The sequence below is a fragment of the Mesorhizobium kowhaii genome, from assembly GCF_042431665.1.
In the GTDB taxonomy this organism is placed as follows: domain Bacteria; phylum Pseudomonadota; class Alphaproteobacteria; order Rhizobiales; family Rhizobiaceae; genus Mesorhizobium; species Mesorhizobium kowhaii.
The window spans coordinates 1-57671 of record NZ_JBHLYT010000042.1; the positions used below are offsets into that span (position 1 = coordinate 1).

Consider the following 57671-nt stretch of genomic DNA (forward strand, 5'->3'; position numbering starts at 1 on the left):
GGAGAAAGCCAGAACCTTGACCCTCAACCCCGAACCGAAACATACATGAAAGGCGGGTCAAATCTCGGTGGAAATGCCGGGTCAGTTCTCAGTGAAAATCAACACAGCGATGGCCGAATGGCGCGAAGGCTGATACTGGCAAAGCGATATTCATTGACGGGCTGTCGTTGACGTATCTGATGACCGTCGACCTCCTGGCGCCATTCCTTGATGCGTTCAACCAAGCCTACATCGATGTTGCCACTGAACAGCAAGCCAAGTCACTTATCGATGCCGAAGAAGGCATCCAGCGGATAGTCGAATTCATTAATCTGATCCGGCACGCTATTCGCGGGGCTTATTTGCAAGGGAAAATTGTGTTCGGCGCGAGAAATCCGGGCCGACACGAACAAGACGACGACATGCCGTCGTCCACCTTCCACCTGCTGCATGATCTGCGCGACGTAGATGCGGTCGTAATCGACGATCGGGCAATAAACAAAGAGGGATTCGCGGCCGACAGGCAGGGAAACAGGAGTCCTGTCGCGACGACGCTCGATATTCTAGCGGATTTGGAACGGCGGGGCGCGATCAGCGATCGGGAGCGCCGCCTGTGCCGACACAGACTTCGCCAGGCAGGAGTCGGTCTCGTGCCGGTCGATACCGAGGAGCTGGTGATTGCGGTCCAGCACGGCAGGCCCGGTCACGGCGCGGAGTTCAGAGCGATCCGGGAAAGCCTTGACCTTGCCATTCTGCGCGAGTTGCCGCAGTTCCCTGCCGAGATCCGTTGGCTCGCAAGCTGCTGGTCAGCAATCAAGCACGCGATCATCCAGGTATGGGAAGTGGAGCCAGATCCAACTCGCGCTTCATCGTACGCGGACGCTCTGCTGGCGACCTTGCCGGTTCCGGATGATTGGATCGGCAGGTGGAAAGATCCCCCGCCGGGGTGGAGCACGGCTGTCGAGACGGCCATGATGAGCGGGCTCCTGATTCCCGTCGAGTTGTCGGACACGGCACTCAACAATTATCTCAACTGGGTTGACAAGAAAGTTGTTGGCGGCCTGCACGAAAGGTCACCGCGCACTTATAACGCCATCGTCGAGCACGTTAAGACATTCGTGATGGCCATTTCGGAGGAGAGTAATGATATCGATCTCTCCGAGTAAACTCCGGCGCATGAAGGCGATGTACGCCCTTCAAAAGCTTCCAACCTCAATTCGCTCTGCCGTCCTGGCCGATGGCGAACTCGCCCGCGTCTTCGGTATTTCCCTTGAGCGGCCTGTTCATCTCGGCGACGTGGAAGTTGTAAGCTTCGAACAGCTTGTTGGCGCGTTTCGAAAGATCGTGGACGGGAAGAAGGGCGTGAAGCTGACAAACCAGTCGGGAACGGAGGTCGACGCGAAACTCAACCTTGCGAGTGACGGCGCGATGATCGTTGAGTTGCCGCAGCATCGCTTCCGTTTCAATTTCGCCAGTCTTCTTGCGACAAAAAAGGTACGGCGCCTGGCCGCCTTCGACGAATTTGCGTCGAGATTCTCACTCCCCGCCGGTGGGCAAGCCCAGGCTCGAGCTCGATTATCCCGCTCGAAGCTTGATGAGAAAGCTTTTGTCGAAACGGTCGATCTGTTCTCGGCAAGCCCGGAGCTTTTTGCGGAAGAACTGCGGGTGAAGGCTGAAGCGAGAGAAGATATTACCCGAGAAGATTTTTTTCCTGAGCATTGCGGCTATTGGGATGCTCTGATCCCAGCGCCTCGGGAAGCGGGCAATTTGAGTGAATACGTTGCAGCGGAACTGACAGACGAGTGGCGGCGTCGTCTTGGCGTTAGTCCTGGTCGGGCCATTCAGTCGTTGATCGGAACGTGCGCATCTGTGCGACTGACGCCGGTGGGGTTACTTAGTCTCGCCGACCCGGATGACGTTGCCGTCGCCATAACGGACAACATCCCTGGGTCGAGTCCGTACGCGTTGGTCGGGATGTTTGAGGTCTGCGCTTCACTGTCAGCTTCGCAAGGCCGGTTTGCCGATCTTGGTGAAAGGCTTCTCGTCGAGCTGGTTGGCGATATGAACCGGTTGGAGAATTCGTGTCGGGTCTATGCGGCTGCGTTCGTCGTCACCACTGCCTACCTGGCGCAGCATGAGATACTCAGAGAACGGCCTGCCTATTGGCGTAAGATCGCCGCCGCAGCACATGCGAGCGCGATCTTTATGGCCTTCGCCAAAATGGAGTTGCGTTACGATCAAATTGTGCCTTGGGCTATGAGGCTGTCCGGAAATGAGTTTGTCGTCTCAGTATTCTTGGGCTTTTTTGAGCAGCCTTTGTGGCGGCCAGAGTGGATCAATCCACGCTACCTCGTGGCCGACATAGTCGGTCGAACTCTCAATGCTGTTCACACTGTGCGTGACCATGTGGCCACAGAATGGAAGCCGCATACAGAGAAGGCCCGCGCGGCGATTTCGGAGCGCGGGATGGAATTTGCCATGTTTTTTCCTTCACTGCTGGAGGGAGAGCGGAAGGCAGCCTACATGGACATGCCCGCGGAAAGTGGCATCGGGGAGAAGTTCCATCAGTTTTGCGAGGAGCCGAGCATGGAAAGGTTCCACCCGCTGACGGATGTGCTTATGCACTTTAACATTCCCCGTCGGGGGCATGAGGCGATCAAATCGTTGCTAGAGGGGTTGCAAGGCGGGAGCCTAACGTCGGACAAACGTCCCGTGATCAACGGCTTGTCGACGCTTTCTCAAATCGCCGCTCGCGACCATGACACGAGCCTTGCCGAATCTATAGCCAATGCGGTGATTGAACTCTCTGCCGATGAGGCCAATAGCAGCCACCCCAGCGAGGCCGCGTGGCGGATCATTGAGTGCGCAGGTGCGCAGCCAACGAAGCAGGCGCTCCGTGCTTGGCTTGCGGAGAAGCTGGAACGACTAGCCTTCGCTATTCCGGCTCCCCCGTCCATCAGTGAATTGCCTGAGCTGATATTGATGATGCGAGCCTTTGATCCGGCACTCGGGATTTTATTAGCGCGAGCCGGAGCAGCAGCCCGGTTGGCTCGGTCCTAAATTTCGCGACGGATGGAGCCTAAAATTCGCCTTGGACCGACCCATATTGCCAAGCGTACTATGACATCCAGCCGAAGTTGTCACTGTGCCACCGCCATGCTCGCGGCCCGACGAGGTCCGGGTACGAATGCGGCCATCAGTTTCAAACTGACTCACTGCCACCGCCATCGCTGAACCCATGCCACGATTCAGGTTCGTTGTGGGACCAAGCTGTTGCCGCCGGCGAAAAAGCTTCCGGGACCATAGAAATCACAAGTTAAGGTGTGAGCGGCCGGTAATTGTCTGCCGACGCGCCATCTCGTCAGCCGTCTTAGAGCGACATGGTGTAATTGCTTCCCCTTCCCTGTACTTTATTGTCATTTTCCAGTTGTGAGACGACAAACTCCGGCCTACAGCTGATTCTGGCAATGGCAAGGGGGAGTCAGGGGTGCCAATAGTCTTTGTTCATGGCGTCAACAACCGCAAAGAGGACGCCGGCTTTCTAGACGATCAAGCGCGCAAACAAGAATATTTGAAGACGCTGCTTGCTGGGCCGCTCGGCCTCGATGTCGAAAAAACTGCGATCAGTTTTCCCTATTGGGGAGGCGACGGGGTGAAGTTCTTATGGAACCAGGCCTCCCTTCCTGGTGGTGGTGGTGTGGAGGCCCTTGCCGTCGGACAAGCGAATGCCGAAATAGACTTGCGACTTCAGGAGGCCCGCGAACAGGCCGGAACTGACATGGTCAATCTCGGCGATCTCAGTCGCGCCAAAGGATTCGCGGAGGCAGTCGACTTGGTGTGGGACACTGCTTCTGCCACATCAAACTCCTCGCAAAATGTCGAAAGGATCGCCGCTGCATATGAAGCCTCGCAGCGCTATCTGCAATCGAACCCCGCGCCTGCATGGGCGATGAAAACCCCGCCCCTATCGAACGCCGAGTTTGTTGACGAACTCATGAAGGGGATAAAAGCACATCCAGACGGCGATCCAAAACTCGAAACGCTCAGCTTGAGTGTCTGGCTTCAGTCGACTCGGGAAGCTTTGGCACGTCTGGGCTCGGCTCCCGGCGACGCGATCACGGCTGCCACCCTCTCGCTCGCAAGGAAGTCACTGCACACAAAGGCTTCTCGGTTCTTGGGGGATGTGTTCGTCTACCTCAGAAACCGCGGCACGGCTGCTGTGCCCGGACCGATCGTCAATGAGGTCCTTGGGGCGCTGCGAACAGCCGAAGCAGCAAAGAAGTCTGGCGATGACAAGCTGATAATTATAGGTCATAGCCTCGGGGGTGTCATCGTCTACGACATCCTGACTTATTTTGCGCCAGACCTTAAGGTCGACTACCTCGTAACGGTCGGCTCGCAAGTCGGCCTTTTCGAAGAAATGTCACTCTTCGGCAGGGTGCTTCCGGCGGGAATGCCCACAGAACCGAAGAAAGATCGGATTTCGCCCAACCCGAATGTCGCGGTGTGGCTGAACGTCTTCGATACAAACGACGTATTTTCATTCTGTGCCGAAGGCATCTATCAGGGTGTGCAAGATTTTCAGTACGACACCGGCTATGGGATGCTCGAGGCACATGGCGGGTACTTTGCCCGGCCGAGCTTCTACAAACGCTTGCGGATGCGTCTCGCGCAGTAGAGAAACCTAGATGAGCCTGGTTTTTGAATCGCAAGCTATCAAAGGTGACCCTACTGCCGCCGCAACGCATGTACTGTTGATTGGCTGTGGAGAGTACCCAAGCATCGCCAAGGCCGGATACGGAAGCCTCAAGCCGCTGTCGTCGCCGAGGCTCTCGGTGGACGCCATCGCGAATTGGTTTTTAACCGGCGTTGATGCCTTGCCCGCAGGTCAAGCCAAAGATTCGAGCGAGGCATTCTTCAATAGCGAGGCGCCCCTTGGATCCCTGGCGATGCTTACATCACCAAACAATGCGTTTGCGACGCCGTTTGGCAGCTCCATCACGCCCACCAGACCGACAATCGCCAATATCAGAGCAGCGTACCTAGCCTGGCTAGAACGGGTCGCGCTCAATCCAGGCAGCCGCGGCGTATTTTATTATTGCGGTCACGGCGTCAGCGACGGATTGACACAATATCTCGTGGCAGACGATCTCGGCGAAGATCTTAACAATACCTGGGATGCCGTATTCCACTTGACGAATACGCTCCAAGCCTCCATTCGAAAGGCTAGGGCGAGTCTTTTCTATTTCATCGACGCTTGCATGGAACTCAGCGAAGAGATGATCAACCAGATCGACTCACCACGAGCTCTTTTAGGTGGGAAAAGGACCGGTACCCCCACGACGAATGAATGGGCGATCCTCCGCGCCACCACTGCCAACCGCGTAGCCTACGCACCCGAAGGCGGTGTCGCCAAGTTTACGGCAGCTCTTCTTGCGGCACTTAAAGGGCATTGTGGCCTTCAACATCCAAGTGGCAACGGCTATGGTGTCGGGATTGCAAGTCTGCGAGAAGCTATCTCAGCATTCTTGGAGTTTGAGCAGCCGGACGCCGGCGACGATCGTCAAAAGGTTGGAGCCACCGAGGGTGACGGCACTTGGACTGTCCCAATGCACATCCAAGCCAAGCGTCCTTCCATTTTGCTGGAATTGGACGTCGTGCCGCTAGGTTTTCGGCCCGTGGCGCAGGCCTTCATGGAAGATACCGCGCAAGCTCGCGATATTAAGCCACTTGCAGTCGGTCCCGCCCAATTTGTTCGGGAGCAAGGAGAGTGGACTTATGGCGCGAACTCAACTGATTCCACTTCGTTTCCAGAGCAGGTCCTGAGTAAGCAATTTCTGACGCAGGCCGCATTCCGGCGCCGCTTTACGGTCTCGTCCTGAGAGGATCACGTGACAGATCTGACAGTTTACATCACCGCCTATAGCCAGGACGATCGGTTTCTAACTTTCCCGGTCGACGTTTATTCTCCCGTCGGTGACCTTGTCGCTTCGGGAATTGCCTCGCCAAACCGGCCTGGCAGTTTGACATTCGCAGACGGCAAACGCGGCCCGCTAGACAGAGTGCACGTCTTTATAACGCCGCCTAGCGGGGAAACCGCCCAGCAGATTGTGGAGCTAAAGAGCGGCAAAGGCGAAGCCCATTTCGACATTAGGGGCACAGTGCCTACGAAATGGCTTGAATGGGTCACGCCATTTCATCCGTTGGATCACCTGGTCAGCAACACGCAGGCTGTTATTGCGAGACGCCGCCCGATCGGCAAGGTTTGGATGACCTTATGGTCGTTGTTGGATGGACGATGGCAGAGCAGGTCACTTCATGCCGAAAATCGCCTGAGTGATCGCAGCGGCGTTCAGCAGATCACTGTTGCCGTACCTGACAACCCACATTTGCTTCAAATCGGCGGAGACGAGTTCGGCTGGCGGTTGGTGACCCTACCGCCAGCCCAGCGGGTGCGCGTTGCGTTGACACGAAGCGCACGCGAGAAAGGTGACACGATTGATGTCACGGTATCCCGTGAACAGCCGGACAATGAGATTCTTCTGGCGTACCTTTCGGGGGGCGCGGTCACTGAGGCGAACCGGCTTGCTGACATACCGGAGATGGCGGACCGCCTCTTGGAAGAGAAAATCAATGATCCCATCTCGGCGGTTGCAGCGGGATATTTCCTTCTGCGAATCAACAAACTGGCCCAACGCACAGACTGGGTCAGGAACCTGATGAACTGGTTTCCTGCAATTGCCGACGGCGCAATCCTTTCAGCGACGCTGGCGGCACAGACAACAGGTGCAAAGGACACCGAAATTCGTAAAAGCATAGGTGTTGCTCTCGACCGTGGCCTGCCGATCTTCGCGATCGGCGCAGCACTTCTTCACCGCACAATGTCTGCGGTTCACCGCGGGCGCCATGAGACGAAGACGTTTCACCAATCTTACTTGGCCCTGCAAGCTTATGTCAGAGCCGCATCCCCTTTGGGCCCGTATTTTGCTTTTCGGGGGTTGAGTCCCGCGGAGCCGACATGGGTCTCAATTTTTGGCCAAGAAGACAATCCTGGCTTCGGTCTGAGCAGCGATGGCACACCGCTTCAGCGCCTCGTCTATGCGCGACCTGCCACGGTTCGCGGGCGTTACGGTCGAACCGCTGTCCAGCTGCCCCTAGCCCCCGTGAGCGCCAGTGCAGAAACCGAAGTCCAGACGCAGGCGGTGTTGGGGCCTCTACCGTCTTCAGGAACCCCCGGCGTGCAGATACGTCCTCTGGGTCGACAACGGAACGGCCGTGGGCTTCCATTTCGCGAGACCACCTTTCTGTCTCACCTCTCTTTGCCGACTGAGCGTTCAGTCACACCGGACCGCCCATCGTCTGGTTCAAGGAAATTCGCAGCGCCGATTGGTTTGAGGGACGAGGCTATCCCTGACGGGATTGGCCCTCCTCCGCCACCAAGGCAATCGGAGCGTTATTGGAGGGAACAGCGCGAAGCGAACGCCGTCACTGTCTTTGAGGACTAGAGGGGCTAGCAGGCACCGCGCTTTGCACCGACACGTTGCGAGATTAGCGGATGCGAATGCGTCTGCAGGTCTAAACAATTGTCGCCCGCCGAGATAGGCCCATGTCATCCGCAAACCTGACCGCCATTATCGATCTGTGTGATGAAATAGCTAAGGATGACCGGTGACAAAACCTGGCTTCCGCGGCGCCCATCTGCGATGGCCCTTCGACCGGGATAGGCGGCCGTTCAGCGTACGTCTGGTCGAACCAACGGCCTACCACCCCAGTTCACATGCCGCAATTTTCAATGCTGCATTGACTGCAATGCTAGAGCCAGTTCGTCGACCGCTTGACACCTATGACGCGGGAGCTCCGACCTTCAATAGCCGTCACTTTGACCTTATCATGATAAAATTGGTTGCGGGGACTGGATTTAAGCCTGCTTGCATCGTCTCCGACATGCCTGGAGTAGGAGGAAATGCCCGGGATAATTCCCCAGCCGGGAACGTCGCGGAGGTTGCAGCCAAGTGCAAGGGCTACGGCTGCCATTGATGGTATGGCTATTGAAACGGCACATCCCGATGCTGCTGCTGACGTGTCAGAACGCCGGTAATCTAACTGCGGCCTGCTTGAGTGCTCGGCGTGCTGGTGAAGATCGTCGTAGGAAATTTGCTGAAGAGCGCTGGTTCACCGTACTCGCCGCTAGCCAACCTCACATTGCTTTCAATCAAGTCAGGCTTCCCGACTCCAAGGGCACGGGGGTAAAGGCGCACGAGAACCGATATCGGTACCCGGATGGATGCCGCGTGTTCCCATGCTTTCAGTCTGTCCATCAAATTCCGGCTTCGCCTGTCCGCGATTTCCTCGCGCGCACCCTCGTGGTAGGCGAGGTAGACAATGCCGAACTCGCCCGGTGGAATTTGGCCCATCGCGCCGCCAAAAAGATCAACAGGACTCCATGCACGTTTGACAATGGCTTTCGGGGCATCGTTTCTCCAGACCAGAGCCAGCGGTGACCGCCACGCGTCAATCAATTCGCCGTTCATTTCGACGGTCCGGACGATCAGGCCATCCCACTCGGGCAGGTCAGGATTCCAACCAAAGGCTGTTTCAAGTAGGTCGGGGCTACGTGCCCTCATTTGGTTTCCAAAAAATATCGTCTGCGGCATCGGATGATAGGCAACCGATCCCCAAGGATATGCCAAGGCGCGCTCCGGATTGGGCGCCAAGCGCTGGCTGACCAGCCGGGCTACCACCTCGTCTTTCGGGCATGCCTTCGCTTCCACAGTCAGAGTCAGATCAAAGCGGCCTCTAAGTCCCTTCTTTCTGGCTTCCGTTTCTAAACGGCCGAAAATGTCTTTCATGTCCGCCTCTTCGTTCAGCTCATAGTCCGAAAGCGACCTCTTTCGCTTGCATTCGATAACCATGGGATAGGGATCGTGACACCGGATGTCGGGGCTGGCTTCCGATGTCTCGGGCAAGAACTCGACCCTCCTGCCCATTTCCGCGCATCGCGCGGCGACCAGCAGCTCAAATGCGGTCGAGTCTACTTGGTCGCTCGGTCCTGTCCAAAGGCGCGGCAGTCTCGTCGCGTGCCCGCCTACTTCCCCAAGCCAGCCGAGATATCTGCCAAGTTGCACCGCTTGCGGCACCAGGGTAGCCCCAGCAAAATGATCGAAGCTCGGGCGTTCGAGTAGGAAATCATTGGCCGTGGTGATCATCTGAGCCAGACGGTGCTGGTCCGGAAACTCGCTCTCCCGGCGAAGGCCTTTTGTGATCGACAGAAGGTCAGATTGGCTCGCGCGTGTTCGCGGGTGCGCTGCCAACCAGTGTAGGGGAAGAAGGCCTTGGAGACTCTCGAGTGACCGCGCCAAGTCATTTTCGATCCAGTCGGTGACGCGGGTTTCTTCAGCCCGGAGACGGTTGCGCCGAAGGTCTTCGATGTCACCGATAGGATACTCTTCATCCTCGGTGATCGCCTCCAGAACCTCATCCGGCAGCCCACTTGCTTCCCGCAACGCGGGTCCGAGCGAAGAGAATTGCCGGTGCAAGTCCTGGGCTACCCCCTCGACCCGCTCCATTTCCACCCGGTCAGCGTCACTGCGGCTTTTCATATATGCACGCCGCGCTTTGACGACTAAAGGCATTACTGCCTCGAGCTGGCTGTTGATCTCGTCAGCTTGCGCGAGAATTTCGCGGAATCGGGGATTGAGTTCATCGGACATGGCCGACGATATCACGCGGCGAAGACCTTGCTTAAGCTATATGGACTGGCCCTTTCGAGTCTGAGTGCCAAACCAGTTCGAAAGCGGCTAGATTTATTGCACCGGATTGTGAATGCTCCACCGCCTAAAAGGCGGTGGCTTCCCTCAATGACCCACATTAGGCGATAAGCGGGCGTACAAAACGTGGTGCGCTTATAAGTTCGTGCTGACGCGCTATCTGGCGCAGAGGCCCAGAAGTCGGTGTCTTCGAAGCAATAAAAGAACCGACTCTAGTATCCCGCTTTGTCCATAAGCACCCGCAATTCGGGCTGAGGCGCGACCCAGAAAGTTCGAAAAGCTTCCAAGAACCCCAGTCGATGGCCAATTGTAGAACCGTCTGTCGACGGCTTGGGGCCGTTTATGGACGGCTCTCCGTTGGCAAGGGGTTCGTTGAGCACTGCCGTTGCTGGTTGGTGCGGCCATGTATCCGACCTGTAGGTGCGGCCTTTCATGTGCCGCTGGCCATAATGCCATTCGCGCGGCCCTGGTCCCGATCGGTGCCGCGGTTTGGATTACCCCTCCCCCGCGCCCAAGGCTGGGACAGCGGAAAGCCTGCTATCCTTCTATTGTTATATCGTAGGCTCGTCCAAATGGTGGACCGTTGTCACACTCAATCTGCAGGCCTCCAATGGTTCGGCGGGCGATACCATTTTCCATGGTCTTGTCCTCGCGCAAACAGGCCTTTGCTTCGGACAGTATTGCATCGGCTTTAAGGCCACTGAGAGAGGCCACGATTTTCGAGATGACGCTAAAGTAGGAATACGTGGGCGGGCGGATCGGCTCTGGTGTAGAACGATATGCCCCCAACCTTTCCGCTCCCTAGCGTGGCAGAGCTCCTGCCGTCTGCGCAAAATAGGTCAATCTCTGACGCGTCGGGGTGGACAACGGAGACTATCCCGACGGCCGAGATTGGCCCAGTAGTTGCACCCACCTGCCAGACGGCATTGGCAGCCACGTCCTCGCAGGTCGCTGGTACTGTTTGCTTGCCAGCCGTAGGAAGCACGTTTGGATTTAGAGTATCGGCAGCGCTGGACGCTGTCAGCCTTTTGCCAATGAAGTTCGTTGCTGCGAATGACAAGGGCGCGGCCAAGCCGACTAACAGAACGACAGCAACTGTTTTGGGACGCACCCTCAAGCCCATCACTCTTTTCCACTTTAATTTAGCGGCAATGAATGTAGCACCTCAGCTACAAGCCCACCAGCGTGCGTCGCGGCGGCACGGTGTTCCTACAACGTGTGAGGGCCGTGCGTGTCCTGACGCCTCGCTGCGGCCTGCAGGCAGCGTTTCTGAACCCGCTCGCGGAATAGGTCGAGCTCGCGCTGCTTCTCGTCTTCTCGGGCGAGCCTGTAGACCTCTGGAAGCGGTTGCCAGTCGGCCGGCGCGGAAACCCCAGTGCCAGATGCCGACGACTTCCGAGCCGTCAAACCAAGTCGAAACGTTGAGCTTGGCAAAATGCAGCACGCGGGCCGCCCACCGAACTTTTTCGATGTCGTGATCGCCGGGGCTCCTTCACCTACGGGGTCCAGCCCTTGCCAGGCCTCTTAGTCAACTCGCTGTCGCGCACGCCGCGCCTCGTCGTTGGGAACGTCGCGGGTATTGCATAAGTCTCGGCTTATACGCAAGCTGCGCTGACCGACCACTCGCTCGGGATGAATAACCCTGTATATCTCTTGAGGCTGTCGATCCTATACATTTCGGATCAACGTCCACCGAAATTTACCAGAACAACCGTCATCACTTGCAGAAATATTCACTTTAGGGGATGCTGATTTAAAGCCTTGGGAGGGCTGGGGGATGAACAGAAAAATGATGATGGCACTCGTTGCCATTGCGCCGCTGTGCGGCTGCCAAACAAGCAATCAAGCCGACTACATGCAAATTGGGTACGGGCCGAGTTTCGACGTCGCCCATGCTCAGTGCGAAATGCAAAAGGGATCGGCAGACCAAGGTTATCTTGCCATCGGGTCGCCAGCCTTTGTTGCGGGAGCCGGAATCGGCAATGCCCTGGGCAACTTGGCTGCAGAAGATCAGTACATGAAGAATTGCCTTATCATAAGCGGTTGGAAGCGCTCGCCGCACGGACAGGGCGCTGCGGCTACAGCAGCCGTAGCTGCCGGAGCGCAGCCGACACCCTATGGGGTCCAGCGCGCACCTGGCAGCTGGATCAATACGGCGCTGCTGGACTGGTCGGACGCGAACAACAAGTGTGTCACCGGCGACAAAGCGGCGTGTGGAACTCGAGCAAAACTTGGTGCCCGACTAAGAGCCGCTGGCGTCAATCCGGCGCCCGTATGACAATTGAAGGCAGTCTCCAGTGCGCCTGGTTCGCTTAGGTCCATTTACGATAACCCTTTGCCTGCTCGCCGGCCAGGCGCTTGCGGGTCGGGCATACGACCTCGTGGCCCGCCTGCCAGAGGCTGATCGGCTTAGCGCCCTCCAATCCATCATCGTGAACGCTGACGCCTGCACGGACGCCAGTAGGATGATCTACATGGGGGATTCAACGGAGTCTGAGGCCGGCTACTGGACAATACGCTGCGCCGAGGGCGACTACATGCTTGAAATCATGAATGCAGGGGATATGCAAACGAGGGTTCTCAAGTGCTCGTTGGCGGAGGCTCTAGGCCTTCGTTGCTGGCAGCCATTCTAGTGAAAAAACTTTTTGGGGATGGTCGTGGACAAATACCGATACGACAATCGCTCTGATCACTGGCGAAAGCGAACGGGTGCCAAGCATAGTCGTGCGCGCCGATGGGCAAGCGTGCCGCTACGTCTGATCTTGGTGACTGCGGTTGCGGTTGGCGCTCTGGCCGCGCAGACCGCCATCCAGCACAGCGAAAGTTTGCCAGAGATCAATGCATCAAACTTGTTCGGCTCGAAGCCGGCGCCGATCGCCGGTGTTGCGTCTGTGATCGACGGCGACACGATCGAGATTCACGGGCAGCGCATCCGCTTAAATGGCATAGACGCTCCCGAGAGCAAGCAATATTGCGATGGCGCCAAAGGGTTCGAATATGCTTGCGGCCGACGAGCAGCCGAGGCGCTCGACGGGTTCCTTGCGACCTCCAAGCCCGTGCAGTGCTCCTTTGTCTCCTGGGACCGCTACGGCCGCTTCGTAGGCAATTGCAGGCGTGCTGACGGCGCCAGTGTGGCATCTTGGATGGTCGAGCACGGTCAGGCCTTGGATTGGCCCCGCTTTAGCCACGGGGCCTATGCCGGGCAACAAGCGAAGGCTAAGGCGGCTAAGATCGGGCTCTGGGTCGGAAGGTTTCAAGCGCCTTGGGACTGGCGTGCGGGGCATGCGGACAAGGCACCTGCGGTCAGTCAACCGCTCGGGATCATCAACAACCAAGTCGCGCAGAGCTATTCCTGCCAGCCGCGACGAACCTGCCCTCAAATCAGTTCGTGCCAGGAGGCGAATTGGTATCTGGCGAACTGCCCGTGGGGTGGGAAGCTCGATCGCGACAACGACGGCATACCGTGTGAGAGTTTATGCTGAGCGTCGCACGAACGAGAGCAATGCGAGCGCTATTTCTATGCGCCGGAAGTTGCGCCACGGCTACCGTCAGCATGGCAGGCGAACCCACCGTGATATCGTGCCAATTTGAGCATTTGCCGCCGATGCTGATGATCGTCCGCGGCGGGATGGGTGCGAATGACAACTCCCTGCAAATCGGCCAAAAGCCGCCTATCCCATTAAGCATTGGTTCGAGCTTGATGCTAGCCGAAGTTGGAGTTCAAGAGTTTACATTCTCATTGCGGTTGCCCGCATCGGTGTCGATTTCGGCGTCCGGAAACGATACCCTCACGTACTATGGAGAGTGCATCAGTTCGCTTCAGCCATGAGAAGCCAAGAGGGAAAAAACCATGCTGACGGAGCGCGAGCGCAGAATGGCACTGGGTCTATGGGGCGAAAGCAAGGCGTTGACCCTATTGAAGAGAGCCGGGTTTTCAAATGTTCGCGACATGAACGCGGAGAGTTTCAATCATCCCTTTGGAGACATTTACGCAGAACGTGACGGCGAGCCTCACATGATTGGCGTGAAGACCCGCAACAAGTATCAGGTCACTGGACTCCTTAACTCGACTTACAATGTCCGAAAGAAGGGAGCCGACGTGCGGGGCATCGCAGGCCGCCACAACGCACAACTCGCGTGGGTAACCATCCAGGTTATCCCAGAGATACAGGTGATTTGGAGCTACTTTGGAACGATCGCTCAAATTGAAGATTGCGGCGAACGCTTTTCAATCCCCATGAGTGCATCGGCGACAACAAGATACGTGTGCCTCACGAATGAGGAAAACGATTCCGCAATTAACCCCGAGTGGTCGAACGGTGGCTACGGACGGAGCCGCGAAGCGGGTACGGGCAGCAGTCGGTAGGATGATGAAACGAATAAAAAGGGGGAAAATCTGTGGCTTTCAAGACACCTTCAATTCCACCGTCGGTTGGCAAAATCTATCATCCACTTTACAGGAACATATTCTCCTACAGCCTGGGCAATAGACACCTCTGGGGAACGGAGACGTTGCTCGGCGATTGGGACGGCGAGCACCTTTTAATCGCGAAGGACTTCTACCCGGCGCAATACATCGATGAGCGCCTAGAAGCTGGTGATCCAAACCCCTACAGCCACAACCCCAAGGCACCGACGAACAAAAACCTTATTAAGACGCTTCGTCATTTTGGCCAGCTACGGGATGGTTTTCAGAATACATCGTGCAATTTCCTGTACGTCTCGGCCTGCTTTCTCCTCCGCAACGACGGATTGAAGCGCGGCGAGTTGCCGGACGCACAGCAAGTGCTTTCGATTTCCGCGCCAGTTGTTCGATTGACGATGGATCATATGCCGAAGCTGCGGAAAGTTGTTGCGATGGGAGGCGACGCCGCGCGCGCGCTCGGTGCCTCCGGGCTCTACAGCGAGATCAAATCACGGAAGCTGTCTTATTTCGAAGTCAGCCACCCCGCGCGTGCGTTATCGAACGTCGATCGATTTGCCGAGTGGTCGGCTGTTTTTGGGAAGCACTAGCGAGGCCCGGGCGGCCTAGGGGGGGGCGGGCACAAAGCTGCCTCAACCGAAGCGGTCGGCAAGATCACGGTCGCATACGTCGGCAAGGACAAACGTAGCGCGATCATCGCAGTGCTCCCGCGAGCCAGTTGCTCAACAGCCGTCGGGATCGCTTCGAGCTCCAATCCAATCAGGTAGGTCTGATCGATCGCGACCTTGTATTCGCCTCGATCGATGAAGTCCCCCATTTCCTCATAACTGATGTCATCGCGGATTGGGGCGCCATTTGCTCGTGCCTGCTTCACCGAACCGTCGAAGCGATCCTTGTCCTCCAGATCATTTTCATCACGCCTTTGACGACTTTCAAATGAAAATTCTCGGTCATTGACCTGAAACGTGGATGTTCAGCTTATGGTGAAGTTGTAGGGCCATGCTTAGCGACCGATTTCAGGCGCCAAGCTGCCACTCACATTTGGATACCTGCTGACGCGCACTATGAGGAGGCACCAGGAAGTCGATGTCTCCCAAAGCCGTCATAAACCGAATTTAGTATCCCGCTTTGTCCATAAGCACCCGCAATTCGGGCTGAGGCGCGACCCAGAAAGTTCGAAAAGCTTCCAGGAACCCAGGCAAATTAGACGCCGTATCGGACAACAAGCGGCACGGATATCGCAGCGAACGTACGCGATGGAACGGTCAATATCATCGGCAAAAGAGCGTCCAAATAGGCTATCGGCGGCTCCGTCGTGGGAACGAAAAAAGAAGAGAAGCAGAACTTTCGTGTGCGATTTTTGCACACAGTCTCTCGCAACTATCTGATATTACTTATCTATCTGCCCCATCCATCATTTTCATGACTTGCGGCACGAAGGGACCAGCCGCCTATTCGAGGCGGGATTCACGATCGAACAGGTAGCTCTGGTGACCGGGCACAAGGACTGGAAGATGTTAAAGCGCTACACCCATCTCAAGCCGGAAATGCTTCACAGTATCCCAGTTGCAAGGGTTGCGTAGCTGCCTCAAGTGAGATTGGTTGCAATAGTAAAGGCTGCGATCACCGGCGGCCATGACCGCCCACCTGAGGACCTAAGGTTTTGGAGACCGAGTAGCCTTCACTCATCTCGTTGTTTTACAAGCGATTTATGGCATGCAGTTATATGATGTGCAAGGATTTGTGTAAGGCAAGATAACCGTTTCCACCGGTTTCCAGTGATTTCTGTACCGCGCGGGGATCTCCCGAAATGAGGATGACGTGCTTAAGACGCCCGAATCTGTCTATGCAGTGGACGTGTCAAACACGGCGGAATATTCGGCAAGCCGCTCTTACGAGTAGCATCCATGTATCCAAGCCGAGAACGGCAGTTACTACCGTTGCCAGATGTCCGAGTTCACGGTACCGTACACGATATGTTCCGCAAGAAGTGTGCCCTATGAAATCTCCCGTTCGCCAGGTCGGAAGACCACGAAAGGCCGTCGCAGCGTACGCCGCAGTGACGGACGCGCCCCTGAGCCTGCAAAGTGGGCGGGTGATGGCGCGTGCCTGGAGTGAGCAGCTGGATATTCGACGGCGGCAGCCAGCGGCTTGGTCGTTCATCATGGTCTTGCCGTTGTTCGTCGGGCCGACCAGCAGCAGATTCGGCATCCGCATCCGCTTCGGGAACGTCAGCAGGTCCTCCATAGCCGCCAGGGCGGCGTTCGCCCGTGCATAGGCGATCCAACGATCCGTGCGGATGCGCCGGACGCGCACCTCTGTCGCCTCGTCCACGAACGGCCGGACCGCAGGGTGGAGGTGCGGATAGTCCCCGCTCACGACCACTCGACTGGCCACCTCGATTAATTCCTGCGCGCCACAGATGAGATGATTCCGCTTTAGCTAACCGCACGCTTTTCCGCGCGAGGGTTGGGAACGATGTCTATGGGGGCGACCATCTGAGGCTGTGAGCTACCTCTTAACGCCGAAGGAGACGACTGCGGACTGTATTGTTACCGTCGCTTATTTGGGCACAAGTTTCCATCAATAGAAATTTAGCTTGATCTAAAGTTCAAAACGGGCCAATACTACCCATATACGCGAGGGTCAGGTCATGGACTTCATCGAGCGAATATTCGGCATATCCCCCGACGGCGGTTCCGGCTCCTTCGAGGTGGCGCTGATTATGGTCCCTATCGTGATCGCGGGCCTTGTGCTGGTGGCATGGAAGCGCGCAAGGTCCGGCTGAGGCGCCTTCGAATAGACGCGGCGGTCCAGCCGCCCCGGGGCGCTATCGGCCACTCCAACGAACAGGAGGCCCGCCATGCCCGACAAGGGTTCGAAGGATTCAAAAGGCGATCCCGGCAAGGCGCGCGACGACGGTAAGCCGGGGACGAGCAAGCCCGAGCGATTGCGTCCACAGGGCGAGTATCAAGTGCCGTTGCAGCCGATGCCTCCGCCGCCGAGCGAAGAGCGATCCATTCACCAGCGCCGACCGCTGCCGCCGGTTCCGGAAAAGAAATGAAAGCCTGAATGGAGAGGGCCAGCACCGAATAGCTCCCGTGAGATTTACGAGCCGCCGAATGGAGGAACGAGATGGCCAAGGCAAGCAGCAGCCGCAGAGGTTCAGGTAGAGGCACGCGTGCCGCCGCGGCCGGCCGATTGCCGGTTCAGGCGGTTCCGCTACTTGAGGCCCCGCCCGCGATCGAGAGGCCGAAGCGGATTCACCCCCGGCATCTGCTGCCGCTGATCAGCGAGGGCGCCGAGCGCGACGTTCACAGCGTATCAAAGGAGATCAGGCTTGCGCCCGCCTTCATGGCGGCGCGCGCCGCAGGTGACGAGATAGCGGTGTGGCGCAACACCGAGCTGGCCGGCCCGGCGGCCAATAGCACCGCATCCAACGTCGGCGAGCCAAGCTGCGCGATCAACGGCGACGTCGTGCTCTACACCGGCAACTGGTACGCCGCAGTCTCCACCGACGGCGGCGCGACCTTCCAATACATGGATCCAGAAAGCGCATTCCCGCGGCCGGGCGCCAACATCCGCTTCTGCTGCGACCAGGTCGTCCAGTACGTGTCTGAGCTGGATATGTTCGTATGGCTTCTGCAGTATGGTCCTGATTCGGGCGACAATATCCAGCGGCTGGCCTTCGCCAAATCAGCCGATGTTGCGAAGGGCCGCTGGAAGGTGTTCGACATAACCACCGCCATGCTCGGCGTGCCCGGCGCTTTCCTGGACTTTCCCGACCTCGCCGTCGGCCAGAACTTTCTCTATATGACCACCAATATCTTCGCGGCGAACGACGTCGGCTCGGCGGTCGTGCGCATCAGCCTGGCCAGCATCCGTGCCGGCAATCCGACAGAAACCCATTTCGTCTCGATGGAATTGCAGAGCTTCCGCGTCGCGCAAAACACTGGCAATGTCGGCTATTTCGCCGCTCACCAGGACACAAGCACGCTCGCCGTGTTTGCGTGGCCGGAGAATGCGGCGGCTCCCACCAAGACGCAGGTTGCCGTAGCGCGCTGGCTGGGCGGCAACGGCTACATCTCGCGCACACCGGACAACCGCAGATGGCTGGATCGTGCCGATCCCCGCATCACGGGCGCCACTCGTTCCGGCAACGAGCTGTGGTTTGCATGGAGCGTCGATGCCCGGTCCAATCGAAGGGCGCGACCGTTCATCCAGATAGCCCGGATTGGCCTTCCCGGCTTCAACCTGATCGACAACGTCAACGTGTTTGATCCCGACGCCGCCACCTGCTACGGCGCGCTGTCGACCAACGTGGACGGCGAGATCGGTATCTCCTACATGATCGGCGGTGCTCAGCAGTTCCCGAGCCATGTCGTGGGATTGCTCACCGGTTCCGAAAAACATCTCATCGTTGCCAATGGCGAGCGCAGCCCGATCGGTGATCCTTCTACCGGCAAGGGGGAGTGGGGCGACTATCTGGCGGTGCGGCCGGTGCATCCTGGCGGCAAGCTGTTCGCGGCCACCGGCTACACGATGAAGGGGCCGGGTAACGGATCAAACCGCGACGTCACCCCACGCTTCGTGACGTTCGGACGCGCGCGCGATGGCGCAGGAGGGATGGGCATCCCGCCGGTGCCGCCTGCGCCGCCCCCGGCGCTGCCACCTCCGGGGATCGACGACCTCAAGGCGCCGTTCGGCGATGTCAACACTCTCGCCGCGGTGCCGGTGGCGGTCGCGTTGGCGGTCAAGGCTGCGTGTGCCGCCGAGGGGCAACAGCCCATGCCGGCCGATCAGGAGATGGTCGTCGGACTGAAGATGGTCACCAAGCCCGGCGTGGAGCGCTGGTCGATCAAGACCGGCACTGATCGCGACATCGCGCTTGTCGGCAAGAATGTCATCGGCGGCCAGAAGCTCGCCACCGGCATCGTCGAGACGACTATCGAGGAACTCAACCTGATCGGCCGGCCGGCGGACATGCGTCCGCCGACCATGCTCTTCCCGCGTTACCAGGAACGTCGGCGCGGGCCGGTGGAGTTCACGGTGTGGCGCATCGAATGCGACGTGATCGGCGTCAAGCTGGAAAAGGACGGCGACTATCACCTGGTCCTGCAAGGGGCGAGCGGCAAGATGATGGTCGGCGAAGTGCCAACGCCGAGTCCGCCCTTTATCGACTCGACCGCGCCGTGGCTGCAGAACATCAAGGACGTCAGGCGGGCGGTTGACGACAAGCTGATCGCGCCGCTGTCACCGCACGACTTCGTGCAACTCAACGACACGCTGGTGCCGCGGAACGCTGTCAGCGACGATCAATTCCTGATGCAGCCGATGGCCATGGAGAGGCTACCGGTCTCGTTCCGCACGCCGGTGGACGATGCCCTAGAGATGCCGACCTTCGAGGCGAAGGTGAAGCCGACCGCCGCGCGCATAACCGGCGTCGGGTTCTTTGACCGCATCCATGGCGCCACCGGCGCCTCGCCGCTTAACGGCATCGAGTTGCATCCGATCCTGAAAATCGAGTGGCTGTAGGCGGGAAAGACACTGGCGCGGCATGCCAAGGCGCTGCTTAGGCGGGCGGCGCCTCGTTGCGGACTAGATTTGTCCTGCTTGTGATCACAGTCTGGTGAGGGTTGTACGAGACTCCACCGCGGTAAGTCTTGGGATCACTCGCGCCCTCGCCTGACGTCTCGCACAATGCCTCGATTGTGCGGCACAAGATGTCTCATCCAGACTGATTGCGTCGAGCCACTATAATCCCTGCTTTGCGATCGCCTGGTTGACATTCTGCGCAAAGGTCGGATCGTCGCGGTACTCAACGCTCTGCCTGAGCGCCAGAAGCGCCTGTTGGTGTACCGGATCTTTCAAGGCTCCAGATGCCATACGGGTGAACGCCACCGCGACATAGAGGTTGACCCGATAGCGTCGTTCCGGATCCTCTTTCTGAGGGATGATCGCATCGACAACGGCTTTCACGAGTGCCGCTCGGCCGGGCTCATCGGATTTGTCATAGAGCATCGCTAGATGAGTGGCATACTCTCGCCGCTGATCGCTGAACAATCGCTGCCGGATCAGGTCTGTGGTGAGATCGGCTATCGTCTCCTGGAAGAGAGGCGCAACGTCCTGCTCGCCGGTAAACGCGGCGGGCAGCTCGGCAACACACCCCTTGAAGCTCGGCTCATTGAAGCTGCGCAGGGTCAACAGCTGACCGTTTGTCCGCTTGCCGAGGGCATCCTTTATGCGGTCGAGCAATCGCGCGGTATTCTCGACATCCGACTGGGCCTTGAGCTGCCCTTCCTTCAACTCGACCAGTTCTTGGATCCAGGCCGCGGTATCGCTGAAAGCGTAGCCCGCTACTTGCCGGATCACCTGCAGCAGATTGTACTGGCCGTCCGCGCCTACGTCAGGCGTATTGGCAAGATAGGCGATTACATAACATACGTTGGTATTGTCGACTACGTTGCCAAGGACCAATGTTGCCGGGCTACGGGTCTCCGACCTCAACCCGGCGGCCAGTGGAATGAGTCCGCGCACGATCTCGTCGTCGTTCTTCCACTCCCTGAACCGGCGGATGTCGTCCTGTGTACGGATCCAGTCATTAAGGGCACTGAGGTGCGTTACAAGCGCCAGGTTAAGTCCACCGGTAGAGCTCTCGTTGTTGATTTCCTTAAAGGTGGTCAACCAGCCTGCAAGCGCCTCGTCCGAGAGCGGCGGCTGGCCGCTCACGGTCTGCCCGCGCGCGAGGCCTGTGCACAGCATCAGCGCCATCGACAGGCAGATCGCTATCTTGCAAATTTTCATCGTGGTACCACCGGGTCCTCGCTTTGAACCACTAGCGATTGAGCACTAAGCACCGCGCGAATAACGACGCGGGGCACTCGATTGACGTCGACCGCATCCCTTACCGTTATGATGAAAAGACAGGAATCCTGCGACACACGAACGAGGCATTGGTCGTTTTGCTCACCGTTGCCGGCAAGGTCGCGGAAGCTGAAGTAGCTGAGGTCGGCTGCGTACTTGGTGTTACCCTGTTCCGCTGAGGCTCCGTGAAGCTTGATTCTGCCGCTATCTCCCAGGTCACGGTCGAATACAATGAACTCCAACCCGTTGTCGTCCGCTTTGCCGTAAGCGCGCTCGCCAAGCCCGGTCTCGAGATAGGCGCTCTGGACAATTTTTCGCAGCGTTTCATCCGTCAACTCCGACCGGCCCGGCTCCGGCGCCTTGAGAGCGACATTGTCAAGCACGTTGGGATCGGTGCATTCGCTCACCGCAGCGTCGCAGAACTCAAGCCTGACCCTGGTGTATTGATCATAGTCCCGGAAGACTTGCCGAATCTGATTCTGGTAGGTGATCACCCCCCAACCGAAGAATGCCGTCAGCACAGCCGCGCCGCCGGCGACCACCAGGTTCGCCGCGCCGGGGGAAATCGCCGTCGGGAGCGCACCTGGCGGTGGGTCAGGCGCCTTGGGCTGAGGAGCCTCGTCCCCCTCAGCGGGTTCCACAAGCTTTTTCGCAGAAGGCTTTTCCTCCTCGCGAGCCTGAAGCAACCGCGCCGCCAGTTCCGGGTTCGGTCCAAAGGTTCCGACGGCCTGCGACCCTGTGCCATACAACAGGATTGCCACGCCCAGCATTGCCACAAGGAACGTCAGCGAGGTATTCAGCCCTTCTTGCGATGTCAAAAAGGCCAGGGCGAGAAGCAGACATCCAAAGAAAAAATAGAACGGCGGCGACTGCAATATGTCGAGCCCCACTCTCCACCGTCCCGGGGCTGGCGTGCCAGGGACCAGTGCCTGCGACTGCGACACGATAGCTTTCAGAACTTTCTGCGCCTCGGCCGCACTGAGTGCGTTCTCATCGAGTTTGCGAACGAACTGCTCAATGTTGGCGCGCTCTTCGTCAGATACGCCAGCCAGCAATACGGCAAGGGCGCGTTCTCTTAAACGGCCGAATGTCGCATCTTCTGAACTGTCACCGTTGACCACGTCGAGCCTCTCCCCAGCGGCCATTGTCCCAAGTCTCCTTCACTGGATCATGTCAATGAAGTCCACCCAAAAGTTGCCACATGCGCCTCTTGAGCAATCGCAGGAGTTCAGCTTGCTTCACGCTATCCGGAACCATCCGGGATCGAAACGCAGCCACTGCGCTTCAGGTCGTAAGTTTTTCCTACGTTAATTATCAGACTACTGCCACGTGCGCGGGTTTGACAAGCCAGTCGCACGCAAAGCCTGAGTCCACCTAAAGCTATGTTTCCAGGCACCTCATGCAAGTGACTAAGGGATTTCGCTCCTAAACCTTAACTGCAAAATGTATATGATTTCCATGCTCGTTGATTGTAGCTTCGTCAAAAGCGAAGGGCTGGCCCTCATTGAAGTTGTATCGATTCGTCTTGCTGCCAATTTTGCGGGAATCGAAGATGATCTCGTCGATCTCGAAACGATTCACAACTGATTGTATTGCGACCTTCGGCAACAGGGACCCCGCAACATCCTCATTGCCAATGTCCACGGCTTGCCCCGTTTGATGGAAGCTGCCGCCGCCAGGCCGAACGATCGAACTTATTTCGATGAATGTATCGACAACGCTTGCCAGATGAAGAACCAGCCGCCGGAGAAGTGGAGTTGCCGAACCATCGTTTCCGGTGCCGAGCAGCATGCCCCTGAGCTTGTCTTTCGGAGGCTGGAAGCGAATCTTGCCATTGGCGATATGTTCGCGCAGAAGCTTGGTTACGTCGTCGTCGACCATCGGCGCTGACAGAGCGGCCATTGCAGAACCATCGCCGTTGAATGCATGGCCCCTGCCCGCATGAAAGATCACGTAGGATCCCGGGGGCTTGTAGAAGGATCCGTCCGGTTTTTTCGGAAAGCCGTGATAGTGCACAAAGTCGGTATCGGGATTGCCGCCTATAAATGTCGGATGGGCCTTTACCTCTGGCCCCCAGTCCGGGTTTGATGCGTGAGGATTGAAGAAATGCATCGCGCCCAAAACGACGCTTGAGCCCCCCAAAGCGCGCCGTTTCAGATGCGCGTCGACGATCGCGGACACACCCTCAGAACGCGGCAGCTCGCGCCAGGTTTTGTTTGGTGTCGCCAATACTGGTGAAAACTGAGACCTTTCGTCAATGACCGCCTGGATGGTGTTCTCGAATTCGGTGGAGTTATCGACAATCCGGTTTATCACTGTGTCGACGACTGCGCCCACCCCGTCGGTAAGCACCTGTTCCCCAAACTTCTTGAAGATCCCAACCTCCTCGCTGCACAAGCGACCAAGCGCATCGACGTCGTCAGGCTCGACCTTGATCACCACACCTTTGAAGTCGGCGGGGATATCGTTGAAACTGGCATCGGAACTTTCGGGCAGCTCGATCGAAAAATCGCGCAGGAGCGTTGCCGCCCGATCCAAACCTGCCTGCAGCGCGACCCTACAACGCTCCAAGAGCGTGGCCACAACTGCGTCGGCGCCCGCATTCAAGGTCAGAAACCCACGATTGGCCAAGAGGTCCTGCAACTCGCTTGCGCTGAGGCCAAGCTTGCCCAACTGGTCGCTTAACTTCTTATCCTGCGCAGAAGGCTCTCTAAGCGCAATCGCAGCCGTCACACCGAAGATGTGGGCCAGATAAAGGTCTAGCGATGTGACGAAGCGTTCCAGCCTTTTTGCAAGAACCTCGGCATCCTGCTTGCTCCTAAATCCCACCGCGAGTGATTGCTGATCGGGGAAGCTAAGTCCCGCTTCACGCAATCCCAATTCCCGCCCTGTGTCGGTTTCCGCGATCACTTTCCAGCTATCTTTCGTGAAGCGATAGGGCGCAAAGGCGCCTTTGTCGTCCACATTCGCCGTTATGACTCCGTTTCGCCAGTCCTCCCGGCTCTCCACGTGGGCGACCGCCAACAAGTAGCCGGCGTTCGTCTGGAGGTCTTTCGCAACGGCGACGCTTGCGGCCGCGAGTTCCTTTTCACCTATCGAGCGGACGAGCGCCGTTCCACGCAGATTGTCCGGACGCGTCCACCCGGCTGTGCCATGGTCGTCAACATTGAACCACTGCTTGCCGTCTGCAGACTTCGCCTCGCCGAGTACCGTCAATTCTGTTTCGGCAAGAACACGATGATCGGTAAGCTGGCCACCAGGAGCCGATCTAAGAAAGAACGCAAACTTCGCAATTGCGGTCGTCATGAACGTGCCCCCACTATCAGCTCATAGGTCTTGTCATCCACTATTCCTGTAAGCGGCAAGTTCTTGCTTTTCTGGAAAGCCTTGATCGCTTCACGCAAATTTGGTCCGAATTGATCATCTTTTTCGATCTTTGCCACCAAATCGGGAGAAATTTTCTCCTCGTTCATTATCGATATAAGGCTTTCCTTGAACTCGCGGACGTTCTGAGCTTCTGGAAAGAGGAACATCTCAAAGGTATGGTTGTGCCACGTATTGCAAAGCGCCTGCGATCCCTTCGACAAGATAGCCAGGCGCTGATCTGGACTATTGATGGTTCTCGGAGCATCACCGCTCGGTATTGTGACGGTGTTGGCCCAAGCAAGCTTGAACTGCGCTATTGCTAGCCTTGTCTTACTCTCCAGACCGCCGAAATCTCCGTCATCCGGCACGCAAAGCGCCTGCTGGATGAGCTTGCCGTCCGATAGATCGATTTGCCTTTCGAAATTGGTTATTGCTCCGCTGATCTTCTTGTTTCCTCTCGGCACTACGACGACGGGTGCTTCGGGGCTTTTCGGTACGAAACTTGCCTGCCCTCGCTCGTTCTCTCTCAGAACCGCATTCGGGGAAACTTGCATGCCGCCCACGGTTAGAAGCTGCGGCGCAGCCAAGTTGCTCGAGGTATCGGCGACAAAGTTAGTATTGTCGACTGCCTTGTCGATCAGCGATACGATCGTAGGCACGCGGCAAAGATCGAGGTATCCGGCGACCGCATTCATGGCCGACACCTGATTGGTGTACTCGCCGGCGCGTCTTATCGTCTGCTCTCTATAGGCAGACTGAGCCCGGTTCACCAGTTGCAGAACGCGTGATGGTCCAAGATCTACCAGACGAACGATTTGGTAGTTGTCTATAGTCGATTTGGCCAGGCCAAGGGAGGCAGCGACATAACCTATCGCTTCCAATGATGTCCCTGCGATCGACATTATGGCCATGGCCGCCGTGCCAACATCTGAGATCTGGTTGCGTGTGGCGCGCAAATTCCGTTCGGCAACAAACAGGTTGTTCAAAAAGGGTTTGCAAAGGTCCTCGTCGACATAGTCGTAGCCCCCCAGGACGACCAGTTTCCACTCAGGCGATTCCAGACCCGGCCTTTCCGGGAGGCCTGAGTACTGGACTATCGAAGCTACCACGTCGGCCCTGTTGCTAGCTGCAGCCTTCACCCGATCGGCCCGAAGGACCATCGAAGAGTCAGGGTCCGTCGTACACGAGCTGGCAAATATGATCGGCAGCACTGTCAAGATCGAACGAATTCTTTGCGTGCGGTTGAGAAGCCGTATCATTCCGTCCCTCTGTGGTCGCACTTTTAATTTGCAAAGCAAATGCTTCGCCGCCGCGGACAAAGACGACGAAATAATAGGCATTACCGCGCCGATTCGATCCGCAATGCAACGCCCGACGCTCTCTGTGCACAAAAAACTACGACCCAGAACGATAATTTAGATTGCAGGCACCCGAGAGACTATGGCTCGAGGAGGTCCTTCTTAGTTTCGTTGCCTATGGGCCTGACCTCATTACAGACGCCTTGTTCGACACCAGCACCTGCCAAGATATCCGGTCATGTAATTCTTGCATTTAGACCGTCGTCGACTGTGGGCACATGCGCGGGCGACGACGAAGCTAAAAAGGGGCTCACGGACAAGGCCAAGCATACGGTGCAAGTTCGTTTCTTCAGTGGTGACTGGATCGATACTGCCCCATGGTCATCGCAGATCGCATCGAGAGCCTGGCTTCTATACAATCGGTATCAAAAGTTGCGGCCGGGCGCGCCGACGTTCCTGGTGCTGATCGGCTACGAGGAGGCCCCTCGCTGGTGGTGGCTATTGCCGGGGGACCTGGCATCCGCCAACGTGGTGCATCTCGCGCTGCCCGACACCGAGGTCTGCACAACCACCAGATTGATTTCCTCAATCTCTGCCGCCTCGAAAGTCTGTTGTGGCGGCTCGGCGCCAAAAGAAATGGACGCCCGCTGCGTTGCCGACGCGGAAGCGAAAGCTGTTGGCAAGGGCGGTTGCGGCTGCGGGCGTCGCCGTGTCACTTCGCCGTCGCAAGCAGCCAGCGCACCGAAGCACGGTCTCATCATGACCGTGCCCGGCTTGACCCAGATCATGGCCTGGGGGTCTTCCTACTACCTACCGGCGGTCATCACGCCTCGAGTGGTGGCCGACACCGGCTGGCCGCTGGGTTGAGTGGGCGGCCGCCTTTCCCTGAGACGCTGCGTCAGTGATCGAGGCATTGTCAGGCCTCATGTATTCAGAGACTAGATTTCTCACCACGATATGCGACGCTGCCGTTTACAAAACGTACCGTGACGGCTCTCGTCACGCTGTCGGAACTCGTGTGGGAGTGAGGTTGGCAGGGTAGGACAGTCCATGGCTGATAGCTTTGACAGCATTGTGGGTGGAGCGACCTCCTTTGGGCCGAGGTATCTTCTGTTTCTGAGCCATTCGGGCATCGACACCGAAGAGGCGCGCGAGCTGAAGCGACGGCTGGAGGAGAGCTCATCGGGCCGGGAGGCGGGGCTCAAGGTCTGGTTCGACAAGGACGACCTTCAGCCGGGGCAGACGTGGCAGAGCCAACTCGAGGCGGTGCTGACTAAGGGCTGCACCGCCTTCGCCGTCTATGTCGGCTCGAAAGGGGTGGTGAATTGGGTCGAGAGTGAGGTTCGGCTGGGGCTGTCGCGGGCGGTCGGGAATGATCGCTTCCCCTTCATTCCGGTGCTGGCCGCCAAGATCTCATCGTCGGGCTTGCCGCCCTTTGCGGCCCAGTATCACGCCGTACGTGATCCGCTTTGTGATCCGGCCGAGATGACGAAGCTCCTGACATCTGTGCTGGGTGGCCAGGACAGGGCGATCGACTGGAAGATCAAGCTTCTGGCCGAGCCGTTTATCGGGCTCAGGGCGATGACGGAAGCGGATGCGGACCGCTTCTTCGGACGCAAGGCCGAGCTCGATGATCTGGTAACGAAGCTACGCCGGAGTCGTCTTGTGGCGGTGGTGGCCGACAGCGGCTCGGGCAAGTCGTCTCTGGTGCAGGCGGGGCTGATCCCGCGCTTCCGAGGTGGTGCCTTCCGCAGTGAGCAGGGTCTCGAGCCGGACGGACGGATCTGGCATGTCGTGGTGATGCGGCCGGGAACCTCGCCGATAGAAAGGCTGCGCACGGCGGTGACGGCGGCAGCAGAAAAGCTAGGGCTGCTGCTGGTGGAGAAGACACACCTGCGAGAATCGATAGACCCGGCCAAGCCAACGGAGATGGCCTATGCCCTTCAGTGCGGCTTGCCGGCTCAGACGACCGAGACGCTTCTGATTATCGACCAGTTCGAGGAGTTGTTCACGCAGACGCCGGAGGATCAACGCACGCCGTTCCTCGACTGGTTGTTGAGCCTGGTGATGCCGGGAGCGACGCTCGGCTTCCGGGTGGTTCTGACCATCCGCAACGATTACTTCAATCTATGCTCGGGCCATGCGGCCCTATTTGCCCTCTTACAGACGGAGGCGGCGCAGTTCCGTCTTAAGCAGGTCACGCCGGAAGGGCTGAAGGCGATCGTCTCTGAACCGCTGAAGCTTGCCGGACATATCAAGGGCGCCGAGCATGCGGCGCTGGTCTCTCAGATCCGCAGCGACGTCAGTGACCGGCCGGGCGATCTCGCTCTTGTTCAGATGGCCCTCTATGAGACCTGGCTGAACCGCAGGGCACATGGGGACGACCTTATCGATACCTATATTGCCATCGGCAAGGTCCAGGGGGCTCTCGCCCATGCGGCGGAGGACGTGCGTACCAACAAGCTCAGTCCCAACGAGCAGCGGCTTCTAGAAGCGGTTCTGGTTCGGCTCATCACGCTCGGCGACACGGGCGGTGCCACCCGCCGCGTTGCCCGCATAGTGGAGTTCGACGAAGCGCATCAGAACCTGATCAAGAAGCTGGCTGACGACACCTTCTCGCGCCTAGTGCTTACGGGAGGTGGCGACAAAAGCGCCGAGGCAGGTTCGGCAAAAGCAAACGAGCTGACTTCTGACGAAACCACAATTGAGATCTGCCACGAGCAACTCGTCACTCAATGGCCCTGGTGGCAGACCTGGATCCGCGCCAACTCGCTCAACATGCGCCGCCTCGCCCGGCTGATGGATAAGGCTCGCGACTGGGCGGCTGCACCGACCGACAAGCGTGCCGGGTTCCTCGCCACCGGCGCCGATCTCGAAATCTTCAGCGCGCTCCTCGCCAACCACACCGACTGGCTGTCAAAGGAAGAGCAGGTCTTCGTCGGAGACAGCGTCGGGCAGCATGACGAGGCCAACCGTAAGGATGAAGAGGCCCGGGAGACTGAGCGCCGACTGAGACAGGAGGCGGAAGACAAGCGAAAGGAGGCCGAGGCAAGTCGGGCGGAGGCCGAGGAGAGACGACAGGAGGCGGAGGCTAGCCGTAAAGAAGCAGAGGTTAGCCGAGAAGAGGCCGAGAGGAGACAGCACGAGGCAGAGGAGAGTCGCAAAGACGCAGAGGTCGGGCGCGAGGACGCACAGAAGAACGCAGCGCTGGCAAGGTATAGACTAAGATGGGCCGCCGGTTTGGCCATCCTGCTTGCGATTGCTGCGCTGGCCGCGGCGTTGGAAATGATAAACGCTGGGCAACAAACGACAATCGCCCAGGAACAGAGGAATCGAGCAGTTAGATCAAGCGCTCTACTTTTAGCAGGACAAAGCGCAATTCAACTGCAAAAGGGCGATGCTATGACAGCGCTGCTTCTTGCAATTGAGGGCTTGCGCGACGTTCCTGCTGCCGTTCCCGCCGAAGCAACTGAACCGGCCGCAAAAGCGGCCGTGGAAGCCTACGATCAACTCCGTGAAATTCGAATCTTTCAAAATGTGAGTGACTTCGCGTTTTCGAGCGATGAAGCAACCGTCGTTCTCATTCAAGATGGAAGTATATCGGCCCGATCTATCGCAAACGGGAACGAGCTATGGCGAAAGCCTTTAGGAGAGCACGTGCTCAAACAAATGTGGCCTTTGGAACGTAACTCCATGCGGATCATTTGGACAGATGGCACCATGGAGACACTTTCGCTGCTCGATGGCTCCTCTTCTCCCACAACTTTGTCGGCCGATCCAAAAACGGAGTGCTCTACCGAAACTCCTCGATTCCGGTCATTTTTGAACGCTGATGGTTCAATTGCCATCATTGATCTGAACGACATGTCGTCCCTCTCCCTTGTCCCGCCAAAACGATCTACCCGACGCGACGGTTCAAATTGTAGTGTGGATGTTCGAGCGTCCAACGTGGCCATTAGAGTAGCCAATCCGCCCGATCCGTCGTCGTTCTGGTTGACTACGAAAACCAGTTCGGGATGGACACCCATCAAAGATCTCGGAGACGAGGAATTCGCTTTGCATCCAACGAATCGAATCGTTGTTACCCTCAATTCCATTGATGGAAGTGCTTCGTTGGCATTTAGAGATCTTTCGCAAGGATTAACCAAAAGACAGAATTTCGAAACGCCGGTCGCGGGGGGCGTGACCTTCTCTAACGACGGAGCGTTCGTCGCGATAAACAATGGAAACCGTAGCTTCGAGATATATTCGAACAACGGGGAAAGACTGAATTGGCCATCTGACAAGGCAATTCGTGACCTTGCCGATGAACGTGGACATACGAGATACCTCGATCTTCGAGACCTCAACGGCTTTGACGGCTATCCTAGCTGGGATAGGTCAGATGACTATGGACCACTTGCAGTTGGAGATGTTCATGAATACGCGGGTATTGCTGGCGGGATGATTTTTGGCTCTCAAGCAGGTGTCTTCTTCAGCGCTTACGTCGATCCAAGTGACCCCGGAGTTTTGACTGCTGACGGAAGTTCACTTTTCCGCTTTCCCGTGACTGATCATATTGCGCAGGTAGCCGAGGGTATGGGGGGACGAATTATCGGGTCTATCATTGATGGTGCCCTTGTTATCTGGGCCCGGGGCGAATTTCGACCAACGGAAGATTCAACCTGGGCGAAATCTTCGATAAATGATTCTGAAAATAATAGAGACTCAATACTGAATGTCGTTTGCCATGTCGTGACGCGTGATCTGACTGATGCGCAGAGAGAGGAATTTTCTCTAGTGAATTTGGCCAATGAAGTTAAATTGACATTGCCTTCAACATGCCCCCGATGATGGTCATATAGATCGGACGAGAGAGCGTCCGACAGCCCTTCAAGAGAGAGAGTACCGGTCGCTGCGGCCTAAAGCGGCTGTCCAACTTGACGGGCTCTGAACAACGCAGTGCGACGGGTGAATGTAGTCGGCGCTCTCATACGAAGCAACGATCCCAAGGCTCACGGCAAAACTTCCCCGAAACTAGAGAAAAATGCTCGACGGGCTTGTCATTGGCGCGCGGCCGCCGCTTTTGACTTCTATAGTGGCATGACGTAGCATTCGCCGCGATGCCTGAAACGCTTCCATTTTTCCTGAGCTATGCGCGCAAGGACGCAAAGGTCGGAGCCACACAGCAACCCGATTCGCATTTCGAGGCATTTCTTCAGCGGCTCGTTCAGCGCGTGGACCAATGGACCGGGAGGTCCGGATTCGTCGATCGTACCGACATCCAGCCCGGACAGGAATGGCCCGATACGCTCGCTGAGGCGCTGCGCACCGCCCATACTCTCGTGTGCCTGTATTCGCCCGCCTATTTCCAGAGCGAGTATTGCGGTAAGGAGATGCAGGTGTTTCTCGACCGGCGCCGCAACTACATCCGCACCAACGCTGGGCAGAAACCGGCGAACATCATTCCGGTGGTGTGGCAGCCGGTCCCGTTCCGGATTCCCAAGACGCTTCCTGACATTCAGTACAAGGATGTCAGCCTAGATCCGGACACTACGGGAGTCTGGGACCTCGGCGATCAGGGACAGGTTCAGGACCTCAACAGGGTCGCTGATCAGATCGCCGTCCGGGTGCGCGATGCTATTGACCTGACCCCACTGGCGCCGCTGGCTCAGCGCCCGCAAATGCTCGCGGTGCGCAGTGCCTTTCTTCCGCCGCCGCTGCCTTTGCCGAAGTTCGACACGCCCGGCACGCCGGCGGGTCCTGATGCGGTCACTTTCATCTATCCGTCGTCGACGCTCTGGAGCGCATGGCCATGGTCGCCTCCCGAGGACCAGGCCATGTTGTACCTCGCTGCGGCCGTTGCGAAAGGCAGGGACATGGAGGCCTCCGAGCTCGCGTTCGACTTGGCGGATGCCGGCCTGCTGGCTCGTCTGCAGACGCTACGCCAGCGCAACAATGTCGTGGTCCTGTTTGTCGACGGGGCCAATCTGGATCTTGACGGTCTGCACGCCCGCGTCCACGACTACGATCGTCCTGAGCATTCAAATTTCGCGATCGTCATATTAGTGAACGGCCCTTGCCCGACCGATCTTCGCAAAAGAATCGAGGGGCTGTTTCCTTACTTCGCCTCCCGCGCCCGGCCGCATTTCCAGATCATCGAGACACCCGGGTCGTTTAACAGCTTGATGCGCGAGAATTTCAGCAAGACCGTTGCCGAGGCGCTTGAGCAGCTCAGGATCACCGTGGTCAACAATCCTCATGCGTCGAATGTCGCCGCTAATGCGACCGATTTTCCCAGCCTGCCGTCGGTCGGCGGTCCCGGGGGGGCTGAATGAGCCGCGTCATTACTTTTTACTCCTACAAAGGCGGCACCGGCCGCTCGATGGCGCTGGCTAACATCGCATGGGTTCTGGCGAGCGCCGGCAAGCGCGTGCTGACGATCGACTGGGACCTCGAGGCACCGGGCCTGCATCGCTATTTTCAGCCGTTTCTAAGCGACAAGGAGTTGAACGGACAGCAGTCGCAGGGCGTCATCGACATGGCGATCGATTTCGCCGTACGCGCCGCGACACCGCCAAAGCCTGGCGAGAAGCGCGACAGCGCGTGGTATGACGCGCAAGCGGATTTTTCTAAATGGCGTCAAAAACTGCGCTGGCCATCAGGCGAGGCGATAGGACTCGGTGCGGACCACAAGGGCGAGATCGATTTCGTGCCCGCCGGCCGGCAGGGCGCCGACTACGCCAAGCGAGTGAATCATTTCGATTGGCACAATTTCTACGAAATGCTCGGCGGCGGCGCCTTCTTCGACGCCGCCAAACGCAAGTTCGCCGCATATGACTACGTGCTGATCGATAGTCGAACAGGCGTGAGCGATACGTCGGGCATTTGCACCGTTCATATGCCGGACATTCTGGTGGTCTGTTTCACGCTCAACTACCAGAGCATCAAGGGCGCGCTGGCCGTCGCCCAATCGGTGCGGAAGCAGCGTCCCGACATCCGCATCTTCCCGGTGCCGATGCGTATCGACGCCAGCGAGACGCCGTTGCTCAATCGCATGAAGACCTACGCGGCGGGCGTCTTCCGGCCGTTGCTCGATAGCCGGGTCGACGCGACGGATTACTGGTACCTTATGGAGGTCCCCTACTTCGCGCGCTACGCCTATGCGGAGAAGCTCACCCTGTTCGAGGAGCGCGCCTCGATTACCGCGTCGACCTTGCCCGCGATGGAGCGCCTGAGCGGATATCTCACCGACGGCGCGGTGGCGAAGGCGGGGCCATTGCCCGAGACCGAGCGCAAGCTGGCGCTGGCCGAGTTCGAAGCCGACGCAACCGCAAAGCCGCGTGTCGCGAATCAACCTCCGGACAGAGCCAGCTTTCCGGATAGGTTGAGAGCTGCCGTTGGACGAACTGCATACGCTTTTAGTACCCCACGCACTTTTGCGGTTGCGGTATCACTAACGTTTGTAGCGTTTACGGTCTTGCTTCTTTTTTTCCAGTTAAACTTGCAAAGGGCCCAAGCTAACTTGGAAATGGCGCAAGTCAGTTCGGTGGAGATGAATAGGCGCGCACAGGCTGCAGAGGAAGAGTTGAGACGTGCACAGGAACAAATAAGGCAGCAATTGGAAATTATCAACAGGCTTAGTACAGGAAATGCGATTTCTTCGGCTATAGCGGATCCGGCAAATGCAGCTTTTACAGTGTCAATACATTACGATCCGAGCGATGAGTTCTCTGCTCGATTCCTACCAAGTGCGAAAGACGCAATTGAGCAAGCACACTTTAAGTTAGATCTAACACGCGAAAATCTGACGGCCGGTAACCTGCGTATCGAATATTTCAGAGATTCACAGGACCCCACCGGACAATCACAAAGGGCGGCCGCCGGAAGGGTTGCTCTGATCCTAAATTCGGTACTGTCAGGAACTGAACCGGGGCATGGCAATTTCGCGATTAAGTCACGAGAAGACGTCGCGCAGCCTGATCATCCACGTCTGGGTGTTTATTTCTAGATAGACACTTGAGTTAAGAGACGAAGATCGTCTCGGGCGAGTCCTCCGTCTTCACAAAGCTGCCTGCAGCACGGCTCGATCGAGAGCCATTGAATGCAGTCATAGCATACGGTTGTCTCACAGTGGATTGCGAAATGCAGCACAAAGAGAAAGCCAACGTCGAAGCTCAGTTGGCGAACGTACCAACCACGATGCGCGTCGGTCGAAAGTTCTAGCTGGTCCGCTTAGTGTAAATCCCACAGCGGGCTCCAGAGATGGAAATAAAGCTTTTGGACGGATGGGGTGTGGGTACTCGTTTGGTAAGCGTAAAACGATATGATGGTGAGCAGAGGCGCTACGAATGGCTCGCTTTTTGACTAGCTTCGGAGCGCCTTCTTTAACATTGCAAGGGCGTCGTCAGCGTTGCCGAGCGCCTCTGCAATTTTCTCAGCGCCGCGAATGATGCTAGTCACTTCCTCCGAAGTGGGACCAAAGTCTTTAAGTTCGCCCACGAACTCGCGCATCCTCTCCCCGTCATCGAGCAGCAATGACGCGTTGAAACCGGTAGCGGCCGTCCAGATGTTACGATCGCGAAGCTTTGAGAGAAATGCCAGGACCGACCGATAGGTCAATTTAGCGTCGTCGAGCCGACCATCCTCGAGTTGGGCCTGACCCAGCAGGTCAAAAACGTAGTAGGAATCCGGATTGTTTTCCGCCGCTGCCTTCAGAATGTCGATCGCAGCAGCATGGCCCCCCTGCGCCGTATGCCAGCGTGCCTTGAGTGCCGCATTTTCGGCATTGCGCACAAAGGCCCTGCTGTCGAGCTCGCTGATCGCATCGAGAAGTTCGCCGGCGTTGTCGAGCCGCCGCTGGTCGAGGTACGCCTTGCCTAGCCGGCGCAATACATACACGTCGCGAGGGGCCATCTGACGAGCTAGCTCGAATTCCATCGCCGCCCGCTCCGCGCGACCGGCGCGAGCGTACAGTTCACCAAGGCGCCGATGGATGCGGAGATCGAGCGGTCTTTGCCCCGCCGAATTATCGCGTCCGAAGGCGAGATTCAGCCAGTCGTGCAATTCCTCGATCTCCGAAAAACGACTAGATCGCTCTAGCCGCTCGATCCTTTCCAACCACTCCTGCACCGCAGCCTCTGTGACCAGGATGGGCGCCATCTTCAGCGCGGCCTCGGCTTTGGAAAGATAATCCGCGCAGATTTGTGGAACCATCTGAGCGACTCTGATCATCGCTGTTGTAGAGATCCCATCAGAAAAATTGCTGATAAGATCTTCGAAGAGCCGCTTTATATCAGCAAGGTTGAGCCCGTCCGAGACCTGTTCGCGCCCAAAAACGGTTGGGAGTTCCGATCCCTTGAGCTTGTAGGTAATTGGACGAAGCTTCCGTTGGTTTTCCGTCTCGCCCGCCAATGCCACTCCGGCCACCGCGCCCGCTTCCCATAACAGCCAAGGCTTCTGGATCGAAGATGGGGTCAGAAGGATGAATGCCACATCAGATTCCCGAACGCGATCACCAATCCAGCGAAACCAGTCTTCGCCTGGCCTGATGCCGCCCTCAAGTTCCTTGTTCGTCGAATAGTGAACTGTGATCCTCTCGCCGAACAGTGCTTGCGTAGCAATGCGGATCGCATCGGCGAGAGCCCTATCCGAATGTGTATGGCTGATGAAAATTCCGCTCATCGTTCAGGGCCGCCCAATTTACTGCCAAACTCGGCAGAAAATGAAGGAAGTTATGATGCATAGCAATGTCGTATGCCCTCGAGCTAATCGCAATGAGTATTTGAAGACGTTTCAGCGCTTCAGGCGGCTTGGCTTCCCTCCAATTCCAAGCCTGATGTCTATCAAATCACCAAGAAGCACCGGCTTTTGTCACCAAGCAATGCGTTAATGCGCCAGCCATGGCATGAAGCAACGGAAAGGCCTTTACAAACGTGCCTTGCCGATATCCCTTACAACGATTGACGCAAAGCTGCGGCGATGACCTTCGGGATCATCAACGCGATCAGCCGTTGCCGATCGGCTGGGAAGGGAAACATCGTTATGGAGCCTCTCGCTTCAGCCTCCGTGTTGCAGTCAACTTGGTCCAGAACCGCCAACCGGCTCAAGCTGACGATCGATCGCACACGCTGGATCGCCCTTGCATTGTCTGCGGTCGCTGCCCTGCTCGCAGCGGTCGCCAGCCAGATCCAAGCACCCCAGCCACCGGCCCAGGATCATCTGCGTCTGTCCCTCGCCGTTGGCAGTGCCGTACTCCTCGGCGTCGTCAGCTTCCTGAGTGCCCGACTGCTCGGGGGCACCCAGGTCGCTGCCTGGACGCGGATCCGCGCGGCTTCGGAGGCCCTGAAGCGCGAGATTTACAAATATGCAGCATCAACAGCGCCCTATGACGATCCCGCGCAGGCGAAGGGGCGCTTCAACGCTGAGCGGGAGGAGATTGCAAACGACATCGACGACCTGATCGGACTGCTGGAGCGTGAAGAAGGCCCGGGCTCCGCGCCCACCGCGGCCTTCCAATCTCCAGACGAATACGTCCAAAAGCGCGTCCACAGCCAAATCAAATGGTACAACGACCGAGCTGCCAAATACGGCGGCTTAGCGAAGTCACTTCGCTGGATCGAATTCACGTTGTCCCTGGTCGCCGCGATCGTCACAGCGGTTGTCGGCGTGGCGGGAAAAACCGATCTCTTCGGCTTTTCGTTCGATTTTGTGGCGTTGACAGCGGTGTTGACCACGATCGGCGGTGCCATCCTCGCCCATATCGAAGCCTCGCGTTACGACTTTCTCGTTGCGACCTTCCGCGCGGCTTCCCGCAGGCTCGGCCACGAACTCAGCCAGGCGCCTTCGGTATTCGCCATGCCGTCGTCCGACTGGTCGAGCTTCGTCGAGCGGTGCGAGACTATCTTCTCCACCGAGAACAGCAGCTGGATCGCCAAATTCGGCAAGGCTTGATCAATTGGTTGCAGTTCGTTTGACGATATCTTAGGTGCAGACAAGTTTGTAGCGGCTTGATGGCAGCCGCGGGGCTCGATGCTTGACAACCGCCTGACCGCGTGGCGCGACGCCGGTGCGGCCAGCGACTATCGATCGTGGCGTTCGAAAGTTCGCCCTACCGATGCATAGGGCGTCTACTACGAAGAATATCCAAGAACATGCGTACTTTTTCAAAACGCTCGCTTGGGGCGCTATGGTACGAATAGAATTCAAGACCGTCCAAGTCAGACGGAACTTGGACGCCTCCCTTATGAAGAAGCATGACCCGACTTCGTCCTAGCCGCCCCCAGAACCATCCATACTCAATCCAGACATTCTCGCGGGCCCGTAGCGCCAATCCATCGGCAGACTGGGCAGCGAAGGCACCGACATCATCCGGTGTGGCGAGGCCGATTGCACCGTCCGCGCCTTCGGCAAGCTGCTCGAATTTCTCAGGCAATGCTCTGCCGTCACCAAATTCATCTTTCATTACAACGACGTTGACCATCATCGTGTCGGACAGCCAGTGTCTGACATCCTGCCAGTCGGGACTTCGGCCGTGGATCAACAGTATTGTTAGGGGTTTCTCGTTCCGACTAATGCCTTCGCTGCGAAATGCAGAATCCAGCAGATGTCGGCTCCACGGGCCGCCAAGAGTATCCAACTCGGTGTTAAGCCCCACATTTCCTCAGAGTTCTCTCAGAGCGCTTATGAGGTCGTTGGAAGCACCTCCAAATGACCCAACGGGAATGAGTGGCTTCTTGCCCAACGCAGCGCCGAGGCCGGCCATATAGGTTCCATCCGCACCGCCGATAGTAAGCACGACATCTGCCTCTTTGACCGCTAGGGCTTTCATTCCCTCGGACCGGAGATTGCTGCGATCGACAAATTGGAAGTATCCCGGGTGACTCCGGCTGCGCTCAGCATAGTTGCGACATTCGCGGAAGGGTCGAAGCACAATTATCGATCCTACTAATTTTCTCGTCACGCAGGTTTCCAAATAGCTATCGGCGATATGCCTGTCTGCTGTGTTATTGTTCTCGCTACCCACGATGATTGCATGCCCCAACTCAGCTATCCGTTCACCGATCTCTCGGCAAGCCACCTCAAATTGCTCGCGCTCACCAAATGTTTTCCACGCGCGATCATCTTTACCAATCCAACTTCCGAATGTGGCGATCTTCATGCGGCAACCTCCCTGAGCCGATCTGAACTAGCATTTCCACTAGGTCTGGCGGCCATTTCTTCCGTAAGCTCGAATTGCGTTGCGGGTCGGATTTGCTAGACAGTACATTGCACCTATTCAAAGTGAACTACTACTACGATTCCACGTCGCGGGAGCTCAGGGCAAGATGGACCAGTTGGAGCGGAGCATCCGCGATGACAGCGTAAACTGCCTGCGCAATCATTCGCTGCTCTCTTGAGGCGCGACCAGTGGGATCTCGCCCGGCGAGCGCCGGCAGAAAGCGCTGAACAACGCGACGGGCCGCTGCCAGGCCGTGGCAGGCCGGTCGTCATCATCACATCCCGAGGCACGTTTCAGTTGCCGGAGCTCGTGAGGGCAGGCCGTCAGCGTCGGCTCGTCCCATTTACGCCAGATGTGCCTCAGGCGCGCAAAAGGGGCTTGGTTGCCCAGCTACTTCCCACTGGTGCATACTGGCGCTCGGCGTCTCAAGTAGCACTTCCTCCGCTTTCGCCGCGAACCCTGGAGCAAACGCATGCCGATCACACGCCGTATCTACGTCAGCATGCCAGCCGATCAATGGCTGCCTGACAACCTCAATGAGCTCAAATGGGGCATTGTCGACGAGATTGAAAAACTCGGCTACTCACCTGAGATATTTACCAATCCAAGGGGCAAGGCGGGACTTGCCTCCAGCATGCCATGGACAGCGAATAATGCAGAGCGGATCGCAAGACGATGCGTTGGAGCCGTACTGATCGGAATGCCGCGCTGGACTTTTCTTGATCCTGACGTTCAAACCGTCCGGTTAGGAACTGAATATGCCCATTATGAAGGGGCTCTCGCTCGCACGCTCGGGCTACCCATACTCGTTTTGGCTCAGGAAAACCTGTCGCGCCGTGTTGTTTTTGATGATGGCTTCGCCGGGTATGTCGGGCAGTTTTCTCCGATGGCGGATCAGAGGTGGTTAATGCAGAAAGAGTTCTCTGTCCCCTTCGGCTACTGGCAGACTGAACTTCTAAAGCGGAAAGATATTTTCCTCGGTTATTGCGGCAGTTCTAAAGGAACCGCAGCCAATCTGAAGCGCTACATGGTCGGCCTTGGCGCGACTGTATTGGACTGGCAAACCGATTTCAGGCCGGGCCGGTCGATACTCGAACAGATCGAAGGGGCCGCTGCGCAATGCAGCGCTGGCGTCTTCCTGTTCACGAAGGATGACGATCTGTCTGACATTGCGCAGATCGAAAAGGCTGCCCCAAGGGACAATGTCGTATTCGAAGCGGGATACTTCATTGCCCAAAAAGGCAAGCATAACGTTCTCATCGTACGCGAGACTGGCTCCAAAATGCCAGCAGACCTCGGCGGCGATGTGTATGCGGCACTAAATGATAGGTCCGATATTGGCCCGATTGAAGACAGCGTGAAGTCATTCGTCGAGGCGCTTTGAAAAAGGTGTAAATGGTCTTGCGAGATGGCGCTAGCTAGCCACTCAGCGAGCATCTGGGACGCTGCCAGCGGCGCGCGGCCTCGACAAGCTCCATTGGCGGGCGCCGCATTCCTTGGAGAGGGTTGGATTTCGGCTCCTCCCCCTCTGCCACTTATGCCCCGAAAAGCGCAGATCTCTGCGGTTCTTGCCTAGCCGGGGCGTTCTTTCCCACCAACCCGTTCAAAGCCGCCGTCGCGCACGTCATTCCTTGCTACGTGAAGCGCGTCCGCCGCTCTCTCCAACTCAGACATTGTGAACAGGCGATGGCCCTGACCTGGTGCCGCCGGCGAAGTCGCCTTCCATCTTCGGGTTGCCGGGAATTTCGCTGGCATAGCCACCGAAGCCACCGATGTAGAAACCCGTCCAGTTGTAGATCGCCGCCGGTGGTGGCGTTGTCTGGTAGGCCTTGGCCGAGAGATCAGCTGCTGATGCGACACCGGATCCGGCGGCCAAGAGACTTGGGATCAGCACGAACAAGACGGAAAGGTGACATTTGCAAGGAGCGGATGTTTTCATGACTCTCTCGAGGACTTGGGCTGCGCGGATGCTTTCGGCGTGCGGAGCAACGTATCCGGCGGCGCACATCGCGGAACTCCCAATTGGGAGGCGTGATCCAGCTTCGAACAACATCAATCGAACATGGCCAAGTGGCATGCTGCTGAACGTTGGATACGCAGGCGTAATAACTCGCGGAATTGGCGGTATCGAGCGACAAAAATGCGCTCAGCGGAGCCTAAACAGCCTTCTCATCGCAGGATCGAAAATAGAAGAGAAGCAGAACTTTCGTGTGCATTTTTTGCACACAGTCTCCCACAACTATCTGATATTACTTATCTATCCGTCCAGTCCATCAGAGCTGATCGTCCCACGCATGCTATCGGATGGGCCACGCTGCGCACCTACGGGTCGATCGCATCGGCCATTTCGAGATAGCGGCAGAAGCCATTGGCGAGCTGCATCTGGCGCGGCGTCCGGCATTCCGGCTCGAACACTTCCGGATTGGCCACGAGAATGCACAGTGCTTTTGCGCGGGAGGTGGCGACATTGAGCCGGTTCGCGCTGTAGAGGAACTCCATACCACGCGGTGCATCGGCATGACTGGAAGTCGTGATGGAATAGATCACGACGGGCGCCTCTTGGCCCTGGAACTTGTCAACCGTCCCTACCCTCGCACCGGGGAGGCGCGCCTGGATTTCAAAGACCTGCGCGTTGTAGGGCGCAATAACCAGGATGTCGTCCAGGGTGAGCGGCGCCTCGTTGCCATCGCGGTCGCGCCAACCTGCGCCTGACGCAAGTATCCCCAGCACAATATTGCGGATACGGCCAGCCTCCTCCGGGCTCGAATTCTGGTTGCCGCTGTGCTGCACCGCGACATAGCGCAGGCCGCTCCCGCCAAGCGGGCCGTCCATCAGGATCGCCTGGGTCTCGAGACCGGGACGGGGAAGGAGGCGGCTCTCGTAGAACAGCTCGGAGGTGAAACGGCAGATGTCGGGGTGGAGGCGCCAGGTCTGGTCGAGGAACAGGCCCTCGTCCTCGGCGATGGTCTGCCGTCCGCCGAGAAGGTGGTCGAGGGCCGAGAGCTCCGTGCCCTCGGGGTGCGAGCCCTGCATCGGCTGCTCAAGCTGCTGCGGATCGCCAAGCAGGACAAGGCTGGCTGCGGCCGGCGATATGGCAAGCACATTGGCGAGCGACATCTGCGCGGCCTCATCCACGAACAGCACGTCGACGAGGCCAGCCGCGTCGGGCCGGGCCCACAGGAACCCCGTACCGCCGAGGACGTGGTACCCGCTTGCAAAGGCGCCGAGGGCCTCGGGGTTCTTCGTCGTGAAGGTGAGGTGCGGGACATTGTCTTCGGCATCCGTGACCTTGTGCAGGCACTGCAGGTCGAAGTCTTCCTTCGCTGCTTCCTCGGCGGCTTTCGCGAGCAGGTTGCGAATGACCTTGTGGCTGTTGGCGGTCACCCCGACGCGAAGGCCAGCCCTCACCAGAGCAAGGATCGCATGGGCGCCGGTGTGGGTCTTGCCCGCGCCAGGCGGTCCCTGGATGGCGAGCACGCCCTGCAAGGCCGGGACGAGGCGGCAGGCGGCGTCGACCGCGCTCTCGCTCGGCTGGCGCAGCGCCGCGCCGCCGGCATCGGGCGGGAGCCGCAGCAGCAGATCGCGCGCCGCCTTGTAGGCACCGGGACCGCCGATGCCATGATCGGCCACGTACTCGCCGATCTGCACCAGGCACTCTGCCAGGACAGCCGTTTCGATGTAGGTATGGGCGAAGATCGCTTCGGGGTGAAAAGCGGCAGTGTCGCCCCGCTTCTTGATGTCGATGAAGCGATGCTCCAGGTCGACGCCCTCGACTTTGCCGAACCGCTCGCCGCCGACCCTGCGCAAATCCTCACCGCCGCGAAACTCTGCGTCCTGCGGGGGAAATCGATAGCGGTGGATAGGCGCCTTGGCGGTTCCGCCAACGGTATCCACGAACTCGAGGCCGGCGATGCCTGCCCGCTCGTCCTCCAGCTCGTCTGCGGACAGCGCCGCCAGCCGGAAATATTCCCACCAGATCGCCTTCTCTTCCCGGCGATGCCAGTCGAGCACGTTCGCTAGCATGTAGAGCGCCTGCTGCTCGGCGCTGCGCTCCGTAGAGTCCACCGGAATGCCATCAGTCAGCACGGCGACTACTGCGTCGATCCGCGCCTGCCAGGCCGTAATATCAGGCGAAGCATCCTCCCCAGGCGGAGCCGGCCGGGGAATCTCCGCGCCTGAGGCGACCGTGCCAGTCCGCAGGCCCTCCAGCCAGTCCCGAAGCCGCTCCGTCGAGACGCAGTCATCTTGGTTGTAGCCCGCCACGACGGCCCGATCATCCGCATTGATGCCGCCTGCATTCCCGAGCTCCAGGTGGGCCTGGACCCTGCTCAAGGCATAGTTGGCATCGGGCAGCAATACCGCGCGTACGAATTCGTAGAGCGGCTCCAGCTTCTTGATGGAATAGCTCTCGACGCTGGCGCGGATGGCGTGGCGGACCACCGCGTAGAGATCGACCAGGACCTGCCCGCGCAGCAGCGTGTCGATCTCGTCCTCGCGCGTGGCGTAGCGCCCCATCAGGCGTTTGAGCGCGCCCACCTCATAGGCCGCGTAGTGATAAATGTGCATGCCGGGATGGTGCGCTCGCCGCTCGATGACGAAATCGACGAAGCGCTCAAAGGCTGCCTTTTCATCGGCCTGCGTGAGACACCAGTCGGCGACGTAGGTAAGCGCGCCCTCCGCGTCCTTGAAGGCACAACCGAAGAGATATTCGAGGCCGCCAACGCCGACGAATGGGTCGCCTTCGAGGTCGAAGAAGATGTCGCCGTCGTCGGGCTCCGGCAGGCGGCACAGACCAAAGCCCGGTTCTATCGGCAGCGCTTCATGGAGCACCTGCCCGGCCGCGCGCCCCTCGACCTGGATCCGGGCCTGCTCCCGGATGCGATTGTAGGACGAAGCGGCGCCGCGCGCGGGCTTCCACGGCAGCGGAAGGGGGAGCTCGGCCAGCGCTGTCATGGTCGCGACGTCGTGGCCGGCGAGCTCACCGCGCTGCACGGCCGTGATCCCGGCTACGAGGGAGAGGTGATCGTCCTGATGGCGCTGGTCGTCGCATCGGCCCCGCCAGCGGCAGATGTCGCAGTGGGCGACCGGCTCCGGATAGGTGCCGCCGTTTCCGTTCAAGGACGCGGTGAATCGTTCCCGGACATTGCGGTAGTAGGCGGCATAGTCGCTGATCCGAAAGACTTCCGGCTCGAAGCCTGTCAGGGGCGCGACAACGTAGGCGTATTCTGGCACGAGGCCCTGCACTTGTCCGACGAGGTCAGAATAGAGGCAGAGCTGTAGTACCGTCCCGCCCTTGGTCTCGCGGGCGAGCTTGGTGTCGACGACTTCATAGGACCAGGCGCCGAGATCGCTTGGCTTTTCGACGCGCCGGAGGATGTCGGCCCGGCCCGTGAAGGGTGGCGCGCGCAGCGCGGCCTGCACGATGATCTGCGCGCCGGCCCGCATCGCCGCGATTGTGGCGGCCACCGAGCCGTCATCGATGCCCTTGCCCCCGATGGCCGCGACCGTAAAGCCAGACGCGCGCAGGTGATCGACATAGGCCGCCTCGTGCGCGGCGCCGCGCTGCTGCAGGATCTCGATCAACGGGTCCCAGATCTTCGGCTTTTCGAGCGCGCCGTCTGCCACCTGAAGGTCAAGCGCCGTCAGGTGGTCGCAATTCAAGTAGCCGACCAGGTCGGAGGCGCTCAACTGTAACTCGGAGCCGATTCTCAGCATCAACAAAGTCTACGCGAGTTAGCGACAGTCCGGCAATTGCGAGCGTGCCGAGCAACACTTTTCTCTTTACGAAATCTTCCCCATAGTGCCCTTACATTGCGCTAATGACGCTCGATGAACGCAAATATCCTGGTGAGCTTGCATCCCCACAGCAGATTCACGCCCTAGCTGAAGAATACCGCAGAGCAGCAAGCCTTCTCCTTCAGCTCGGCCTACCCGGCAAGCCGCTTACACGAGCACCGTTCAGAATGGCGGCGATCCATGCGATCGAACTCTATCTGACTGCGCTTCTGCTCCACTTTGGGCTCAATCACAATCAGATCCGCAAGATGCAGCACGACCTGTCAGCGAGGACGGAACACGCCTTAGAGGCCGGGCTGAGCCTTCGCGTCAAAACGGCAAAGCATCTCCAGTCCCTCAGCCAGAACCGAGAATATCTCGTCACCCGCTACGGACCGGAACTCGCAGCAACGGCCTCGCAGATAAACCGTCTCACCGCTACCCTTGATGAGGTAGCGACAAAGGTCACTGCATTGACCACGCTTCCGCCGAGAAGGCCGAAGCAATCACACCCGGCTACCGACGAGCTTCAAGGCCAGAACCCAGCAGCCCCCTATCCGAATCCATCGCCAACTCGATGACATGCTTGCAAGCGCCGAATCCGACGGACATGACAAATGCGCGCCCGTAGCAACGGATCACGCTCCAGCGACCGCTGAGAAATACCCAGGCACTATTCAGCATGAGTACCGGGATAATTTGGAACATCTCAATCTGTTCATGATAGTCGGCTCCTCGGCACCATTTGCTTACTGGGCGCACGAGACGTGGCTTTGACTAAATTGCTATCTGGCCGCTCGCGCACCTACCGCCCTGGCTTCTTTGCGCGGTTGTTTCCGGCGGGAAAATGGAAGCTGACCCTGGACCCCAAACTGTCGGGACATTTCCGGCTGGCTCAAGATAGCGAAGTCGAGCTTAGCTGCCTTGATGTCGTGTCGATTTCGACCAGCAAGGCCCTCTTGTGGCACACAGTCGAGATACGCGCTCGCGGCAGAACAGACACGCTGTCGGCACTATCGGGCGACGCGGCCACACAGCTGGCCGCGGACCTTCATGCCTTCATTAACACTCACCTTTTCGGGCTGATCGCCACCGAGAAGAAGCGCCTGATCGAGGTCGACGACAGGCTTCGGGAGATTACCGAAGGCGAGAGACAGTATCTTGCGCAGGCCGATCTCGGCAGGGCTATCGCGAGCGTTCCTGGCGCCGCGGCAGCGGCCCTCTCTCATCCACTTCTCGACCCAAACTTGATGCCTGCGGGGCTCAAAGCATCCCTGCCGGCTTCATTCGCCATGATAACCGACCCAAGCGTTCGACACGCCTACAATGAGGCTTTCGTCAGCTCGGAATTGACCAAGTTCCAGTGGTTCTTCGATGATCTCGACCGGCGTTCCTTTTCCGACCAGCAGCGCAAGGCCTGCATCCGCCTGGAGGACAACAACCTGCTCGTCGCCTCGGCAGGGTCCGGCAAATCCGCGACTATAGTGGGCAAGGTCGCCTACGTCCTGGAGAAGCAGCTCTACCGGCCTGACGAGATCCTGCTGCTAGCCTTCAACAGAAACGCAGCGGATGAACTCAGGACGAGGATCGCCGCCCAGCTGCGGGTCGCGGAGGACGCCTTGGAGTGTCGCGTCACGACATTTCATGCGCTTGGGCGCGGGATCATCGAGGATGTCGAGGGCCGACCACCCCAGCTCGCCAACTGGGTGGATCATCCCGCTGGCGAAACCAAGGTCATCGAGGCGATTATCCAGAACCTGGTGGAGAGTGATCCAGAATTCTCGCGGTTGTGGAGCGACCTTCTCGTTGTGCATCCCAAGGCCGACATCCCCGTCGATGTGTTCGACGGGCAGGCCGACTATCAGCGCTACGTGTCGGACAGCCTTCGAAAGGGTAGCGCCACGATCGGTTCCCTGTCCGGCGTGGTCGTAAAGTCGTTGCAGGAGCAGAAGATCGCCAACTGGCTTTGGCTGCATTCCGTCACCTTCGAATACGAACGGCAGATTGCGGTAGAGGAAGACGGTGGCACGGTCCGCCATCTGCATCCCGACTTCTACTATCCGCAGACCGAAACCGTGCATGAGCATTTCGCGCTCAATGCGGACGGAAGCTCACCCTTTGCGGACTATGCCGACCACGCCGAAAAAAAGCGGCTCGCATATCGCCGCAATGAAATCGATTTCTTCGAGACCACTTCCGCTCAGGCCAGTAACGACACGTTGCTTACCACGCTCGAATCCGAACTGGCGCGGCGCTCCATTCCTTTCGAGCGCAAGACCTACGCCCAAATCACGAAGGCGCTCGATCCTGTGGTGATCAAGCACTATCACCAGCTGATCGGCACATGCTTGAAGCATATACGCGCCAGCCACCTCACTCCCGACATGCTGCTCGAACGTGCCAAGACCTTGCACGACAAGGAGCGTGCGAGGCTATTCGCGCGCGTAGTTTGGATGATCACTCAGGGATATTCCCGAAAGCTAGAGGAAACCAGGCGGATTGACTTTGATTCGATGATCGCCGATGCGGTGCGGCTGGTTGAGACGGGCCGATATCGAAGCCCATACTCCCTGATTCTCGTGGATGAGTTTCAGGACATTTCCGAGCCGCGCGCTAACCTCATCAAGGCGCTCAAGCAGCAGAAAGCGTTCAGCAAGGTATTCGCGGTCGGAGACGACTGGCAGTCGATCTATCGCTTTGCCGGATCGGACATCACGATCTTTACGCGGTTCGAAGCGAATTTCGGGACCAGTTGGCAGGGGCGCCTGGAGCAGACGTATCGCTGTAACCAGCTCATTGCCGAAACGGCCGCTAGGTTCGTCCAGCGCAATCCCGAACAGATCAAGAAGTCCGTCCGCTCGACGCGCCCGGCCGTCTCGCGATCGATCCGGGTCATTCCCATCGACGACAAACGCGACAAGCCGGACTTCGCGGAGGCTTGTTTGCGCCTGCTCGAACGGCTTGATGCCGCTTTGGGTGGCATTGCCGACCGGTGGCGCGACGAAAACCGCGACAAGCTCAAGGTTCTGGTTTTGTGGCGCTACAACGTCCTTGATCCTTTCGAAGGAAAGGCACCGTCCTTTGCCAACATTGAGGTGGCCGGGCTATCGTTTCACCGAGCCAAGGGCCTTGAGGCCGACTATACGGTCCTGCTCGATGTCAGCGAGGGCAACTATGGCGTGCCAAGCCGCATCGAAGACGATGAACTGCTGAACCTGGTCATTCCCCGCCCCGAGACCTTCGCCTACGCGGAAGAACGACGCCTGTTCTACGTCGCGCTTACGCGTGCCAGCAGAGGCGTCTACATGTTCACCAGCCTCCGTCAGCCATCCCGCTATATCCGTGAACTTTGCGAGATCGCCGGCGATGACGTTCGCTTCGAGACGATCGACGGCGTCAATCTAAGGCAATGTCCAACTTGCCTCGTGGGCCAATTGGTTGAGCGGCGAAGCAAAAGCGGATCGATGTTTTGTGCCTGCAATCAGTTCCCAGATTGCAAACACACCGAACCGGCAAGTGTGGTGCAAGGGCGGTAACTGCCCGCAGTCTTGGTGATGGCGAGCTTGAACACCTCTACGGATCTCACGTTCAAACGAACATTGACGAACTGCACTTGGGCATGACCGGGGATCGAAGAGGCTGGTAGATTTATCTCGGCACAGTTCGAAATTGCGATATACGACAAATGGGCGAAGCGGGCTCTGACCCATATCAGGAGCGAATACTTGAGCGATCAAAACGAAGCCGCGACGGCCGACCTGGTCGGGCTGACGGCAGACATTGTCTCTGCCTATGTCAGCCAAAATCCTCTGCCCGTCGCTGGGTTGCCAGACCTCATCGCGTCGATCCATTCGTCGTTGACAGGCCTTGGGCAGCCGAATGTGGCCGAGCTGCCCACACAGGAACCCGCCATCAATCCGAAAAGGTCGGTAACGCCGGACTACATCGTCTGCCTGGAAGACGGGAAGAAATTCAAATCACTCAAACGGCATCTCGCGGTCCACTACGGGCTCACGCCGGACGAATACCGCGAGAAGTGGGGATTGAAGCCGGAATACCCGATGGTTGCGCCGAATTACGCGGCTCAAAGATCGACGCTCGCAAAGGCGGCAGGGCTCGGGCGCAAACCGCAGCCAACGCCGGCCAAAAAGGCTCCTGCTAAACGCAAACCCAGGGCCTAGTGAGGCCAAGCTGTCGGAACCATCTTCGGCGACGTTTGCGCTTTAGACTGAGCGTCGCCGATAGCAGAAGAGTGCTTCGTCGATAGTGGGTCGCGCGATGTAGCGGTCTACCGACTCGAACCCCCATAGATGCTTAGATCAAGGTTTCATCACAGCGGATCCAGACAGCCCCACCTCCTTCAGAAGCGCGCTCATCTCAACGGGAGTCGCACGACAGAAAGTTCGAAAAGCTTCCAGGAACCCCAGCCAATCCGGATCCTGGGCAGGCAAGTTCATTCCACGAGCCTCTTTAGTTCTACGGTCGCGAATACTTCTGAAATAACTTCAAGAGGTTGTCCGAAGACCGTGCGAATTCTGCGTCGGCTCCACTGCAGTTCGATAGTCCAGGATCAGGAGAGCGGTTGCGTCGTTGATCATCAACCAATAGAGAGGGGATAAGTCAGATAAAAGGACCACCAATGACCAACCGAACCGATACCCGCTCTGCCGAACTAGCAGAGTTAACCGCCGACATTGTCTCAGCATATGTCAGCAACAATCCATTGCCGGTGTCTAGCTTGCCGGAAGCGATAGCATCGGTTCATGCTTCGCTGTCCGGACTTGGCACGCCGATCTCGCCTGTCGTTGAACCGCAAACTCCCGCGGTCAACCCGAAGAGGTCGGTGACGCCGGACTTCATTATCTGTCTCGAGGACGGCAAGAAGTTCAAATCCCTGAAGCGGCATCTTAGCACGGACTTTGGCCTGACACCGGACGCCTACCGCGCCAAATGGAACTTACCGCACGACTACCCTATGACAGCTCCGAATTACGCCGCTCAGCGCTCGCAACTAGCGAAGTCTATCGGGCTTGGTCGCAAGGCTAAACCCGTCGCACCAGTCAAGAAAGCACCCGCGAAGCGGAAAGCCAAAGCGTAGTCCGCAACCACCTGGCGCAGCGGAAAGACTCAGCTATATCTAGAGAGCGGCGGACCTGAAAGGGACCGTCTGGCCGGCGCCATTCGGGCAACCTCCCAGCGAGGGCGCCGGTCATTTTTCGTCTGGAATGCCTTAAATTTCGATCGCCTCATTCCAATTCGTCGTCTCTCACATCAACGCGAAGCGGACGCGTCGAGGCGATGGTGCAGGAGAAGATCACCCTCTCATTTTCCGGCCGGCCGGGGTTCACCGACCTTGCACATTTTGCTGGCAGTTGATCCGATTTCTATCCTGGCATATCCCCTGCTCGTACTCCCTAGCTCAGCGGCTTACATTTCCCCCGAACATATCCACTCATGGCCGCGTAACTACATGATCCAAGGTTCGGGAGCGTGCTTAAGCCCGCTCACATGCTCCCGACTCCGGACATTTGGAGAGCCTGATGGACACCAGGAAGTTTTTGACTGCTGAGGAAGTGTCGGAACGCTATCGTGGCAGCATCTCTCTTGGAACGCTGCGAAATTGGCGAGCGAAGAGGATTGGACCGGCGTACGTCAAGCTTGGCAAAGCTGTGTTGTACCCAATTGAGGAACTCGAGACGTGGGATCGAAAGAATACAGTGGCCTGCCGAGCGTCAAAGGGATTCAGCATGAAAGGCGGTGAGTGAGTGTGATTCGTGACTAAGGAGCATTCGATACCGCCCCCAGAAGCCGATCCTCATACTATGGTAGATATGTATTTTTTCGTTATATTTCAACCAGATAGCTCACGACGAGAGGAAGTTGCACAACCATCCGTCAGGCGATCCGACGCCGTCGCGCGCGGACATCGAGATGACGAAGGAGATTATCGACGCGGCCAAGCGGCTGGGCATCGCCGTGCATGACCACATCATCATCGGGCGGAAAGGCCATTCCAGCATGAAGGGCCTGCTGCTGATCTAATGCATGTCGCCCAAAAGTGGCCCCGGTTTTGGGAGGACGACATGCATAAAACAAAGACCTAAAGCGCGTCGCTTGAATCCGCTCAAACGCGACGCGCTTTAGGTCTTGTTGCTGCCCTGAATGAACCGGGCTAATGCGGCAGTCCCCCGGGATGCGCTATTGCTGCCACGTCTGAAGAGCATGCGTTCGAGCAGCTGTTCCTTCAGCACGAAATGATGCACCAGCGCGGCCGCGGGAATGGCCGAAGGCGGGGGACGATCGCCCAGTCGACCCAATCGTGCCAGTCAAACGCCGGGTCTGACATTTAGCTGGCCGCGCGTAGACGCCGAGATCGAACAAAGGCCTTTAGACCGTCGGAATCCAACGCCTGCCCGAAGGCATAGCCTTGCAGTATGTCGCAGCCCAAGCCCTTGAGTACCCGTGCGTGCTCCATCGTCTCGACGCCTTCCGCAATGACCTCGATACCCAGGGACTTGCCGATTTCAATGATCGACGAGACAACCTGCCTTCGTTGCGGCGAGTTGACAATTGGAATGACCAGCTGCCGATCTATCTTCAGTCGGCGAGGCTGCAGCTTGAGCAGGCTGACTATGGAGGCATAGCCCGTACCAAAATCGTCTATCTCTATATCAATGCCGAGTTGCTTAATCTGATCGACATTCCAAGTTACCAAATCATCGTTTTCGTCAAGAAAAATGGACTCAACAAGCTCGAACGAAACTGTTCCCTTCTTGATATTTAGTTCTGCCAAGCTCTTTATAAGCTCTTCGTCTTGGAGGCGTCGCGCCGAAACGTTAACTGATACACGCGGTATATGAAGATTAGCAGCAGACCAGTCCTCAAAATCCGAAAGCGATTGGTTCAGTATGGTTCGATCGATCATCGAGACGACATTTAGTTCTTCTGCAATCCTTAGGAATACATCCGGTGCTAAAATACCCTTCTTTGGATGTCTCCATCGCGCAAGCGCTTCGACTCCGACAATTTCGAGCGTTTTTGCGCTAAATTGGGGCTGGTAGAAGGCTATGAACTCGTTGCGCTCAAGGCCGCCGAGAACTTCGTCGGCAATCCGCTTTGTGTCGACGATTTCGCTTTGCATCGCCTCAGTGAAGAATTCGTGTCGATTGCGCCCACGACTCTTGGCTTGGTAAAGCGCGATGTCGGCGTTCACCAGCAGGTGCTTGGCTTCGGCGTCTTTTCCGTTGTCGACTGCAATTCCCACGCTAACACCAAAACGGCATCGATGGCCCTGGTAGTAAACGGGTTCGCTCATCTGGCTGATGACGCGGTCAGCCAGCAGCGCCAGTTGCTTGATATCGTCATACACCGTGCACAGGACGACGAATTCGTCTCCTCCGATCCGAGCGACGAATCCCCCATCCTCGACCTTGGATCGGAGGACGGCAGATGCGTGAACCAACATCGCGTCACCCGCAGCATGGCCAAGCGTATCGTTGATGTGCTTAAACCGATCCAGGTCGATGTGAAGCAGGGCCGCATAACCGCCGTCGCGCCTGGCGTTTGCTGCGTACTCTTCCAACAGCTGGTCGAGGTAACGACGATTGGGCAAACCGGTCAGCGAATCGTGAAGCGCGATATGCTCTATGCGCGCCTTGGCCGCCTCGAGTTCTGCATTTTTCGACTCGGACAATTGTTTCGCGCGAACCAGATCGCTGTTTAGCAGGACGTCAGCTGTCACGTCCCATTCCGCACCAATCATTTTGGGCGTCTCGTTTGGGGCTTGGTATATGGTCGCCTTGGATCGGACATGACGAATCTCGCCATCCGGACGAACAATCCGGTACTCCGACGAATATGTTCCGCGGCTGGCCACGGCACTGTCGAAATCTGCGTTGGCGCCGGCTAAATCCAAGGGGTGAATTGCGCCCGCCCAATCCGAGTAGCCGCGACGTCCTCCATCGCTGGGTTTGCCATATATTTCATTGACGCGGTCGTCCCACGACAGGTCATTGGTCGCGAGATCGTGTTCCCAAACGCCAATAGCCGACGCCTCCAAAGCGAGTTCTAGGCGTCTCGACAATCGACGCAGTTCCGCATAGTTGCGCTGTCTCTCGCCAATCAGACGACCTGTGACCAAGAATGGGATCACAACCAGCGCCCCTGCCGCGGCCATGATCGCGCGCAAGAACCACGCGTTGCCGGGCGTCGAAGGCCAGCCATTTTTGGGGATGGCTGCGATCTGCCACGAACCTGACGGGAGCAGAACTTCGGCCGTCACTGGATTGCTTTTGCGGACGCCCGCATCGCCGTAGAATTGATCTCCGCTTGGGCCGAGGGCGTCTTTACCGATGAGCGCGATGTCAATCCCGAGATCATCGTCAAACAGGCCGCTCGCCTTGTAAAGGCGCTGCACGTCGACAACGGCGGAAATGATGCCCCAGAACCTTTCCGTGTTGCCCGCACTCCGCACGAAAACCGGAAAACGGCCGACGAAGCCTTGGCCTCCCTGCTTCAGGTCGACGGGACCGGCAAGAATCAACTTGCGCTCGTCTCGCGCCCGTAGCGCGGCCTCACGCTGCCGATCGTCCTTTCGGTAATCGAGGCCCACCGCTTTCTCGTTGCCCTTTAGCGGGTACATCAAGGAAACGACCAGATCGGGCGCGCCGGCAATATTGTTCAATTGCGAGTCCCCGCCAAACAGGTTGCTCGCGAGCGAAGCGAAGCGTTGCTGTCCCATATAGGGTTCTGTCACGACCGTCGCGACTAGCCCATGCACGAGTTGAAGGTTTCCGTTGATGTTCCCTTCTAGCTTGGCGCGGATCAGATTGACCTTGACCAGGACATCCGCGCGGGCGGCTTGGTCCGAGACGATTTTGTTCTGATGGTCGGCATACGCTGCGCTGATGACAATAACCAAAACCGCCACTGCGGCCGGAATATTTGCCGAGGAAAAAACGGCATCCTTTATGCCGCCGAACCTAGCGCCGAAAAAAGCCAATAGGGTGAAACTCCCCTGTGTTATTCAGGTTCTCGGATCGACCCGCCGATGGAACATTAGCTTTCATTAATTAATTTTGAACTTCACAGTCCGGAAAACTTTGCACTTTCCGACCGTTGATGTCGTTCCTGGTCCCTCCGGAATGGTTGGAACTAATGCATGTCGCTCAAAAGTGGCCTCGGTTTTGAGGCAACGACATGCATAGAAACAAAGACTTAAAGCGAGTCGCATGAATCCGTTTCGACGCGACGCGCTTTAGCCGCCGGCTCCACTTGACATCTTCACGCTGCTTACGCCCACTGACGCAGCTATGTTGTCGGCACCATAGCTGCGCGATACTGAAGGACTACGGGCTGCACTTCAGAGGATCGATGGGATCACCGTTCAGACGAGAAGTCTCGGCGATGGTTGCTTGTCAGGAGTTTCTGTCGGTTGTCCAGCCGCTTCTGACCATTCACGAGCAGGTCTGCCTCAAGCAGAGAAGCTCAGGCGACGGGTCTGTCGTCCATGCTCAACAGTGCGGCTAGTGGCCCTCAATCGCTTTAGGAGCAACAAGATATGGTACCTTGCCGACGCTACGCTTCGTCGCGCCAATAGAATAGGCCATTGGGATCTTGGGAGAGGTCTTTGGCAAGCCGTACATATCCTTGCCGGCCCTCACTGCAAATGAAAAGTGCTGCCACGAAACCGTGTCATGCTCATTCAGAAAATCGAGCGTCAGCCCCGCTGAAATCAGCGCGTTCACCACGTCACTGATCGGATGAATCCACTCATAATAGCGAGGATGTTTCAAGATGCGGTCGTCGCCGGTATAGGTCCGTTCCTCGTTCCAGGCGAGTGGTCGAGCTGTTGGCGTCCGCCAGTCGTGCTTCAACTCCAGCGCCGCAGCTTTGCGATCGCACTGGAACATCAACGGATGGCCCTCGGCCATATAGAGCCGGCCTCCTGGTCGCAGGAGATCGGCAACAACCCGCGCCCAGCGGAACACGTCATCCAGCCAGTTTACCGAACCCCAGGTAACGTAAGCGATGTCAAAGGTCCGGCCGAGCGCTTCGACCGCCTCGAATAATGGCGCTTCCACGAAGCGTACGTCAGTGCCTGCCTTCGCAGCGAAATCCCGCGCAGCTGCGATCGCCATCGGTGAAAAGTCGAGGCCAGTCACGCTGCCCGCGCCGAGATTCTTCAAGCTGATCGTGTCGAGCCCGATATGACATTGCAAATGGACGACATCCTTGCCGACAATATCACCGACCTCACCCGTTTCCAGTTCATAGAGATTGGAGCCGCCTGCCAGCACATTTTCGATCTGGTAGCTGCCTGTTGTGTCGGTCGAATGCAGTTCGGCCCGATCATCCCAATTGAGGCGGTTGACACCCAGAAACGGTTCCAAATTTCCCCCAATTCCCAGCCGTGACTGACGCTTGGTAAACAAATCGTTAATATACCTTTGCAGCGAAAGAGTCGCGCGTCAATCCGAGGCCGGCGAGCGGTGCGCCTACGTCGCAAAGCCGATACCCCGAAGAGGGTGGCGCCGGTTTCTAAGGTGAGTGGCGCCGCGCTGGATCGCGCCCACCGACTTCCTTATTTCAACGCCTTTCCGACAGACCACTCGACGATCGTTACCGTGCCGCTGGTTGGCAGCTAGGACTATGGTCTGGCAGGCATGGGACTTCGGTGCCGCAGCGGTCGATTTGTATGGAATATCAAATGATTATGGCGCATGCAGGCTGCCAGATCGCAGATTGAAACCGCTTTTGTCTAAAGTTTACTCCGCACAATTAGCGATTTCTCATACGACGCTGCTTTAGCGGTTGGGCGGAGGTGGCGATTCCCGAGGAGACACCATGACAAATCGAAAAACTCTGTTCGCGGCGCTTGCCGCATTGGCGCTTCTGGCGTCTCCGGCGCTCGCTGGCAACGGGCACGGCGGTGGCAATGGCAACGGTGGTGGCAACGGCAATGGCGGCGGTGGCAATGCCGGCGGCAATGGCAATGGCAAGAGTGGGGCTTCGCATAGCAAGAGCGGGGCGTCGCATGGCAAGTCCGCATCGGCCCCAGGGCATGTGGCCAAGGCGGACACCACGGTCGATACGACTACCAAGGTCGCGTCCGTACCCAAGGACAAGAACATCCATGCCAAGCTCGGCCGGCTGAACTCGCTGCAGCGCAACATCAACGCCTATATGAACTCCAAGAGCAAGAAGTTCGCTGCCATTCAGGCCTTCGTGACGCAGTCCGCGAAAGCCAAGAACGCCCAGGCCGCGGCTGACGCGGCAGCCGCCACAGCGGCCGCCGCCCAGGCCCAACTGGATGCCCTGAAGGCGGATCTGACCGCGCTGCAGGCGGACCCGTCCGCCACGCCTGCACAAATCCAGGCTCTGAACGATCAGATCACGGCTCAGCAGGCCGTTGTCGACGCCGACAACGCGACGGCCGACGAGGCCCAGGCGACCGCTGACGCGGCAACGGTCGGCACCGATCCGGCATCGCTCGACGCGGCGCTGACGGACATGGCCAACAAGCCCGTCGACGCCGATGTCACGGCTTGGGCCGAGGGTGTCCTTGCCGACAAGATCGACCAAATGGCCGCCGCGCTTCAAGCGGCGGAGACGCCGTAGCCATCGCGACCAAACGGCAGTAGCAGTCAAAGAAGATGCCGCCGGGCTTCGCCCGGCGGCATTGCTGTTTCCAGGCCATTGACGCGACCCGGCGTGATCCATTGCGCGATAAATAGGACCTGCGCCGAACGCCCGATCGGGCCCCGCCGATCGAATAAGATGCAGAAAATTCGTATGCACAATTTTTTGCCGAAAATTTGAAAATTGTTCAATTTCGGAAAGAGTGATCCGAAAATCAACTTCACTTCGGGACAATCTTCCAACCATGAAGAATAATCTCCCATTCTTTAGAAGATAATTTCGTTGAGGGGCGGGATTTCCGCTGCTACCGTTTGAAACGCTTCAATCGGAACCAGGCAATTGCAGCGCAAGCGCCCAACCATAGCGGATGTCGCACGAACCGCCGGTGTTTCCATCGGAACGGTGTCGAACTTCATCAATGGGACGGCCGGCCTCAAGGAAGGCACGCGCGACCGCATCGAGAAGGCGGTTGCCGCACTGATGTACCGGCCGAGCTCGTTTGCGCGCTCGCTGCCGGGCCGCGCGCCACGCAGGCCAAAAAATCTGGACCATCTGCCAAGGCTTCTCGTCGCTGGCCGGGTGAGCGTCGACTTCCTGTGCCGGGTCGACGTATTGCCGCATCGCGACGACCGGATCACCGCCAGCCACATCGAAAAGGCGTTGGGCGGGCCAGCGGCCAATCTCGCGGTTGCTGCCGCCGGCGTCGGAGCGCCCTACGCTCTTGACGTGGAGTTGGCGACAGCGGTCGGCGAGGATGCCGAGAGCGACTGGGCGCTCGGCGCGCTTTCGAAACTGGGCGTCCATGCCTTGCCGATCCGCAGCACGCCCAACAACCGCCTCTCGCAGGCGATCGTGATTATCGAGCGCAATGGCAGCCGCACGATCATCAGCGAACCGTTTGAGCTTGGCGAGGTCGATTTGACCGCCAATCTCGATATCCAGCCCGAGCAACGTCCCGCCTGCCTTCACATCGAGGGCTTTCACTATGAAACGATGACCGCTTCCATCGCGCGCTTTCATCAGGCCGGATGGAAGGTGAGCCTGCATTCTGCCGGCCTGCCCAAAAGCGCGCGCACGCCGGAAACCTTCACGCAGATGATCAGACAGATCGACCTGACCTTCATCAACGACGTGATGATGCGGGAGATTTTCGACTTTCGCACCCGGATGGCGACAATGATCGAAGAGGTGCGGCTGATGCTGTCACGCATCAAGCGGCGCGGAACGGTTGTGCTCACCCTCGGCGAATTTGGCGCGGTCGTATTTCCGGCAAACGGCGGCCCGCAGATCGAGGTGCCGGCACTGCCCGTCAATCGCGTCGATGCGACGGGCGCCGGCGACAGCTTTGCCGGTATCTTCCTCAGCCTCTGGCTGCACGGCGCGTCGCTGGACAATGCCGCCCGCTATGCGGCGATTGGCGCGAGCCTGACGACAACGGTCGAAGGCGCGCAAGGATATATCGCGGACTTTGCAACATTGAAGGCTGCCGCCCTGGCGAACAGCGCCATGATGGCAAGCTGAATCAACGGCTTATCGACTTTTCGACCTATAGCAGACAAGCCGTCCCATCTGGCGACATCAGGAGAAGATGATCATGGCGAAAACAAAGGTCCTTCTGGTCGGCGAAAGCTGGGTGAGTTCGGCGACCCACTACAAGGGGTTCGATCAGTTCGGCAGCGTCACCTTTCATCTCGGGGCAACGCCTCTGGTCGACGCCTTGAAAGACAGTGAATTCGATCTCGACTACATGCCGGCCCACGAGGCTGTCGAGAAGCTGCCTTTCACCATGGAGGGCCTGTCGCAATACAAGGCGATCATCCTGTCCGACATTGGCGCGAACTCGCTCCTGCTCCATCCCGATGTCTGGCTGCACGGCAAGACGGTCCCCAACCGGCTCAAACTCTTGCGCGACTGGACGCTGGCTGGCGGCGGCCTGATCATGATCGGCGGCTATTTCAGCTTCCAGGGCATCGACGGCAAGGCCCGCTGGCATCGCACGGCTGTCGAGGATGCCTTGCCGGTGACCTGCCTTCCCAACGATGACCGGCTTGAAATTCCCGAAGGGTTTCGGCCTTCGATCATTGGCCCCAGGGATCATCCGATTTTTGCCGGCATCGAAGGCGACTGGCCGCTGCTGCTCGGCGCCAACGAGGTCGTTGCTCGCGATCGGGACGATGTCGAGGTTCTGGCGCGGCTGCCGCAGGACCAGGGCAGCCATCCCTTGCTGGTCACCGGACGTCATGGCGAAGGGCGCACGCTGGTCTGGACGTCGGATATCGGCCCGCACTGGCTGCCGAACAGTTTTGTCGAATGGCCCGGCTACGCGCGCCTTTGGACCAACGTGCTCCGCTGGGTCAGCA

40 protein-coding genes and 2 pseudogenes (1 of these 42 running past the window's edge) are annotated in these 57671 nt (G+C 58.1%); 28 read left to right on the forward strand and 14 right to left on the reverse strand.

All coding sequences use genetic code 11. The features are described from left to right. The first annotated feature begins 179 nt into the window (after positions 1 to 179). The 5 genes from ACFFNA_RS23720 (at position 180) to ACFFNA_RS23740 (ending at position 7484) form a co-directional block, all read left to right on the forward strand. Positions 180 to 1145, forward strand: coding sequence for a hypothetical protein (locus tag ACFFNA_RS23720; RefSeq protein WP_378922016.1), 966 nt, complete (start codon positions 180 to 182; stop codon positions 1143 to 1145). Then, on the forward strand, positions 1123 to 3039 hold the full coding sequence (locus ACFFNA_RS23725) for a hypothetical protein (protein WP_378922018.1): 1917 nt from the start codon (positions 1123 to 1125) through the stop codon (positions 3037 to 3039). Before ACFFNA_RS23720 ends, ACFFNA_RS23725 begins: the two co-directional genes overlap by 23 nt. A gap of 427 nt (positions 3040 to 3466) precedes the next feature. Next, positions 3467 to 4657: a hypothetical protein gene (locus ACFFNA_RS23730; RefSeq protein ID WP_378922020.1), complete on the forward strand. Its 1191-nt coding sequence runs from the start codon at positions 3467 to 3469 to the stop codon at positions 4655 to 4657. A gap of 10 nt (positions 4658 to 4667) precedes the next feature. Next, complete coding sequence (locus ACFFNA_RS23735; RefSeq protein ID WP_378922022.1) at positions 4668 to 5861, forward strand: caspase family protein; 1194 nt, start codon at positions 4668 to 4670, stop codon at positions 5859 to 5861. Between the two features lie 9 nt (positions 5862 to 5870). Further along, complete coding sequence (locus tag ACFFNA_RS23740) at positions 5871 to 7484, forward strand: hypothetical protein (protein WP_378922024.1); 1614 nt, start codon at positions 5871 to 5873, stop codon at positions 7482 to 7484. A gap of 594 nt (positions 7485 to 8078) precedes the next feature. Here ACFFNA_RS23740 and ACFFNA_RS23745 read toward each other — a convergent pair. Further along, positions 8079 to 9689, reverse strand: coding sequence for a hypothetical protein (locus ACFFNA_RS23745; RefSeq protein WP_378922026.1), 1611 nt, complete (start codon positions 9687 to 9689; stop codon positions 8079 to 8081). Between the two features lie 1834 nt (positions 9690 to 11523). On the opposite strand from ACFFNA_RS23745, the gene ACFFNA_RS23750 reads away from it, so the two are divergent. The 5 genes and pseudogenes from ACFFNA_RS23750 to ACFFNA_RS23770 form a co-directional block, all read left to right on the forward strand. Continuing rightward, positions 11524 to 12024 carry a hypothetical protein gene (locus tag ACFFNA_RS23750; protein WP_378922028.1) on the forward strand — a complete coding sequence of 167 codons (501 nt, stop codon included), beginning with the start codon at positions 11524 to 11526 and terminating at the stop codon, positions 12022 to 12024. Between the two features lie 379 nt (positions 12025 to 12403). Then, the gene (locus tag ACFFNA_RS23755) at positions 12404 to 13228 is read left to right on the forward strand and encodes a thermonuclease family protein (protein ID WP_446685977.1); all 825 of its coding nucleotides are present in this window, start codon (positions 12404 to 12406) and stop codon (positions 13226 to 13228) included. A 368-nt stretch (positions 13229 to 13596) separates the two neighbouring features. After that, a complete protein-coding gene (locus ACFFNA_RS23760; RefSeq protein WP_378922032.1) occupies positions 13597 to 14112 on the forward strand; it encodes a hypothetical protein in 516 nt (171 codons plus the stop codon). A gap of 32 nt (positions 14113 to 14144) precedes the next feature. Further along, positions 14145 to 14759 carry a uracil-DNA glycosylase family protein gene (locus ACFFNA_RS23765; protein WP_378922033.1) on the forward strand — a complete coding sequence of 205 codons (615 nt, stop codon included), beginning with the start codon at positions 14145 to 14147 and terminating at the stop codon, positions 14757 to 14759. 825 nt (positions 14760 to 15584) lie between these two features. Next, positions 15585 to 15752: pseudogene (locus tag ACFFNA_RS23770) on the forward strand (tyrosine-type recombinase/integrase); the annotation flags it as partial. Positions 15753 to 16029: 277 nt separating this feature from the next. Here the strand turns inward: ACFFNA_RS23770 and ACFFNA_RS23775 are convergent. Beyond that, positions 16030 to 16566, reverse strand: coding sequence for a TniB family NTP-binding protein (locus tag ACFFNA_RS23775; RefSeq protein ID WP_378922035.1), 537 nt, complete (start codon positions 16564 to 16566; stop codon positions 16030 to 16032). 256 nt (positions 16567 to 16822) lie between these two features. On the opposite strand from ACFFNA_RS23775, the gene ACFFNA_RS23780 reads away from it, so the two are divergent. The 3 genes from ACFFNA_RS23780 (at position 16823) to ACFFNA_RS23790 (ending at position 19704) form a co-directional block, all read left to right on the forward strand. Beyond that, complete coding sequence (locus tag ACFFNA_RS23780) at positions 16823 to 16957, forward strand: hypothetical protein (protein WP_378922037.1); 135 nt, start codon at positions 16823 to 16825, stop codon at positions 16955 to 16957. Positions 16958 to 17032: 75 nt separating this feature from the next. Further along, positions 17033 to 17233 (forward strand): hypothetical protein, encoded by a 201-nt coding sequence (locus ACFFNA_RS23785; protein WP_378922039.1) that lies wholly within the window; start codon positions 17033 to 17035, stop codon positions 17231 to 17233. A gap of 71 nt (positions 17234 to 17304) precedes the next feature. After that, complete coding sequence (locus ACFFNA_RS23790; RefSeq protein WP_378922041.1) at positions 17305 to 19704, forward strand: hypothetical protein; 2400 nt, start codon at positions 17305 to 17307, stop codon at positions 19702 to 19704. Between the two features lie 219 nt (positions 19705 to 19923). Here the strand turns inward: ACFFNA_RS23790 and ACFFNA_RS23795 are convergent, their stop codons facing one another. The 4 genes from ACFFNA_RS23795 to ACFFNA_RS23810 form a co-directional block, all read right to left on the reverse strand. After that, positions 19924 to 20973, reverse strand: a complete 1050-nt coding sequence (locus ACFFNA_RS23795) for a hypothetical protein (RefSeq protein WP_378922043.1) — start codon at positions 20971 to 20973, stop codon at positions 19924 to 19926. Beyond that, on the reverse strand, positions 20970 to 22178 hold the full coding sequence (locus tag ACFFNA_RS23800) for a hypothetical protein (protein ID WP_378922045.1): 1209 nt from the start codon (positions 22176 to 22178) through the stop codon (positions 20970 to 20972). Before ACFFNA_RS23800 ends, ACFFNA_RS23795 begins: the two co-directional genes overlap by 4 nt. 280 nt (positions 22179 to 22458) lie before the next feature. Beyond that, positions 22459 to 24339, reverse strand: a complete 1881-nt coding sequence (locus ACFFNA_RS23805) for a cell wall hydrolase (RefSeq protein ID WP_378922047.1) — start codon at positions 24337 to 24339, stop codon at positions 22459 to 22461. Beyond that, on the reverse strand, positions 24336 to 25658 hold the full coding sequence (locus ACFFNA_RS23810; protein WP_378922049.1) for a peptidoglycan-binding domain-containing protein: 1323 nt from the start codon (positions 25656 to 25658) through the stop codon (positions 24336 to 24338). Before ACFFNA_RS23810 ends, ACFFNA_RS23805 begins: the two co-directional genes overlap by 4 nt. A 216-nt stretch (positions 25659 to 25874) precedes the next feature. Here ACFFNA_RS23810 and ACFFNA_RS23815 point away from each other — a divergent pair, with 216 nt between their 5' ends. The 4 genes from ACFFNA_RS23815 to ACFFNA_RS23830 all read left to right on the forward strand — a co-directional run bounded on the left by ACFFNA_RS23815 (position 25875) and on the right by ACFFNA_RS23830 (position 33687). Then, positions 25875 to 26564: a hypothetical protein gene (locus tag ACFFNA_RS23815; RefSeq protein ID WP_378922051.1), complete on the forward strand. Its 690-nt coding sequence runs from the start codon at positions 25875 to 25877 to the stop codon at positions 26562 to 26564. 183 nt (positions 26565 to 26747) lie between these two features. Further along, positions 26748 to 30530: an nSTAND1 domain-containing NTPase gene (locus ACFFNA_RS23820; protein ID WP_378922053.1), complete on the forward strand. Its 3783-nt coding sequence runs from the start codon at positions 26748 to 26750 to the stop codon at positions 30528 to 30530. 269 nt (positions 30531 to 30799) lie between these two features. Then, entirely contained in the window at positions 30800 to 32014 is a 1215-nt protein-coding gene (locus ACFFNA_RS23825) for a TIR domain-containing protein (protein WP_378922055.1), read from the forward strand. Then, a complete protein-coding gene (locus tag ACFFNA_RS23830; protein ID WP_378922057.1) occupies positions 32011 to 33687 on the forward strand; it encodes a KGGVGR-motif variant AAA ATPase in 1677 nt (558 codons plus the stop codon). Before ACFFNA_RS23825 ends, ACFFNA_RS23830 begins: the two co-directional genes overlap by 4 nt. Before the next feature lie 356 nt (positions 33688 to 34043). Here the strand turns inward: ACFFNA_RS23830 and ACFFNA_RS23835 are convergent, their stop codons facing one another. Beyond that, a complete protein-coding gene (locus tag ACFFNA_RS23835; protein WP_378922059.1) occupies positions 34044 to 35360 on the reverse strand; it encodes a TIR domain-containing protein in 1317 nt (438 codons plus the stop codon). A gap of 297 nt (positions 35361 to 35657) precedes the next feature. Between ACFFNA_RS23835 and ACFFNA_RS23840 the strand changes: the two genes are divergently transcribed. Then, on the forward strand, positions 35658 to 36629 hold the full coding sequence (locus ACFFNA_RS23840; protein WP_378922061.1) for a DUF4231 domain-containing protein: 972 nt from the start codon (positions 35658 to 35660) through the stop codon (positions 36627 to 36629). Between the two features lie 157 nt (positions 36630 to 36786). Here the strand turns inward: ACFFNA_RS23840 and ACFFNA_RS23845 are convergent, their stop codons facing one another. Further along, positions 36787 to 37332, reverse strand: a complete 546-nt coding sequence (locus ACFFNA_RS23845) for a TIR domain-containing protein (protein WP_378922063.1) — start codon at positions 37330 to 37332, stop codon at positions 36787 to 36789. Between the two features lie 6 nt (positions 37333 to 37338). Then, positions 37339 to 37836 (reverse strand): hypothetical protein, encoded by a 498-nt coding sequence (locus ACFFNA_RS23850; RefSeq protein WP_378922065.1) that lies wholly within the window; start codon positions 37834 to 37836, stop codon positions 37339 to 37341. A gap of 532 nt (positions 37837 to 38368) precedes the next feature. Between ACFFNA_RS23850 and ACFFNA_RS23855 the strand changes: the two genes are divergently transcribed. Beyond that, a complete protein-coding gene (locus ACFFNA_RS23855) occupies positions 38369 to 39280 on the forward strand; it encodes a nucleotide-binding protein (protein ID WP_378922066.1) in 912 nt (303 codons plus the stop codon). A 282-nt stretch (positions 39281 to 39562) separates the two neighbouring features. On the opposite strand, the gene ACFFNA_RS23860 is transcribed toward ACFFNA_RS23855, so the two are convergent. Both ACFFNA_RS23860 and ACFFNA_RS23865 read right to left on the reverse strand, forming a co-directional pair. Then, positions 39563 to 39835 carry a hypothetical protein gene (locus ACFFNA_RS23860; RefSeq protein ID WP_378922068.1) on the reverse strand — a complete coding sequence of 91 codons (273 nt, stop codon included), beginning with the start codon at positions 39833 to 39835 and terminating at the stop codon, positions 39563 to 39565. A gap of 383 nt (positions 39836 to 40218) precedes the next feature. Continuing rightward, on the reverse strand, positions 40219 to 43584 hold the full coding sequence (locus tag ACFFNA_RS23865; RefSeq protein ID WP_378922070.1) for a TM0106 family RecB-like putative nuclease: 3366 nt from the start codon (positions 43582 to 43584) through the stop codon (positions 40219 to 40221). Positions 43585 to 43715: 131 nt separating this feature from the next. Between ACFFNA_RS23865 and ACFFNA_RS23870 the strand changes: the two genes are divergently transcribed. The 6 genes and pseudogenes from ACFFNA_RS23870 to ACFFNA_RS23895 all read left to right on the forward strand — a co-directional run. Next, entirely contained in the window at positions 43716 to 44252 is a 537-nt protein-coding gene (locus tag ACFFNA_RS23870) for a hypothetical protein (protein ID WP_378922072.1), read from the forward strand. A gap of 192 nt (positions 44253 to 44444) precedes the next feature. Then, positions 44445 to 47207 carry a UvrD-helicase domain-containing protein gene (locus ACFFNA_RS23875; protein WP_378922074.1) on the forward strand — a complete coding sequence of 921 codons (2763 nt, stop codon included), beginning with the start codon at positions 44445 to 44447 and terminating at the stop codon, positions 47205 to 47207. Between the two features lie 189 nt (positions 47208 to 47396). Next, positions 47397 to 47852 (forward strand): Ros/MucR family transcriptional regulator, encoded by a 456-nt coding sequence (locus ACFFNA_RS23880; RefSeq protein ID WP_378922076.1) that lies wholly within the window; start codon positions 47397 to 47399, stop codon positions 47850 to 47852. 458 nt (positions 47853 to 48310) lie between these two features. Beyond that, complete coding sequence (locus tag ACFFNA_RS23885) at positions 48311 to 48769, forward strand: Ros/MucR family transcriptional regulator (RefSeq protein ID WP_378922078.1); 459 nt, start codon at positions 48311 to 48313, stop codon at positions 48767 to 48769. 442 nt (positions 48770 to 49211) lie between these two features. Continuing rightward, a complete protein-coding gene (locus ACFFNA_RS23890) occupies positions 49212 to 49436 on the forward strand; it encodes a helix-turn-helix transcriptional regulator (protein ID WP_378922080.1) in 225 nt (74 codons plus the stop codon). Between the two features lie 115 nt (positions 49437 to 49551). Further along, positions 49552 to 49713 (forward strand): annotated as a pseudogene (locus ACFFNA_RS23895) (JAB domain-containing protein); the annotation flags it as partial. A gap of 304 nt (positions 49714 to 50017) precedes the next feature. Here the strand turns inward: ACFFNA_RS23895 and ACFFNA_RS23900 are convergent. Both ACFFNA_RS23900 and ACFFNA_RS23905 read right to left on the reverse strand, forming a co-directional pair. Next, positions 50018 to 52600, reverse strand: coding sequence for a bifunctional diguanylate cyclase/phosphodiesterase (locus ACFFNA_RS23900; protein WP_378922134.1), 2583 nt, complete (start codon positions 52598 to 52600; stop codon positions 50018 to 50020). Positions 52601 to 53195: 595 nt separating this feature from the next. Next, on the reverse strand, positions 53196 to 54062 hold the full coding sequence (locus tag ACFFNA_RS23905; RefSeq protein ID WP_378922082.1) for a class I SAM-dependent methyltransferase: 867 nt from the start codon (positions 54060 to 54062) through the stop codon (positions 53196 to 53198). Between the two features lie 454 nt (positions 54063 to 54516). On the opposite strand from ACFFNA_RS23905, the gene ACFFNA_RS23910 reads away from it, so the two are divergent. Beyond that, positions 54517 to 55290 (forward strand): hypothetical protein, encoded by a 774-nt coding sequence (locus ACFFNA_RS23910; RefSeq protein WP_378922084.1) that lies wholly within the window; start codon positions 54517 to 54519, stop codon positions 55288 to 55290. Positions 55291 to 55316: 26 nt separating this feature from the next. Here ACFFNA_RS23910 and ACFFNA_RS23915 read toward each other — a convergent pair whose 3' ends face one another. Then, the gene (locus tag ACFFNA_RS23915; protein ID WP_378922085.1) at positions 55317 to 55574 is read right to left on the reverse strand and encodes a hypothetical protein; all 258 of its coding nucleotides are present in this window, start codon (positions 55572 to 55574) and stop codon (positions 55317 to 55319) included. Positions 55575 to 55650: 76 nt separating this feature from the next. Here ACFFNA_RS23915 and ACFFNA_RS23920 point away from each other — a divergent pair, with 76 nt between their 5' ends. After that, the gene (locus ACFFNA_RS23920; RefSeq protein ID WP_378922087.1) at positions 55651 to 56832 is read left to right on the forward strand and encodes a carbohydrate kinase family protein; all 1182 of its coding nucleotides are present in this window, start codon (positions 55651 to 55653) and stop codon (positions 56830 to 56832) included. A 73-nt stretch (positions 56833 to 56905) separates the two neighbouring features. Continuing rightward, positions 56906 to 57671: the 5' portion of a glutamine amidotransferase gene (locus tag ACFFNA_RS23925; protein WP_378922089.1), read on the forward strand. Its footprint extends 11 nt past the window's final position; 766 of the gene's 777 nt are visible here — the first part of the coding sequence; it begins with the start codon at positions 56906 to 56908; its stop codon lies off the right edge, out of view.

Excerpts from the sequence above, each read along its gene's own strand:
- ACFFNA_RS23720 (WP_378922016.1), top strand. The coding sequence starts at position 180 with ATGACCGTCGACCTCCTGGCGCCATTCCTTGATGCGTTCAACCAAGCC.
- ACFFNA_RS23725 (WP_378922018.1), top strand. The coding sequence starts at position 1,123 with ATGATATCGATCTCTCCGAGTAAACTCCGGCGCATGAAGGCGATGTAC.
- ACFFNA_RS23735 (WP_378922022.1), top strand. The coding sequence starts at position 4,668 with ATGAGCCTGGTTTTTGAATCGCAAGCTATCAAAGGTGACCCTACTGCC.
- ACFFNA_RS23745 (WP_378922026.1), bottom strand. The coding sequence starts at position 9,689 with ATGTCCGATGAACTCAATCCCCGATTCCGCGAAATTCTCGCGCAAGCT.
- ACFFNA_RS23750 (WP_378922028.1), top strand. The coding sequence starts at position 11,524 with ATGAACAGAAAAATGATGATGGCACTCGTTGCCATTGCGCCGCTGTGC.
- ACFFNA_RS23760 (WP_378922032.1), top strand. The coding sequence starts at position 13,597 with ATGCTGACGGAGCGCGAGCGCAGAATGGCACTGGGTCTATGGGGCGAA.
- ACFFNA_RS23780 (WP_378922037.1), top strand. The coding sequence starts at position 16,823 with ATGGACTTCATCGAGCGAATATTCGGCATATCCCCCGACGGCGGTTCC.
- ACFFNA_RS23785 (WP_378922039.1), top strand. The coding sequence starts at position 17,033 with ATGCCCGACAAGGGTTCGAAGGATTCAAAAGGCGATCCCGGCAAGGCG.
- ACFFNA_RS23790 (WP_378922041.1), top strand. The coding sequence starts at position 17,305 with ATGGCCAAGGCAAGCAGCAGCCGCAGAGGTTCAGGTAGAGGCACGCGT.
- ACFFNA_RS23795 (WP_378922043.1), bottom strand. The coding sequence starts at position 20,973 with ATGAAAATTTGCAAGATAGCGATCTGCCTGTCGATGGCGCTGATGCTG.
- ACFFNA_RS23800 (WP_378922045.1), bottom strand. The coding sequence starts at position 22,178 with ATGGCCGCTGGGGAGAGGCTCGACGTGGTCAACGGTGACAGTTCAGAA.
- ACFFNA_RS23805 (WP_378922047.1), bottom strand. The coding sequence starts at position 24,339 with ATGACGACCGCAATTGCGAAGTTTGCGTTCTTTCTTAGATCGGCTCCT.
- ACFFNA_RS23810 (WP_378922049.1), bottom strand. The coding sequence starts at position 25,658 with ATGATACGGCTTCTCAACCGCACGCAAAGAATTCGTTCGATCTTGACA.
- ACFFNA_RS23815 (WP_378922051.1), top strand. The coding sequence starts at position 25,875 with ATGGGCCTGACCTCATTACAGACGCCTTGTTCGACACCAGCACCTGCC.
- ACFFNA_RS23820 (WP_378922053.1), top strand. The coding sequence starts at position 26,748 with ATGGCTGATAGCTTTGACAGCATTGTGGGTGGAGCGACCTCCTTTGGG.
- ACFFNA_RS23825 (WP_378922055.1), top strand. The coding sequence starts at position 30,800 with ATGCCTGAAACGCTTCCATTTTTCCTGAGCTATGCGCGCAAGGACGCA.
- ACFFNA_RS23830 (WP_378922057.1), top strand. The coding sequence starts at position 32,011 with ATGAGCCGCGTCATTACTTTTTACTCCTACAAAGGCGGCACCGGCCGC.
- ACFFNA_RS23835 (WP_378922059.1), bottom strand. The coding sequence starts at position 35,360 with ATGAGCGGAATTTTCATCAGCCATACACATTCGGATAGGGCTCTCGCC.
- ACFFNA_RS23840 (WP_378922061.1), top strand. The coding sequence starts at position 35,658 with ATGACCTTCGGGATCATCAACGCGATCAGCCGTTGCCGATCGGCTGGG.
- ACFFNA_RS23850 (WP_378922065.1), bottom strand. The coding sequence starts at position 37,836 with ATGAAGATCGCCACATTCGGAAGTTGGATTGGTAAAGATGATCGCGCG.
- ACFFNA_RS23855 (WP_378922066.1), top strand. The coding sequence starts at position 38,369 with ATGCCGATCACACGCCGTATCTACGTCAGCATGCCAGCCGATCAATGG.
- ACFFNA_RS23860 (WP_378922068.1), bottom strand. The coding sequence starts at position 39,835 with ATGAAAACATCCGCTCCTTGCAAATGTCACCTTTCCGTCTTGTTCGTG.
- ACFFNA_RS23870 (WP_378922072.1), top strand. The coding sequence starts at position 43,716 with ATGACGCTCGATGAACGCAAATATCCTGGTGAGCTTGCATCCCCACAG.
- ACFFNA_RS23885 (WP_378922078.1), top strand. The coding sequence starts at position 48,311 with ATGACCAACCGAACCGATACCCGCTCTGCCGAACTAGCAGAGTTAACC.
- ACFFNA_RS23890 (WP_378922080.1), top strand. The coding sequence starts at position 49,212 with ATGGACACCAGGAAGTTTTTGACTGCTGAGGAAGTGTCGGAACGCTAT.
- ACFFNA_RS23910 (WP_378922084.1), top strand. The coding sequence starts at position 54,517 with ATGACAAATCGAAAAACTCTGTTCGCGGCGCTTGCCGCATTGGCGCTT.
- ACFFNA_RS23915 (WP_378922085.1), bottom strand. The coding sequence starts at position 55,574 with ATGGGAGATTATTCTTCATGGTTGGAAGATTGTCCCGAAGTGAAGTTG.